58 protein-coding genes (1 of these 58 running past the window's edge) are annotated in these 57,671 nt (G+C 38.0%); 15 read left to right on the forward strand and 43 right to left on the reverse strand.

Annotation, left to right across the window (positions count from 1 at the left end; translation table 11 throughout):
- Window positions 1-877 precede the first annotated feature (877 nt).
- From V7121_RS01240 to pdxS, 3 genes are all read right to left on the reverse strand, one after another.
- Window positions 878-1,051 (reverse strand): hypothetical protein, encoded by a 174-nt coding sequence (locus tag V7121_RS01240; protein WP_335503270.1) that lies wholly within the window; start codon window positions 1,049-1,051, stop codon window positions 878-880.
- A 394-nt stretch (window positions 1,052-1,445) separates the two neighbouring features.
- Window positions 1,446-2,036 (reverse strand): pyridoxal 5'-phosphate synthase glutaminase subunit PdxT, encoded by a 591-nt coding sequence (gene pdxT / locus V7121_RS01245; RefSeq protein WP_335503674.1) that lies wholly within the window; start codon window positions 2,034-2,036, stop codon window positions 1,446-1,448.
- Window position 2,037: 1 nt separating this feature from the next.
- Window positions 2,038-2,922, reverse strand: coding sequence for a pyridoxal 5'-phosphate synthase lyase subunit PdxS (gene pdxS, locus V7121_RS01250; protein ID WP_335503677.1), 885 nt, complete (start codon window positions 2,920-2,922; stop codon window positions 2,038-2,040).
- Between the two features lie 103 nt (window positions 2,923-3,025).
- Here pdxS and V7121_RS01255 point away from each other — a divergent pair, with 103 nt between their 5' ends.
- Window positions 3,026-4,417, forward strand: a complete 1,392-nt coding sequence (locus V7121_RS01255) for a PLP-dependent aminotransferase family protein (protein WP_335503680.1) — start codon at window positions 3,026-3,028, stop codon at window positions 4,415-4,417.
- A 57-nt stretch (window positions 4,418-4,474) separates the two neighbouring features.
- Here the strand turns inward: V7121_RS01255 and V7121_RS01260 are convergent, their stop codons facing one another.
- From V7121_RS01260 to V7121_RS01275, 4 genes are all read right to left on the reverse strand, one after another.
- Window positions 4,475-5,047 carry a sugar O-acetyltransferase gene (locus V7121_RS01260; protein WP_335545509.1) on the reverse strand — a complete coding sequence of 191 codons (573 nt, stop codon included), beginning with the start codon at window positions 5,045-5,047 and terminating at the stop codon, window positions 4,475-4,477.
- A 188-nt stretch (window positions 5,048-5,235) separates the two neighbouring features.
- The gene (locus V7121_RS01265) at window positions 5,236-5,997 is read right to left on the reverse strand and encodes an SDR family oxidoreductase (protein ID WP_335501325.1); all 762 of its coding nucleotides are present in this window, start codon (window positions 5,995-5,997) and stop codon (window positions 5,236-5,238) included.
- A 252-nt stretch (window positions 5,998-6,249) separates the two neighbouring features.
- Entirely contained in the window at window positions 6,250-6,660 is a 411-nt protein-coding gene (locus V7121_RS01270) for a cupin domain-containing protein (protein ID WP_335545460.1), read from the reverse strand.
- A gap of 343 nt (window positions 6,661-7,003) precedes the next feature.
- Window positions 7,004-7,759 (reverse strand): carboxymuconolactone decarboxylase family protein, encoded by a 756-nt coding sequence (locus tag V7121_RS01275; RefSeq protein ID WP_335501258.1) that lies wholly within the window; start codon window positions 7,757-7,759, stop codon window positions 7,004-7,006.
- 215 nt (window positions 7,760-7,974) lie between these two features.
- On the opposite strand from V7121_RS01275, the gene V7121_RS01280 reads away from it, so the two are divergent.
- From V7121_RS01280 to V7121_RS01300, 5 genes are all read left to right on the forward strand, one after another.
- Window positions 7,975-8,523, forward strand: coding sequence for a TetR/AcrR family transcriptional regulator (locus tag V7121_RS01280; protein WP_335501260.1), 549 nt, complete (start codon window positions 7,975-7,977; stop codon window positions 8,521-8,523).
- Between the two features lie 141 nt (window positions 8,524-8,664).
- Entirely contained in the window at window positions 8,665-9,426 is a 762-nt protein-coding gene (locus V7121_RS01285) for a SagB/ThcOx family dehydrogenase (RefSeq protein WP_335501263.1), read from the forward strand.
- Between the two features lie 118 nt (window positions 9,427-9,544).
- Complete coding sequence (locus V7121_RS01290; protein ID WP_335501265.1) at window positions 9,545-9,781, forward strand: hypothetical protein; 237 nt, start codon at window positions 9,545-9,547, stop codon at window positions 9,779-9,781.
- A gap of 256 nt (window positions 9,782-10,037) precedes the next feature.
- The gene (locus tag V7121_RS01295; RefSeq protein WP_335501268.1) at window positions 10,038-10,409 is read left to right on the forward strand and encodes a rhodanese-like domain-containing protein; all 372 of its coding nucleotides are present in this window, start codon (window positions 10,038-10,040) and stop codon (window positions 10,407-10,409) included.
- A gap of 237 nt (window positions 10,410-10,646) precedes the next feature.
- Complete coding sequence (locus V7121_RS01300; protein WP_335501270.1) at window positions 10,647-12,089, forward strand: L,D-transpeptidase family protein; 1,443 nt, start codon at window positions 10,647-10,649, stop codon at window positions 12,087-12,089.
- A 241-nt stretch (window positions 12,090-12,330) separates the two neighbouring features.
- Here V7121_RS01300 and V7121_RS01310 read toward each other — a convergent pair whose 3' ends face one another.
- From V7121_RS01310 to V7121_RS01350, 9 genes are all read right to left on the reverse strand, one after another.
- Entirely contained in the window at window positions 12,331-12,810 is a 480-nt protein-coding gene (locus V7121_RS01310) for a DsrE/DsrF/DrsH-like family protein (protein ID WP_335501271.1), read from the reverse strand.
- A 55-nt stretch (window positions 12,811-12,865) separates the two neighbouring features.
- Window positions 12,866-13,093 carry a sulfurtransferase TusA family protein gene (locus tag V7121_RS01315; protein WP_335501273.1) on the reverse strand — a complete coding sequence of 76 codons (228 nt, stop codon included), beginning with the start codon at window positions 13,091-13,093 and terminating at the stop codon, window positions 12,866-12,868.
- An 82-nt stretch (window positions 13,094-13,175) separates the two neighbouring features.
- Window positions 13,176-13,439, reverse strand: a complete 264-nt coding sequence (locus V7121_RS01320) for a metal-sensitive transcriptional regulator (RefSeq protein WP_335501276.1) — start codon at window positions 13,437-13,439, stop codon at window positions 13,176-13,178.
- Window positions 13,440-13,786: 347 nt separating this feature from the next.
- The gene (locus V7121_RS01325; RefSeq protein WP_335501278.1) at window positions 13,787-15,730 is read right to left on the reverse strand and encodes an FAD-dependent oxidoreductase; all 1,944 of its coding nucleotides are present in this window, start codon (window positions 15,728-15,730) and stop codon (window positions 13,787-13,789) included.
- 338 nt (window positions 15,731-16,068) lie between these two features.
- Complete coding sequence (locus V7121_RS01330; protein WP_335501279.1) at window positions 16,069-16,578, reverse strand: DinB family protein; 510 nt, start codon at window positions 16,576-16,578, stop codon at window positions 16,069-16,071.
- A gap of 245 nt (window positions 16,579-16,823) precedes the next feature.
- A complete protein-coding gene (locus V7121_RS01335) occupies window positions 16,824-17,330 on the reverse strand; it encodes an aminodeoxychorismate lyase (protein WP_335501281.1) in 507 nt (168 codons plus the stop codon).
- Window positions 17,320-17,703: a hypothetical protein gene (locus tag V7121_RS01340; protein ID WP_335501283.1), complete on the reverse strand. Its 384-nt coding sequence runs from the start codon at window positions 17,701-17,703 to the stop codon at window positions 17,320-17,322. The genes V7121_RS01335 and V7121_RS01340 overlap by 11 nt, the downstream gene beginning before the upstream one ends.
- Before the next feature lie 244 nt (window positions 17,704-17,947).
- Complete coding sequence (locus V7121_RS01345; RefSeq protein WP_335501285.1) at window positions 17,948-18,793, reverse strand: YbhB/YbcL family Raf kinase inhibitor-like protein; 846 nt, start codon at window positions 18,791-18,793, stop codon at window positions 17,948-17,950.
- 67 nt (window positions 18,794-18,860) lie between these two features.
- Window positions 18,861-19,664, reverse strand: a complete 804-nt coding sequence (locus V7121_RS01350; protein ID WP_335501287.1) for an RDD family protein — start codon at window positions 19,662-19,664, stop codon at window positions 18,861-18,863.
- Window positions 19,665-19,777: 113 nt separating this feature from the next.
- Between V7121_RS01350 and V7121_RS01355 the strand changes: the two genes are divergently transcribed.
- Entirely contained in the window at window positions 19,778-20,728 is a 951-nt protein-coding gene (locus V7121_RS01355) for a stage II sporulation protein M (RefSeq protein WP_335501289.1), read from the forward strand.
- A 2-nt stretch (window positions 20,729-20,730) separates the two neighbouring features.
- On the opposite strand, the gene V7121_RS01360 is transcribed toward V7121_RS01355, so the two are convergent.
- From V7121_RS01360 to V7121_RS01380, 5 genes are read right to left on the reverse strand one after another with little or no spacing between them, the layout of a single operon-like run.
- On the reverse strand, window positions 20,731-22,089 hold the full coding sequence (locus V7121_RS01360; RefSeq protein WP_335501290.1) for a DUF58 domain-containing protein: 1,359 nt from the start codon (window positions 22,087-22,089) through the stop codon (window positions 20,731-20,733).
- Complete coding sequence (locus tag V7121_RS01365) at window positions 22,040-22,969, reverse strand: AAA family ATPase (protein ID WP_335501292.1); 930 nt, start codon at window positions 22,967-22,969, stop codon at window positions 22,040-22,042. Before V7121_RS01365 ends, V7121_RS01360 begins: the two co-directional genes overlap by 50 nt.
- The gene (locus V7121_RS01370; RefSeq protein WP_335501294.1) at window positions 22,966-24,084 is read right to left on the reverse strand and encodes a DUF4350 domain-containing protein; all 1,119 of its coding nucleotides are present in this window, start codon (window positions 24,082-24,084) and stop codon (window positions 22,966-22,968) included. The genes V7121_RS01365 and V7121_RS01370 overlap by 4 nt, the downstream gene beginning before the upstream one ends.
- The gene (locus V7121_RS01375) at window positions 24,081-24,719 is read right to left on the reverse strand and encodes a DUF4129 domain-containing protein (RefSeq protein ID WP_335501296.1); all 639 of its coding nucleotides are present in this window, start codon (window positions 24,717-24,719) and stop codon (window positions 24,081-24,083) included. The genes V7121_RS01370 and V7121_RS01375 overlap by 4 nt, the downstream gene beginning before the upstream one ends.
- A gap of 25 nt (window positions 24,720-24,744) precedes the next feature.
- The gene (locus V7121_RS01380; protein WP_335501298.1) at window positions 24,745-25,659 is read right to left on the reverse strand and encodes a hypothetical protein; all 915 of its coding nucleotides are present in this window, start codon (window positions 25,657-25,659) and stop codon (window positions 24,745-24,747) included.
- A gap of 205 nt (window positions 25,660-25,864) precedes the next feature.
- Between V7121_RS01380 and V7121_RS01385 the strand changes: the two genes are divergently transcribed.
- Window positions 25,865-27,397, forward strand: coding sequence for a glycosyltransferase family 2 protein (locus tag V7121_RS01385; protein ID WP_335545462.1), 1,533 nt, complete (start codon window positions 25,865-25,867; stop codon window positions 27,395-27,397).
- Window positions 27,398-27,433: 36 nt separating this feature from the next.
- On the opposite strand, the gene V7121_RS01390 is transcribed toward V7121_RS01385, so the two are convergent.
- The 3 genes from V7121_RS01390 to trhO all read right to left on the reverse strand — a co-directional run bounded on the left by V7121_RS01390 (window position 27,434) and on the right by trhO (window position 31,630).
- On the reverse strand, window positions 27,434-28,618 hold the full coding sequence (locus V7121_RS01390; protein ID WP_335545464.1) for a CapA family protein: 1,185 nt from the start codon (window positions 28,616-28,618) through the stop codon (window positions 27,434-27,436).
- Window positions 28,619-28,745: 127 nt separating this feature from the next.
- A complete protein-coding gene (gene pepF / locus V7121_RS01395) occupies window positions 28,746-30,533 on the reverse strand; it encodes an oligoendopeptidase F (protein ID WP_335545466.1) in 1,788 nt (595 codons plus the stop codon).
- A gap of 137 nt (window positions 30,534-30,670) precedes the next feature.
- Window positions 30,671-31,630 (reverse strand): oxygen-dependent tRNA uridine(34) hydroxylase TrhO, encoded by a 960-nt coding sequence (gene trhO, locus V7121_RS01400; RefSeq protein ID WP_335501307.1) that lies wholly within the window; start codon window positions 31,628-31,630, stop codon window positions 30,671-30,673.
- Window positions 31,631-31,826: 196 nt separating this feature from the next.
- On the opposite strand from trhO, the gene V7121_RS01405 reads away from it, so the two are divergent.
- The gene (locus V7121_RS01405; RefSeq protein WP_335545468.1) at window positions 31,827-32,996 is read left to right on the forward strand and encodes a glycoside hydrolase family 18 protein; all 1,170 of its coding nucleotides are present in this window, start codon (window positions 31,827-31,829) and stop codon (window positions 32,994-32,996) included.
- 229 nt (window positions 32,997-33,225) lie between these two features.
- Here V7121_RS01405 and V7121_RS01410 read toward each other — a convergent pair whose 3' ends face one another.
- Together V7121_RS01410 and V7121_RS01415 are read right to left on the reverse strand one after the other, a co-directional pair.
- Window positions 33,226-34,689, reverse strand: coding sequence for a zinc ribbon domain-containing protein (locus V7121_RS01410; protein WP_335545469.1), 1,464 nt, complete (start codon window positions 34,687-34,689; stop codon window positions 33,226-33,228).
- 71 nt (window positions 34,690-34,760) lie between these two features.
- Window positions 34,761-35,858 carry a metallophosphoesterase gene (locus V7121_RS01415; protein ID WP_335501314.1) on the reverse strand — a complete coding sequence of 366 codons (1,098 nt, stop codon included), beginning with the start codon at window positions 35,856-35,858 and terminating at the stop codon, window positions 34,761-34,763.
- 210 nt (window positions 35,859-36,068) lie between these two features.
- On the opposite strand from V7121_RS01415, the gene V7121_RS01420 reads away from it, so the two are divergent.
- Window positions 36,069-36,431, forward strand: coding sequence for a hypothetical protein (locus V7121_RS01420; RefSeq protein WP_335545471.1), 363 nt, complete (start codon window positions 36,069-36,071; stop codon window positions 36,429-36,431).
- A 53-nt stretch (window positions 36,432-36,484) separates the two neighbouring features.
- On the opposite strand, the gene V7121_RS01425 is transcribed toward V7121_RS01420, so the two are convergent.
- The 6 genes from V7121_RS01425 to V7121_RS01450 all read right to left on the reverse strand — a co-directional run bounded on the left by V7121_RS01425 (window position 36,485) and on the right by V7121_RS01450 (window position 40,141).
- Window positions 36,485-37,267, reverse strand: coding sequence for a dioxygenase family protein (locus V7121_RS01425; protein ID WP_335501318.1), 783 nt, complete (start codon window positions 37,265-37,267; stop codon window positions 36,485-36,487).
- 23 nt (window positions 37,268-37,290) lie between these two features.
- The gene (locus V7121_RS01430) at window positions 37,291-37,725 is read right to left on the reverse strand and encodes a DoxX family protein (RefSeq protein WP_335501321.1); all 435 of its coding nucleotides are present in this window, start codon (window positions 37,723-37,725) and stop codon (window positions 37,291-37,293) included.
- Between the two features lie 27 nt (window positions 37,726-37,752).
- Window positions 37,753-38,397: an alpha/beta hydrolase gene (locus tag V7121_RS01435; protein ID WP_335545472.1), complete on the reverse strand. Its 645-nt coding sequence runs from the start codon at window positions 38,395-38,397 to the stop codon at window positions 37,753-37,755.
- A 264-nt stretch (window positions 38,398-38,661) separates the two neighbouring features.
- Window positions 38,662-39,456 (reverse strand): alpha/beta fold hydrolase, encoded by a 795-nt coding sequence (locus V7121_RS01440; RefSeq protein WP_335500801.1) that lies wholly within the window; start codon window positions 39,454-39,456, stop codon window positions 38,662-38,664.
- Between the two features lie 24 nt (window positions 39,457-39,480).
- A complete protein-coding gene (locus V7121_RS01445) occupies window positions 39,481-39,729 on the reverse strand; it encodes a hypothetical protein (protein WP_335500799.1) in 249 nt (82 codons plus the stop codon).
- Between the two features lie 130 nt (window positions 39,730-39,859).
- Window positions 39,860-40,141, reverse strand: coding sequence for a DUF1292 domain-containing protein (locus V7121_RS01450; RefSeq protein ID WP_335500797.1), 282 nt, complete (start codon window positions 40,139-40,141; stop codon window positions 39,860-39,862).
- A 147-nt stretch (window positions 40,142-40,288) separates the two neighbouring features.
- Here V7121_RS01450 and V7121_RS01455 point away from each other — a divergent pair, with 147 nt between their 5' ends.
- Window positions 40,289-40,588, forward strand: coding sequence for a hypothetical protein (locus V7121_RS01455; protein WP_335500796.1), 300 nt, complete (start codon window positions 40,289-40,291; stop codon window positions 40,586-40,588).
- A gap of 163 nt (window positions 40,589-40,751) precedes the next feature.
- Here the strand turns inward: V7121_RS01455 and V7121_RS01460 are convergent, their stop codons facing one another.
- On the reverse strand, window positions 40,752-41,663 hold the full coding sequence (locus V7121_RS01460) for an LCP family protein (protein WP_335545474.1): 912 nt from the start codon (window positions 41,661-41,663) through the stop codon (window positions 40,752-40,754).
- Between the two features lie 207 nt (window positions 41,664-41,870).
- On the opposite strand from V7121_RS01460, the gene V7121_RS01465 reads away from it, so the two are divergent.
- From V7121_RS01465 to V7121_RS01475, 3 genes are read left to right on the forward strand one after another with little or no spacing between them, the layout of a single operon-like run.
- Window positions 41,871-43,367 carry a spore germination protein gene (locus V7121_RS01465; protein ID WP_335545476.1) on the forward strand — a complete coding sequence of 499 codons (1,497 nt, stop codon included), beginning with the start codon at window positions 41,871-41,873 and terminating at the stop codon, window positions 43,365-43,367.
- A 29-nt stretch (window positions 43,368-43,396) separates the two neighbouring features.
- On the forward strand, window positions 43,397-44,476 hold the full coding sequence (locus tag V7121_RS01470; protein WP_335500812.1) for a GerAB/ArcD/ProY family transporter: 1,080 nt from the start codon (window positions 43,397-43,399) through the stop codon (window positions 44,474-44,476).
- Complete coding sequence (locus V7121_RS01475; protein ID WP_335500790.1) at window positions 44,469-45,551, forward strand: Ger(x)C family spore germination protein; 1,083 nt, start codon at window positions 44,469-44,471, stop codon at window positions 45,549-45,551. Before V7121_RS01470 ends, V7121_RS01475 begins: the two co-directional genes overlap by 8 nt.
- A 206-nt stretch (window positions 45,552-45,757) precedes the next feature.
- On the opposite strand, the gene V7121_RS01480 is transcribed toward V7121_RS01475, so the two are convergent.
- From V7121_RS01480 to V7121_RS01490, 3 genes are read right to left on the reverse strand one after another with little or no spacing between them, the layout of a single operon-like run.
- Window positions 45,758-47,131 carry a nucleoside recognition domain-containing protein gene (locus V7121_RS01480; RefSeq protein ID WP_335500788.1) on the reverse strand — a complete coding sequence of 458 codons (1,374 nt, stop codon included), beginning with the start codon at window positions 47,129-47,131 and terminating at the stop codon, window positions 45,758-45,760.
- A 4-nt stretch (window positions 47,132-47,135) separates the two neighbouring features.
- Window positions 47,136-47,825, reverse strand: coding sequence for a FeoB small GTPase domain-containing protein (locus tag V7121_RS01485; protein ID WP_335500786.1), 690 nt, complete (start codon window positions 47,823-47,825; stop codon window positions 47,136-47,138).
- Window positions 47,815-48,069 carry a FeoA family protein gene (locus tag V7121_RS01490; RefSeq protein ID WP_335500784.1) on the reverse strand — a complete coding sequence of 85 codons (255 nt, stop codon included), beginning with the start codon at window positions 48,067-48,069 and terminating at the stop codon, window positions 47,815-47,817. The genes V7121_RS01485 and V7121_RS01490 overlap by 11 nt, the downstream gene beginning before the upstream one ends.
- A gap of 303 nt (window positions 48,070-48,372) precedes the next feature.
- On the opposite strand from V7121_RS01490, the gene V7121_RS01495 reads away from it, so the two are divergent.
- A complete protein-coding gene (locus tag V7121_RS01495; protein WP_335500781.1) occupies window positions 48,373-48,663 on the forward strand; it encodes a hypothetical protein in 291 nt (96 codons plus the stop codon).
- A 60-nt stretch (window positions 48,664-48,723) separates the two neighbouring features.
- Here the strand turns inward: V7121_RS01495 and V7121_RS01500 are convergent, their stop codons facing one another.
- From V7121_RS01500 to V7121_RS01530, 7 genes are all read right to left on the reverse strand, one after another.
- Entirely contained in the window at window positions 48,724-51,000 is a 2,277-nt protein-coding gene (locus tag V7121_RS01500; RefSeq protein WP_335545478.1) for an ATP-dependent DNA helicase, read from the reverse strand.
- Between the two features lie 117 nt (window positions 51,001-51,117).
- Window positions 51,118-52,359: a glutamate-5-semialdehyde dehydrogenase gene (locus V7121_RS01505; RefSeq protein ID WP_335545479.1), complete on the reverse strand. Its 1,242-nt coding sequence runs from the start codon at window positions 52,357-52,359 to the stop codon at window positions 51,118-51,120.
- A 6-nt stretch (window positions 52,360-52,365) separates the two neighbouring features.
- Window positions 52,366-53,478, reverse strand: coding sequence for a glutamate 5-kinase (gene proB, locus V7121_RS01510; protein ID WP_335545481.1), 1,113 nt, complete (start codon window positions 53,476-53,478; stop codon window positions 52,366-52,368).
- 365 nt (window positions 53,479-53,843) lie between these two features.
- The gene (locus V7121_RS01515; protein ID WP_335500775.1) at window positions 53,844-54,449 is read right to left on the reverse strand and encodes an alpha/beta hydrolase; all 606 of its coding nucleotides are present in this window, start codon (window positions 54,447-54,449) and stop codon (window positions 53,844-53,846) included.
- 198 nt (window positions 54,450-54,647) lie between these two features.
- Window positions 54,648-55,496 carry a DUF3307 domain-containing protein gene (locus V7121_RS01520; RefSeq protein WP_335500773.1) on the reverse strand — a complete coding sequence of 283 codons (849 nt, stop codon included), beginning with the start codon at window positions 55,494-55,496 and terminating at the stop codon, window positions 54,648-54,650.
- A gap of 28 nt (window positions 55,497-55,524) precedes the next feature.
- A complete protein-coding gene (locus V7121_RS01525; RefSeq protein ID WP_335500771.1) occupies window positions 55,525-56,322 on the reverse strand; it encodes a hypothetical protein in 798 nt (265 codons plus the stop codon).
- Between the two features lie 124 nt (window positions 56,323-56,446).
- Window positions 56,447-57,671 carry the 3' portion of an AAA domain-containing protein gene (locus tag V7121_RS01530; RefSeq protein WP_335500770.1) on the reverse strand. Its footprint extends 1,025 nt past the window's final position, so the window shows 1,225 of its 2,250 coding nt (coding positions 1,026-2,250); its start codon lies beyond the right edge, outside the window; it ends in the stop codon at window positions 56,447-56,449.

Raw genomic sequence — 57,671 nt, forward strand, 5'->3', positions numbered from 1 at the left:
CATGAATAAAAATACTATTTTTAACGCAAAAGTCCTTAATATTGATCGTAAATGTTATAATTTAGGCGTTTTCATATTAAGTACTTTTGTATCACACGTCATTCTTCTTGTTCTACGATATTAATGTCAGATATTAACGATTAGGTGTTTTCTACGGTACACGCTTAATACCAACCCAATTTAGACACCTATTATGGACTCCCCTATAATGCTGTTATGAGATATTTCTGTATTTGAGAGATATGTCTAAATTATTGAAGAAAAGTCGATGTTCCTAATCGGAATATCGACTTTTTTCAGCTCTTTAGCACTTCAATAATATGAAATTTTTTTGTAACTCCTTTTCATTAAGTGAAATCCTGACTGCTAAATCTTGCGTTCGTAAAACAAAATCTTTTACTCCGATAAATTCAGATTCAGCAATTAAGTAGAATTGTGTTCCCTTTTTAAACTGTTTAAAATTATTTTTTAGCTCATATATCTTCATTTTATTACCTGATTACTCCCATAATCTTTAATAATTAGTTTCAATTATAACTGAAAATAATAATCTTTGTTAAATATTCTAAATTAATCTACGCTTTGTGACAGGCGGGCTCGACTCACCCTTTCCATCTTTTTAAAGAATCTTTTTTTTGATAAACAGAAAATTATATATTTAAAAAGACCATCGTTAATGATGATCTTTTTACGCTCTTCCCGAAGCAACCTCCGCTGCAGGATATAAAGATGCGAATCTGCCTTGGTTCGAATACCTTGAAAGTCACTATTTATTCTTTTCAACGATGTTAAAAAGTAAGGGAGCTGCTTCATTTCGTAGTCAGTTGCATGAGTTTCTTATCGGTAACCGATTTGTTCAGTAATTTACAAATTGTGTTCATTTAACAATTGGAAGCTGACTGTTTTTGGCTATAGAAAAATCATTAAAGTAAATAACTTCCGTCAGGAATTTACTCCCTTGTATTCTCTCATAAGATGCTTTTGCTTCTTCTTGAGTGTTAAACTCAAACATTTTAACATCGTCCATAGAATGGACAGTAATGATCCACATGAATAAATCCCCCAATTAAATAGATAGTTTTTTAATGTCTTGAGAATTTAGATGGAAAAATCAAATATATAAAAGCCAACAAATTGTTCATGCTTTTATGAATTCGGCATTGGTATTTCCTCCAATTCTTTTTTATCTTTTATAATGCAAATTTTGTGCCAAATCCTACTTTCCAATGTAAATATGCATTTTATAGAGTTTAAATAATAAATAGGCAAAATATTTTTGCTTATTTGAAAATTTATCCGCAAAAATATTTTGCCTTATTAATCTAAAAAGTTTATTTTACTGAAAAATTGTTTTTCTTTTATTTTAAAAGTAGTGATTGCTGAATAAGTTTACCCATAAAAATACGCCGACTGGTCTTTATCACCAATCGGCGTCACTAAGGCATCTAATGAGCTATAACATTTGTATTCTCTCGCACCATTTCAATAAAATACTTCATAATTCTTAGATCCTCTGTTAATTCTGGATGAAAGGAACATCCTAAAAATTGACCATCGCGTGCTAAAACAATGCGCTCTTCATGTTTTGCCAGAATTTCAACATCTTCACCAGCAGCCACGATATGCGGTGCCCGGATGAAAACAGCGGGAACATCCTCTCCTACCCCTCTGATGGACATCTCGACTTCAAAACTATCCACTTGGCGGCCAAATGAATTCCGTTCGACAACGATGTCCATTACCCCCAGGTGTGGAGTATCATAGCCAACGATTTCTTTTGCCAGTAAAATCAGGCCTGCACATGTTCCAAACATCGGAACTCCACCGGCGGCTAAAACACGAATGGGTTCAAGCAACTCGTATCGGTCCAGCAGTTTCCGCATTGTTGTACTTTCTCCGCCAGGCAGCACAAGACCATTCAATTCTTTTAGATCTTCAGCCGATTTAACTGAAATGGCCTTACAGCCTAGTTCTTCAATTTGTCTTATATGCTCTCTGATTGCACCTTGTAATGCAAGTACCCCAATTTTCAGCATTTTACCAACCACGTTCCTGCATACGGTCTTTTGCTTCTAGCGTGGAAATTTCAATCCCTTTCATCGGTGTCCCGAGCTCTTTTGAAATTTCGGCAATCAATTTATAATCTCGGTAGTTTGTTGTAGCTTCTACAATGGCCCGTGCGAATTTTTCTGGATTATCGGATTTGAAGATACCTGATCCAACAAATACACCATCAGCTCCAAGTTCCATCATTAAAGCGGCATCTGCAGGTGTCGCCACCCCGCCGGCAGCAAAATTAACAACAGGCAGTCTCCCCAATTTTTTAATTTCTAGCAATAATTCAAATGGTGCTCCTAAATTTTTTGCTTCCGTCATTAGTTCATCCGTATTCATACCGACCACGCGTCTTACTTGGGCATTCACTTTGCGAATATGACGAACCGCCTCAACAATATTTCCGGTACCCGGTTCCCCTTTTGTCCGTAACATGGAAGCTCCTTCGCCAATGCGACGTGCGGCTTCCCCTAAATCGCGGCACCCGCAAACAAAAGGTACAGTATAGTCGCTTTTTAATAAATGAAATTCTTCATCTGCAGGTGTTAATACTTCGCTTTCATCTATGTAATCGACGCCCATTGCTTCCAATACCCGCGCTTCAACAATGTGGCCTATCCGTGCCTTTGCCATGACAGGAATAGTAACAGCGTTCAACACTTCCTCTACAATACGTGGATCTGCCATTCGGGCTACCCCACCAGCTGCACGGATATCGGATGGTACCCGCTCCAATGCCATAACTGCAACTGCACCAGCAGCCTCAGCAATTCTTGCCTGTTCGGCATTAATGACATCCATAATAACGCCGCCTTTTTGCATTTCAGCCATTCCGCGTTTTACTTTGTCGGTTCCTACTAGTTTCATAAAATAACCTCCATTCATTTATAATTCCTAGTATAATTGAAATTGACTACATGAAAAGGTTCAGTTTCAAGAAAAACAATGTGGTCAGTGGAGGGAATTGTGAATGGATATGCTCATGTTTAAGTTGGATAATGATACCGAAAAACCATTGTATGAACAGCTCTATACTGGGATCAAAGATGCGATTATCCAAAAACAAATTGAAGTGGGAACCAAATTGCCATCGAAGAAAAAATTAGCAGAATTTTTAAATATCAGCCAAACCACCATTGAAATTGCCTATGCCCAGCTCATGGCAGAAGGCTATGTGGTATCCAAACCGCGGATCGGTTTTTTCGTGGAAGAGATCGACGAATTACCCTATATTGAAAAAGAACTCCTAAATATACCTGTAGGAAAGGTTGAGAAAAAAATCGTTCAATTTGACTTCCATCCCGGGAAAATTGATGCCGACTCCTTTCCTTTTTCACTTTGGCGGAAATATGCAAAAAATCTATATGACAGCCATTCAAAAGAGTTATTGGAAATTGGAGACCCGCAAGGAGAGTTCGCACTAAGAGTGGAAATTGCCAAATATCTTTATCAATCGAGAGGGATTGTCTGCATCCCCGAACAGATTGTCATTGGTTCGGGAACGGAACAGCTGCTTCCGATGATTTTAAGGTTACTTGGAAATGATTTGAAATTCGCCCTTGAAAATCCTGGCTATTCGGCTATACCTAAAATACAAATGCAAAATAGAGCCATCTCTATTCCGGTCGATGAAAATGGTTTAGTCGTGGATGAACTGGAAAAAACAATGGCCAATATTGTTTACATAACCCCTTCCCATCAGTTCCCTACGGGTGCCGTCCTATCCGCAACAAGAAGAACCCAGCTATTAAACTGGGCCGCAAAGGATAAAAGCCGCTACATCATTGAAGACGATTATGATAGCGAGTTTCGTTATATCGGAAAACCTATTCCCGCTTTACAAGGGTTAGACCAAAACGGAAAAGTTATTTATTTGGGCACGTTTACCAAATCATTAATGCCTTCCTTACGTGTGGCTTATTTTGTTTTACCATCAACCTTACTGCAAAAATATAAGGAGACATTCAGTTTTTACTCCTCAACCGTACCGAGATTCGATCAGCATATTTTAGCTGACTTTATGAGAGAAGGTAATTTTTCCAAGCACTTAAACAGGATGAGGAAAATTTATCGCAAAAAACATGAGAAATTAACTGAGATATTAAAAACGTATTATCCGGATGTCATGATCACAGGCGACCTGGCAGGCATGCACATTTTAATTTCCGTCCCCCTGTCAAAAGGCGAAGATGAGCTAAAAGAAATAGCGGCAAAGGACCACATTGCCATCTATCCGGTAAGTGATTATCAATTAAGTCCCATTGACTATCCATATCCAACTTTTTTATTAGGATTCGGCGGAATTCCATTTGACCAGATTGAGAAAGGCATCCACCAATTAATGAGATGTTGGAACTACTAGTGAAATTAAATAACCTAAGTCTCTATCTCTACAGGACTTAGGTTATTTTTATATTAATTAAAATCCTTCAATGCTTTTGATCTTTTTAGCAGGCACACCGCCAACAATGATATTTTCAGGTACATCCTTGGTTACAACTGCACCAGCTGCGATGATGGCTCCATCACCAATGGTCACACCAGGAAGCACAGTGGCATTTGCTCCAATCCAGACATTGTTACCAATTATAATTGGTGCAGGATGCAATGTGCTGCGCTTTTGTGGATCCATGTCGTGATTGAGAGTTGCTAACACGACATTATGCCCAATGAGAACTCCATCACCAATTGTAATGCCGCCCTGATCCTGTAATTTGCAACCCGAGTTCATAAAGACATTTTTGCCGATAGTAATATTCTTCCCGCAGTCTGTATAAAAAGGAGGAAACATGGCAAATGTTTGATCCACTTGTTTACCTGTCAACTGAGAAAATAGTTCCCGGATTTCTTCAGGAGTATGATAGTGTCCATTTAACTCAGCGGTTAACTTCAATGCTTCTTGCGAAAGATAGTGCATCATCTGGAACATTTCCGAACCACTCTCGACTGTCTTACCTTGGTTCAAGTGTGCTAAGAAATCATTAATATTCATTTGTTCACTCCTATAACTCATCTTGCGACTGCCACTCTATTTATATTACTGTTACCTTCCAGCCCCAAAGCCTTGAGACATCTAATCCCATGTTACCAAATTTAGGTAAAATTATGTGCATATCCTCACCATCTAGTAGTGGTTCGTTATTCACCAATTAGGATCTACACTGGTAGCACCTTTAATCATTAGAGAATTGTATTTTTTAAGTTGGCGTACATGGCCTTTACAGTCTCATCAATTTCATCTCGGGACATCCTCATCGCTTTTTCAGCACGCGCATAACCAATTTCTGTTTTTCCAGCTTCTAAACCTTTAAATATTCCATCTGCGAATTCATCTACTGGGGTGCCAAAGGTATGCAGGCCAGTACCGCCTAAATCAGTATTAACTGCCGGTGGCGCAATTTCGATTACCTCAATGGCCGTCTCTTCAAGCTGGTGCCGTAAGCTCATCGTAAATGAATGCACCGCTGCTTTTGTTGCTGAATATATTGGTGCAATCGCCATCGGGGTAAACGCTAAACCGGATGATACATTAAGGATAGCCCCATATTCTTTATTAGCAAAGTACGGTGCAAATAGCATACACAAATGAAAGGGTGCCTCGATGTTAGACGCTATTTCTTGACTGTAATAGCTCCAATCTTCCTCCGTGTTCGTTTTAAGTACATGATAGCGCTGCTGTATGCCTGCGTTGTTTACAAGCACATTCACATCGGGGTGCTCGCCCTTAACCCAGTCGAACAAGGCAATTCGATCAGATTCTTTTGTGACATCACAAACACGGGTAATCAGTTCAGGATATTTCCCCTTTGCTTCCTGAAGTTTTCCTTCACGCCTGCCACAGACAATGACTTTATTGCCTGATTTTATGAATCTTTCGGCAAACGCAAACCCGATTCCTGCTGCCCCACCTGTAATAAGTATTGTATTCCCTGATAGTTTCATCATATCCCTCTTTCGATTAACGTTACTCATTACTTATAACATATTAATTATTCTCCCTTTTCACTAATTATAAATTCTGCCTGTTGAATACATTTCTCATAAGTTCTATAAAGGATGCCGGCATCCTTTTATTGAAAAAGAACAAGTTTTGTTCTTGGTGTCCTTACAGGGTTTGCGAGGAAGATAGGAAGAGATTTAAAATGGAAGAGCTTAAGAGCCCTGTATAACACAGGGCTCCTTTGCTTCATCTATTTATTTTACTTTGTTATATTCCTCATCTGATACTGGTTCCAACCATTCAGGCGTGCCTGCAGTTATTGCAATGTGTTCAAACCAACTGTTATTTGTAGCGCCATGCCAATGTTTTACACCATCGTGAGTAACAATAACATCACCAGCTTTTAAGAATTGAGCAGGCTTTCCTTCTTCTTGGTACCAACCCTCGCCGCCAGTTACTAATAAAATTTGGAACCCATCATGATGGATATGCCAGTTATTTCTGCATCCTGGTTCAAAGGTCACATTCCCTACACCAACATTCACTTTAGGATCTGCAACTAATCCTTTAAGATAACTTTGTCCCACAAAAAATTGTGCATATGCTTCATTTTTCTCTCCTACTGGAAAAATAACTCCATATTTTACTTCTTCATGTTTTGCCATTTTTATTTCCTCCAATAAATAAATTTTGATTGTTAATCATAGGTTTACTTTTTATTTTAATTTCCCGCTAAATACCGGGAAGAAGCTTTGCTCCCCATAATTCTGGATGTGCTCTTCATTCTTCAAAGTTTCCATATCTTTATTACTGATAGTAAAGTCAAGCTCTGCATTATTTCTCATATGATTTGGATTGCAGTAGCCAAATACCAAGACCTAATTTGGGGATTTCTACAGCGTTTGATATTTTGAAAGTTTCGTTAAACATACTTTTATCTCCCTCACATATTTTTAATAGTATCTTTTCTTGTATAATTTGGTTTCCCATCTCCCATTTTGGTATTTACTAAATATCAGATAAAACCTCATTTATACAACCTAACGCGTTCAGTGTTCTTGGAAAGCCCATATATGGGAGGCAGTGAGTGATGGCAGTAATTAATTTTTCCTTGTCATTGCCTACATTTTTGTTACCCTGCACATGTGCCTTTACTTGACCTTCGGCACCGCCTAAACTACTTACGATGCAGAGGGTCAACAACTCCCTTGTTTTCAAATCAAGTCCTTCACGAGTGTAGAAATCTCCGAAGCAAAAAGCGGATAGGTATTCCTGGATATGCTTTTGATTTGATGGGGCACTCTCTTGCATTTTTGTAATGACCTCTCCAAAAATCTCTACCTGTACTGAAAGTCCCTTGTCAAAGCGATTTTCTTCATCAACCTGTTTTTGGCTTTCAATTGGTAATATAATATTTTGTGATTTGAAAACCTCATTGACTTCATTGATGGCATTTAATGTTTTGGGAAACCCAATGTATGGAGCACACTGGTAAACAGCCTCTTTAATTTCCACAGGTGTCAGACCAACGTTCAATGCCGCAGCTACATTTGCCTTAAGCTGAGGCAACGTCTGGTTCGTTGTAAGTACTACTAAAGTGATTAACTCACGTTGCTTGTCATCCAGAAACCCTTGATAGAAAACTTCCCCAAAAATGAAGTGGCTAAGGATGTCCTGGAAATCAGGGTCAGTAGCGTATGCAGCTGGTATTTCATTTCCAAATAACTGTATATATTTTTCCTTGCTCTTTTGAACACGGTCCATAAATAACCCTCCTGTTTTAAGTTCATATTCTTTTTATATTCCAAAGGTTAAGCTAAACTTGATGCTTTAAAAATCAATATTGATTGATTAATCAACATCTGTTTATAATTATAAAAAAGCCCTGCATACTTTCAATGGTTAAATTAACGCAATTCGTTGACTACTCAACAAATCAAGTAAAAGTGTTGAGTATTTAGAAAGATTGGTGAATTAAAATGTCTAAAGTTGATAGAAGAATAGCCAAAAGCCAAGTAGCGATAAAAAATGCTGTTATTGAACTAATGTCTGAAAAAAGTTTTGATAACATAACCATTCAGGATATTGCTGACAGAGCAGATGTTAATCGAGGCACCATTTATCTTCATTACACGGATAAATACGATCTATTGGATAAGATGATTGAAGAACATATGGACAATCTCCGGGAACTCTGCAAATCGGCATCTGAGATGAATTTTCAAGAAGGAAATTATGTCTGGTACGAGTACTTTGAGCGTCATTATTTATTTTTTTCAACCATGTTAGCGAGTAAAGGTGCCCCTTATTTTAGGAGCCGGTTTCTTGATTTAGTTATCGAAGAGTTTAAAGCGGAAGTAGATACAACCGAAGGAAAAAATCAGCTGTTAAGTGATGAGGTTATTCTTCAATTTTTTGGTTCAGCGGTCGTAGGAGCAGTGGAATGGTGGTTCAAGAATGGAATGCCTTTGTCAGCTCGTGTGATGGCAGAACAAACGGGGGCATTGTTAGATAGGAACTTAGATTAATAAAACAACGATTCTAATAGTATCCCTATTATCATTTCTTTGGTAAAAGTGAACAAATTGTAAACTATGATGTAGGTCACGGAAATAAATACCGAAACGGGTATAATTTTATAAAGTATAGACATCATAGGAGGCTTTAACATGGGACGATATGAACAACAAAGGAGTTTCTTAAAATCTAACTTTCTTGAATTTACACACATTAAAACAGATAAAATAAAGGGTCTACCAAAACCGCCGACCTCAAAGCCTTATTCCCCTTCTTCCATCGTTGTTGATTTGCCAGAAATTAATGAAGACGTTATAACAAGGCAAAATGTTTACGAATGCATAAAGGATAGAAGAAGTACAAGATTCTATTCTGAAGATAATTTAAGTCTTGATGAGTTATCCTATCTTTTATGGGCTACCCAAGGGATAACTGCAACCAATAAGGCCGGATTTACACTACGAACTGTACCATGTAGCGGTGCAACACATACTTTTGAAACCTATCTTTTCATTATGAGAGTAGAAGGAATCCAACAAGGAATCTATAGATATCTTCCGGTAGAACACAAACTCATATTTATGTATGAATTAGATGAATTAGATAACAAAATTGATGCCATTACTCTAGATCAACCATTTGTACCTAATTTCGCAAAAAAGGCTGCTGTGGTGTTTGCATGGAGTACAATTCCATATCGCTCTGAATGGAAGTATGATATTTCAGCACATAAAAAAATCCTGATTGATATTGGTCATGTTTCTCAAAACCTTTATTTAGCAAGTGAATCTATCGATGCAGGAGCTTGTGCTATTGGTATCTATGATCAAAAGCTGATCGATGAGGTATTAGGTTTAGACGGCGATGAAGAATTTGTTCTTTTCCTTGGTGCGGTTGGAAAAAAAAGAAAATGATGTGTTACTTAATTCAAGATTAAAAGTTTTTTAACTTGTAACAATTACCCCGTGGAGTATATAAAAACTATTGTAAAATTAGATAGTAGTAAAAATTTTTACATCCGGAGGGACCTTAATGAAGAAAAAATTAGTTACAAGTGCTTTTACCCTAGTCTTATTACTTGGATTGGGAACTGGAGTTATGGCAGCAACTAATAAAATTGATTGCAAAGTGGGAGATTTTAAAGAAATGCTCGCTATGATGCAAGACAAGTATCCTGATTTAAGTGATAAACAATTAAAAGAAGTGCACAAAGATTGTATAGCTAAAATGAAAAAAGAAACAAGTAAAGATTGTATGATTAATAATTAAGTTTAAAAAAATTCTAAGTGCCTTTAAGGTGCTTAGAATTTTTATTTTAGGCTGATTCTTTTCAATTCAGTTTAGATGAGTGACGCCATTTTCAACTCATATTCAAACATGTTCATACTTCCCCCCAGAAATTAATAATTTATTCATATTTACTTCCTATCCACCTTTACCCTATAGGGTATAATAAAGAGGAACTTTAGTTTGTGCTTAAGAAATAGCTTACTTTAAAAAAATTTTGACTCAGGGTGGTTAGTTGATGATGAAAAAAAGTATTGTCTTTTTAGTATTACTTTTAGTCCTTGGCCTATCTGCATGCAGTATGGAGGGATACAGGAATGTAACAGCAGATGAAGCCAAAGAATTAATCGACAAAAAGTCAGTAGTGGTATTAGATGTCCGTACCGTAGAAGAATACCAGGAAGGGCATATCCCTAATGCAACCCTAGTGCCACTTCAAGAATTAGAAAATAGTTTGAAAGAATTAGACCCTTCTGCAACTTATTTAGTAGTCTGCCGTAGTGGAAATCGTTCTGCCCAAGCAAGTGAAATTCTTACAGCAAATAGTTTTAAATCTATTTACAATATGACTGGTGGAATGAATACTTGGGGATATGAAATAGAACAGTAAGATAGTTAGAAAGACAAAACCCATCACATACCCGGTGATGGGTTTTGTGCTGAATAAAAGTTGAGTCATAAAAAATTTAGGTATACACAAATACCGACAATGTTCGACGATGATATTTAGTAGAATAGTTGTATAAATTACAATTTTGCAAAACAACTGTAATTTATGACATAAAAACGTAATTTAGGAAAATATGATTTTAATCGTCTGAATATCATCAGGTGTAGGAGGAAACTTATGGAAAGCCCAGCAGTAATTAAAGAAATGGACAATAAACACGAGAATTCAGTAAAGTGGTACTCTAATTGGAGGTTAATTACTGGAAGTCTCCTCTTCTTTATCATCCTCTTGATTACAGCATTCTGGTACTATCAAGCAAATCATTTTAATTCACATATCCAGATTAATGGGATAAAAGTCGGTGGAATGACTGCTGAACAAGCACTAAAAAAATTAAAAACAACTACATTAAAAAATACCATCTATGTCGGAAATCAACAAGTTTTCGATGGAAAAGATACCATGATGGGATTTATGGAAAAAGACCTGCCCCAATTCAAAAAAATATTAAAGGGCCAGTATACGTTTATTCCTTCTTCAAAAGCTAATAATTTTTCCATAATGCCTAGTAAACAGGACCATTTTCGAAACCAGACGTTGAAAAAGCAGGTGGAAGAAAAGCTGTTTGCCATGAATAAAAGTTTAAAAGTGCCAAAAGATGCGGTGGTACGTTTGGAACAAGGCAAAATTGTAGTTACTAACCATGTAAGCGGAGAACAATATGATGTCGCCAGTCTTATGATGGACTACGACAAACACGAATATATTAGTGAAATCCATCTCAATCCAGCATACATACAACCCATTAAAGAAGACAGCGAGTTTGTAAAAAATCAACAAAAAAGGCTGGAAGAATTTCTCGTACAGACGGTTAATTATAAGGTACAGGATAAGATTTTTACGTTTAAAGCGGGCGAATTAATCAAAAATGCATCTATTTCAAAAGATTTGCAGATTAAGATTAAGGATAAGGGTAATATTAAGAAAAAAATTGCTGAAATTAACCAATCCCAATCCACATTAAACAAGGATATCTCATTCAAGACCCATTCAGGATCGGTGATCTCGGTTAAAGCTAAAGGCTATGGCTGGGCTATAAATGTTGATAAAGAAATCCCACGTATTATTAAAGCTTTTGAGAGTGGAAAAAAGTCGGTTTCCGCCTCAAATATATACGGAAATGGCTGGAATGGTGAGGGTTATGGATATGACGCTGTCAAGAACAATGGGATTGGTGATACGTATGCAGAAGTCTCCATTGCAAGGCAGCGAATTTGGATTTACAAAAATGGGAAATTAGTGGTCACCACGAGTGTGGTTACTGGCAATAGTAGTACTCACCATGATACATCACCAGGAGTGTGGTATATCCTTTATAAGCAATCCCCTGCCGTCCTAACGGGAAGAGAAAACGGAAAAATTACCTATCAGGTACCCGTTCAATACTGGGTCCCTTTTACGAATGGCGGACAGGGATTCCACGATGCTAACTGGAGATCCAATTGGGGTGGTAATATCTATCGAAGCAATGGATCGCATGGCTGTGTCAACACCCCGCCAAGCGTTATGAAATCGGTGTATGACAATCTCAGCAGCTACGACCCAGTTATCGTTTATTGATACATGGGTAGACTGTCAGAACAGCATCAGTACATGTATTTCAATAAATAAAAGAAGGAGATGCACCATCGTGTATCTCCTTCTTCTTTTGTATAATTATAAAACTTCCAACCATGATTTGACTGCTGTAGCAAATATTAAAATCCCCATAATGATTTGCAATACACTGGGATTCACTTTTTCCCCTAAATTAGCGCCTAACGGCGAAGCAATTAAACTAGCCAAATTGGTCAAATCTGACTTAAATAAACAGATTGACATTACCTTCCTGTGCATCTGCTAAATAAGCTGCAACTCCTGCATATTCAATTGATTCTAATAACTCTTCCTCTTTAAGCCCTAACAAATCCATTGTCATGGTACATGCTACTAGTTTTACATCCTGTTCTTGCGCCATTTCGATTAATTGCGGCAGCGGTAGCGTGTTATGTTTTTTCATAATATCCTTAATCATTTTAGGACCAAATCCAGCAAAGTTCATTTTAGACAGCCCCATTTTATCCGCGCCTCTTGGCATCATTTTTCCAAATATTTTTTCCATGAATCCTTTTTTCACAGGAGCACTTTCATTTTTCCGAAGGGCATTTAATCCCCAAAACGTATGAAAAATGGTTACTTCATGGTCATAAGCAGCAGCACCATTGGCAATTATATAGGCTGCCATTGCCTTATCGTAATCTCCACTAAATAAAACGATTGTTGTTCTCTTCTTTTCTTTCATAAACTTACCTCCTGATAACTTATACCTAATAGGGTATTATTTTAATCAAAAAAATTCATCCTTTTTTAATCCAAAACTTTAAAATTCCATTTTCTTCTTCGAAGTTTAATAAATCATGTCCTCCTGATTTTGTCCAAGCAGTCAGATCATTTATGGCTCCTTTATCTGTTGTATGAATCTCTAAAACTTCACCAGATTCAATTTCATTTATCGCCTTTTTGGTTTTTACAATTGGCATTGGACATGCTAAACCCTTTGCATCTAATACCTTCACAATATTCATTGTTCGTTCCTCCTTGTTGTTTATTGTTATTACCCCTATGGGTATCATAGGAGTAAAAATAAAAGAGGGTGTCAACCCTTTTTTATCGGCTTTTTACAAGGAGATTCACAGCTTCTTTTACCATTTCTTCCATGCTTTTCTCTCCTTGTTCATTTGCTTTTTGAACACACTCCACTAAATTGGAACTTACAATAACCCCAATGGTACGGTCGATGGCACTTCTAGTTGCAGATAATTGGGTGATCACTTCTTTACAGTCCTTGTTTTCTTCCATCATTTTTAAGATTCCGCGTAACTGTCCTTCAATACGTTTTACTCTATTTTTCATTTGATCATTGTATTCCATTGTTTTAGCCTCCTTTACAATTAGTTTTTATTTTTCCTTCAAAGTGATACGATGAACACCGATAACCGAGAAATATCTTTATATTAGATAAGGTTAAATTGAAACCTGTAAAAATAATAATATCATATAAATCTCCTTCAATGAACAATGTCATTGACAAGTTCTATATTATACCCCAATAGGTATAACATCAACTGATTTATTTAAAAAATTCACTTAGAAGAAAAAAGACCGCAATTACACGGCGGTCAAAGAAGGATATATCAAAACTACAAGGTAACTTAAATGATCAGGACTGGAAGAGATAGCAATTTATGCATGAATATTAAAGGATTTGAACTTGGTGTTTAATTCTTCGCAATCCAAAATTTAATGATATTTTCATACTGTTCTGTTTTTAAAAGGGTGTGACCAGCATTTTTTGACCAAGCAGGAAGGTCATTTAGGGCACCTCTGTCCGTTACATGAAGCTCTATAACTTGTCCACTATCCAATGAATCCATCCCTTTTTTAAGGTTAATAATTGGCATCGGACAAGTTAATCCAGTAAGGTCAACTACTGTATCAACCTTAATTTCTTTTGTATTTTCTACAATTGTGCCGCCAAGGTCGTTGGATCCTGTCTCAACATTTTTGTTGATATTGGTTCCAAATACAGAGGAATATGTTTTCCAGCCGCCATCGACATTTTTAACTTGATATCCATTATTTTTTAGAATCCGGCTTGCAAGATACCCTCTTAATCCAACTTGACAGCTGACATAAATCGTCTGTTCCTTTGGAAGTTCTGCTAATCGATTCCTTAGGTCATTTAAAGGGATATTAAATGAACCCTTGATATATCCAAATTCCCGTTCCATTGGTTCACGAACATCGATTAATACTCCGCCACCTGCAACCATCTCATCTACTTCATGCCACTGAATCATTTCTAATTTGCCTTCCATGATATTGGAAGCCACATATCCGGCTATATTTACAGGATCTTTTGCGGAAGAATACGGTGGAGCATATGACAATTCGAGATTCGTTAAATCTTCAACTGTTAATCCACCTTTAATAGCAGTAGCAATAACGTCCATTCGCTTGTCAACCCCATCTGCTCCAACAGCTTGTGCGCCAAAGATTTTGCCTGTTTCCTTATCAAAAATTATTTTTAAGGCTATTGGTGCAGCACCAGGATAGTAGCCTGCATGAGAGCTTGGGTGAATATGAACAACTTCATATGACAGGCTTAAGCGCTTTAGTGTTTTTTCATTATTACCAGTTGCTGCGACAGTTAGGTCAAACACTTTTGCGATGGAAGTACCTAAAGTCCCTTGGTACTTTTCTCTATTCCCCATCATGTTATTGGCAGCCATTCTTCCTTGTCGGTTAGCAGGTCCCGCTAATGGAATCATGGTCTTTGTACCGCTAATATAATCGACAACCTCTACTGCATCCCCAACAGCATATATATCCTCATTAGATGTTTGAAGCCAATCATTAACTACAATTCCTCCACGTACACCTAATTCCAATCCAGCGGTCTTGGCTAATTCATTTTCAGGTGTGACACCAATCGAGAGGATCGTCATATCTGTTTCGATTTCTGTGCCATCAGCAAGGATCACCTTTTTTCCTTGGTCAGCAAATGATTGGACACCATTTTCTAAAATTAACTTCACACCTTTTTCTAGTAAATGAGTGTGTAAGATACTTGCCATCTCAATATCCAAGGGAGCCATAATTTGATTACCCATTTCAATAATGGTTACGTCTATTCCTCTATCAACCAAATTCTCAGCCATTTCAATTCCAATAAATCCTCCGCCAATGACAACTGCTTTTTTGGGATTTTGAGAGTCAACAAAGTTTTTGATTTTATCTGTGTCAGGAATATTCCTTAAAGTAAATAAAGTGTGATTACCATTTAATCCTTGTATAGGTGGAACGATAGGTCTTGCTCCAGGTGATAATAATAATTTGTCATACGATTCTTCATATACTTCATCGGTTTGCAAATTTTTAATGGTAAGTTTTTTATTTAAAGGATCAATACTTAGGACTTCACTTAAATTACGAATATCAATGTTAAAACGATCGGACATCCCTTTAACGGTTTGCACTAGTAATTTGCTTCTTTCTTTAATTGTTTCACCAATATAGTAAGGAAGGCCACAATTGGCAAATGATATATGTTCTCCACGTTCTACCAGAACGACTTCTACTTCTTCACTAATTCTTCTTAGTCTTGCAGCTGCAGTTGCTCCCCCGGCTACTCCACCCACGATAATGACTTTTTGTGTCATGTTTTTCCCTCCAAATTTCTAAATGTTAATGTCATTCCTTTTTAATGGTATTTCAATTTAGATATACCCTAATGGGTAATATACCTATATGGGTATTATATAACTCAAAAAATATATGTAAAAGTATATTTCCAAGAGTTTCACATAATCTTCACAATTTACAATATAAAAGCAGTGGATTTCCGAACTTACATCAATGTCTGTATCTTCAAACTGATACCTTTCTGCTTCATTTATTTGTCCCCTTACACATGTAAAAAATTAATTTAAATAAAAAAATCCAAACGAACATTGTCGATTGGATTTCTAATACTATATTCTTATTTAAGCGGCCATTCTTAATTCCCATTTATAAGTATTTTTATTTCTTTTATTTGTTCTATGTGTCTCTGTTCATGCAAATATAATAATTCAATCCATTGATTTAAAGGTAATTCACCGTAGCGAGGATGTTTCGCTGATTTTTCTGTCAATATTTCCGTATCTTCTACCGTACTTAGAACGGCCATCAACTTAACTCTAGAATAATTTAACAAATCAATTATCTGTTGCACTTCGAATGGCACTACATCTGGATAAACTATTTCTGGTGCCTCCAACTTTTTCGTCCTATCCAAGACAAATTGTAGTTCTTTACGCTCTTTCTTATTACCGTTAATTCTGTTTAGTCCAAAAGCAATAGCATGTGCAGACGCTTTTTCAACTAAAACTAAATGATGACATACTTGGGCTATACTCCACGTATTTATATCATTCCTATAGTTAAATTTATCATAACTTAAAAATGTAATTTCATTTACTAGTCTTTTTCTCGTTTCATTGAGATTGTCATTTTCTATTTTACTCATGATATTTCTCCCTTCGCTCGGAAATAACTACTTAGATTCCTCTTCTGTTTATATTCCCAGTGTTGAAAAATTATTCAATGAGTTGTTTTATAATTTCATTTTTAATATAAAATCAAAAATGAATCGTTATTAACTATTTTCCTTATAAACAATAGACAACTTCTCTAAAATCATCTGTAGACACTCATAAAAAAATAACGAACGGACAGTATAAAACATACTGTCCGTTCATTATTTCAGATATGTTACTTTTTGAAAATAGTCGCAATGACTTGATCATAGGTCATTTCCGTATCGACTGTGAAAGTACCCGGGCGTAAATTTTTCTCGACACCTTTTTTCTCAACATCTTGAGAGAATTTAAAAGCATTATTAATGATTTTTGATTTTACAAGCATTTTACCAACATCGATACTCGTCATTCCTTGTGTCACAGAAATAACGGCGCGATAGGCAATCTTTTTGGCATTATTATTAGCCGCTGTAGTATTTACAGCTGTTGCAGCTGCTTTTTTTGCTGCTTCTAGAGTCTTATCATATTCAGCCTTTGGTTGAACAACATAACCGGCAGCTAAGAGCATATCTTTCATCTCTGCCTCTGTTGGCTGAATTACCGTAGTTTTCTGCTCGGATTTGGTTGGTTTGGATGCCGCTTTTGTGACCACAGGATCTTCCGTAAAGTAAACAGCGCCACAAATGGACGAAGCTAGGAGAATACCGGCCGCAAAACTGCTCACTAGATTAAATTTCATGGGCTATTTTGCTCCTTTCATCCTTTGCTGCGAGATAAGGAGAAAGAAATTGGTGAATTTCATTTTCTGAAACCTGTGTCTTCTGTGCAATGGTTTCAATCGAATATTTGCGTTTATATAAATCTAGTACTTCACGCTTAAACACCATTTCTTCAGGTGTCATTTGAACGCCTGCTTCCTTCGTGATTACTTCGATATCCAGTTCCAAATTTCGAATTTGCTCATTTACGCTATTGATATCTTTCATAACAGCCACATGAACCAGATCAATTTCCTTATGTTTTTGTTTTTCTGCATTTCGATTCGATATTATAGAAACGATTAGCAGCACAGCTGATATCGCAATCAACAGAATTAATGTCCACTCCATCATTTTTGTTTCCTCCTTCATTTACATAGCAATCCACATTTACCTATTATACAACGTAAACATAAATTTTTCGACGAATTCTATGTAAATAAGACACAAGTCGGATGGATTTGACAAAACCAACCTGTAATTCTATATAATTACTTCACTAAGTTTTCACAAATAAATAGACTAGACTATTACAGAAATGAAAAAAAGCAATGCTGCTACGATTGCATTACTTTCTTCCCTTCTTGTTTCCCACTATTTAACTCTGAAAAAAACCAACCAACGTACCGCTCGCAATCGAATGTGCCTCAAGAATCGGACTAATGTCTTCCAAAAAAACGATTTGGTTAGGGACATCTAGGTTTTCTATATCTAAGGCATAAACAGCAATTTGGTAGGCATGATCGCCGGTTCCTCCAGCTGGCTGCATCCCATAATAAGGTTTTATCTGCTGACTTTCTGATAAACTTGCCGCCGCATTTTCTGCTATTTCTGATGTGGTGTCGTCCACATTAATCACGGCCCAATGTACCCAGTAGTCCGACAGAACATGGGCATCATAAATGACAACAGCAAACGATTTCGCATGAGCTGGTGCTCCTATCCATTGGATGGGCATGCTAATATTTTCTCCTCCCACGCTATGCTGCACAAATTTGTGAGGAATATTCCCCCATGCTTCAAACGCTGGTGATGCTACGGTTAGCCCATTTTCAGGCAAAGTTTCAATAGTTACTACCCCAGCATCCTTCTCTCTGCCCAACTTAGCCTTTAATGCAGTTAATGCCAACCGGACACTAACAAAAATCTCATCATCTTCAAAAACAACCTCATGATCTAAAGTAAATGTAGCTTGGTTGTTGATGGTCACTTGTGTGTCACCAACTGCCAGTTCGAATGAAAAATCCGGAGAACTAACTGTTGCCGCTTCATTCATTTCGTTTATTTTTACAATCGCCCCGCAGCTTTCTAACATTTCCTTTAAGGGGACCAATAATTTTGTATTTACATTGATTGCTTTCCTAGTAAGGGAGTTACCATTTACTTTTAATGAAACTAAGGTGCCCCTCGTGAAGTCATTATTATCAATTATGTCTTTAGTCATAAACTACACCTCTATCAAATTCGTTCCATTCTATTATCATTCCAACACCTGCAAACTATTCATTTCTTTACAGCTCAAATTCCCATTCCTCGTGTAGTAGTAAATATAGGGCTAAGAGAATGTTTTCTAATTCAGCAGAAGTTTTTCCTTCTGGATTCTGGTCGATTTTCGGGAATAACAGCTCGGCAATTTGTTCGGTTAGCTGATTCCTTTCCGTTATAGGGATTTGTAGAAAACGGCTTGCATAGGTACTGACGAGCTTCCACTCTTTCATCCCTAGGGATTTCAATGTCCATTCATCTATTGAAAGATCCTCTTTTGAAAGGCCTCTACGGTCTATTTCTGATTCTAACGGAGATTGTTTCTTTTTTCGTTTAGCTTTCCGCTCATGGACGACAATCGTACCCGCAACAAGATCACCTAGACGTTTATGTTTCGAATGGAAAAAGATCATGATAATACCGAGAAAGTAAGCCGCCGGCAAAGAATCAATGATTCGCATTAAATTCCGAATAAAGCTGGCAAGCAATGTGATGCTATGGCCATTTTCCTGAATGACACGGATTCCCATTAACTTCTTCCCAGGTGTTCTACCGCCTGAAAAAAATTCAAACGCAAAAAAGTAGCCCCCATTAATTATAAACAGCCCAATCATGGTAATCGCAATCGGCAGGGAATTCCCGACGAAAATAAATTCCATTTTATCCATTCCGTCTAAGACGAAAAAAAGGATAATTAAAGACAAAATGTTAAAAGCCATTAATATCAGCTGATCAATCATAAAGGCGGCTGACCTGCTCCCTAAACCCGCCATTTGAAACTGAATTGAAACGAATTCAGGTGTTTTTATATCTAAATGTTCTTCATTCATACGTTTCCCTCGTCTCACATAGTTGATTATTTTTATTTCTATTTTTCTACAATATTACTATAATAAGGAGAATAAAGACTAATAATCCATTGTCCCTTAAAGTAGGTGTCTAAATGAATGTAAAACAATTTGTTAAAATGCATCGCGATGAATGGAAACAGCTGGAACAATTAATTACAACTTTAAGTACACGCAGAAATGCCATTACAGGAGAGAGAATCTCTCAATACCATCGCCTTTATCAAAAAGCAGCCCAGAATCTTTCCTACAGTCAAACTTATTTTCCACAAGATGAAGTCACTCACTATTTAAACGGACTTGTCGCGAAGTCACATAATCTTCTGTATAAAGACCAAGTTTCAAGCTTCAAACAAATCCGTCATTTTTTTAGTCAGAAATTTATTGGGCTGTTATTAGAGCAATGGAAGTTTGTCATCGTGGCGATGATTTTATTTCTAATTGGCGCGTTAGGGAGCTTTCTCTCAGTTATCAATGATCCACTGCACATCTATTCCATTCTGCCAGCGGAAATTGCTAAGGGTGTAGACCCCGATCAACTGGGAAAGGGTCATGAAGCGGTGGACTCCTCCCTCATGTCGGCTAGTATTATGACCAATAATATCAAAGTGGCCATCTTTGCGTTTGCGGGAGGAATCACCTTTGGGCTCATTACCGTCTATTTAATGGTCTACAATGGAATCATCATTGGTGCGCTCGCCGCCCTGTTTTGGCATCACGGAAAATCGTATGATTTTTGGGCGTATATTGTTCCTCATGGGATGATTGAGTTGACAGCAATTTTTATCGCTGGTGGTGCCGGCCTTTTAATGGGCTATAAGCTATTTGTCCCCGGCCAATATTCACGTGGTTACCAAGTAAAGCAGCAAGCGATGCGATCCGTTCAGCTTCTGCTCGGTACGATTCCGTTGTTTGTCATCGCTGGAATCATTGAAGGCTTCATCACTCCAGCGGCGATATCCTTAGAAGCAAAGTATATCGTTGCTTTCTTAACCGTAGTCGGGCTCATTCTTTATGTAGTGATTGGTAAACTAAAACTCAGGTAAAGCTATAACAAACTCTGATTCATAATGTCAATATAATGGGAAACGGCGGTAACTGCCAATTTTTCCTCGCAGGCCTCGATCATCACGAGGCCTTGTTTTTCCCATTTATTCTTTTCTCTTTTCTTAAAAAGAAATTGTTGCTGGGCAATACTTTTCCGCATTGCTGCTTGAATCGTATTTGGTTCCTCGTTTACTCTTTTCAAAAGTGTCTGATCTTCAATTCCAATCATTAAAAATAAATGTCGCTGTCTTAGTCGTTTTAAGAGAATCAATGCACTTTCCTCATGAAGAAAGGTGCACACATCGCTAAATAATAACAGTAGACTACGTTTCTTTTGGACCATTTCAAGGTATTGCAGCACAGCCGCGTAATTAGACTCAGCTGCATCCACCTTTAATGAATAAATCGCTTGGAGAATCGTCTGCAGGTGCGCCATTCCTTTGGCTGGCGGCACAAAGACTTTTATATCCTTTGAAAAAGCGAGGACAGACACATAATCTCCCTTTTGTAGGGCCGCGGCAGTCACCGTCAAGGAGGCTTCTAACGCTTTTTCTAAGCGATTTCCTTTTGCCAATTCCGCCCCCATCATTCTGCCACAGTCAATTAAGATGGTAATATACTTTCCGTGCTCCGGTTCATATTCATTGGTCATTACTTCCCGAAGCTTGGCTGTTTGCCGCCAGTTTATTTTTCGAGGATCATCACCAACGACATAATTCCTTATCTTCGAATAGTCACCCACACCACTGCGCTGCCTACGTATCTTTAACCCTTCATATACTAAATATTTCTGGGCATTTTCTAAATACTGTTTGGTTTCGGTTAAATCCGGAATGACTTTTAATACATCTCTTAAATCGACGGTTACTTGCTTTTCCCATAAACCCAGCAAACTAGCATACCGAAAATAAAGCTTGTTCATCTCGTATTTTCCTCGCACCATTGCAGTGGTCTTATACACAATTTCCATGGTAACTTCTTTTGGGATCGACCCGATAAGTGGAAACAGCCTTTCGAATGATTGTGGCAAGTCGTCAACCATTCGGTATGTAATAGGATGGGAAGATGTATTCTGAACCTTTATCGATACCGGATACGCCATTCCTCTTTCAAACTCCCCTGAAATGGTGCGTTGAAAGGTTAGCTGTTTTTTTGATGGAGAAAAAAGTAAGTCTAACCAACTTGCTATAAATATGAGGAGATTGACAAAAAGTACTGACCCCCATGATATTCCCCAAACGGTACTAATTCCTAAAACGATCGTTAGAAGGACGAATACCAACATTAATCGTTTGGTTGGTAAAATTCCTCTATCTTGGAACAGGAACCGAGCCCACAAGCTCTTCAATAATTTGGTCAACGGTTGCTCCCTCCAATTCTACATGCGGCGAGATTTGAATGCGATGGCGTAATGCAGGTTTGGTGACCATTTTAATATCGTCCGGTGTGACGTAATCCCTCCCTGATAAGTAAGCCCAAGCCTGCGCTGCCTTGCCAATTGAAATTCCTGCTCTCGTACTGGCCCCAAATCGGATTGCTTCAGTCTCACGTGTCTTCCTGACAATCTTCATCATATAATCTATTACATTTTCGCTTACTGTAACTTTTTCTATGGCACGTCTAACACTTAAAAACTCGTTCATATCTAAGACAGCGGAAACAAGCTTTTGGTCAAAGCTGTTTTCAATGACTTGTTTTAAGACATTTTTTTCTTCCTCAAAGCTTGGAAATTCAATTCTCAGCTTAAAGAGGAAACGGTCCTGCTGTGCTTCTGGCAGCGGATAAGTCCCTTCAAATTCAATTGGATTTTGAGTGGCCACTACGAAAAACACCTCAGGCAATGGATACGTTTCACCTTGGATCGTCACCTGTTTTTCTTCCATTGCTTCTAACAAGGCAGCCTGTGTCTTTGCTGGTGTCCGGTTAATTTCATCCGCTAAGAGAATATTTGTAAAAATCGGTCCTTTTAATGTCTGAAAGTTGCTCTCCTTCATATTGTATATCGTGCTTCCCGTGATATCACTCGGCAATAGGTCCGGTGTAAACTGGATCCGGTTAAAAGTCCCACCTAATAAATTGGCAAGGGTACGGACCATTTGGGTTTTTCCAGTGCCAGGTACCCCCTCTAAAAGGACGTGGCCTCCAGCTAAAACAGCGGATAATAATAGTTTAAGATTTAGGCTTTGTCCTAAAATCCGTTCTTCATATTTGTCCAAAAAGGATGTTAATTCTGTATTCATTCTATCTCTCTCCTTAAGTGCTCGAGCTTTTTCGACCATATCAAATATTCTTGTTGTGTAATTTTCTCTTTTTCAAGAATGTTTACCAATCCTGACAAAAAAGAATTGATTTCATTAGCTGGCAATCCCGTCCACTTTTTCTCTAGATAGCTCGACAGATCCTGCCATTCTCTGTGATAGGGAACCTGCCACCTTTCTTGGAGAAGCATTTTCACATAGTCTGCTTGGATGATAATGGAATCATGATACCGCTTGCCACGGAGATACCACGCTGCGAGTGCCTGCACTCCCTCATCACTGAAACGAACAAACTCTTCCCTTGGGACGAAAATGGGGCCAAATCGCTTCCCCTTCATCCAAAGCCAAAGGATCATCAATAGGGTGGCCTGGATCACAAGAAGTAAAAACCACATCGGGTACACCTGCCAAACCGATGATCCATTTTCTCTATCATGAATGTATTCATCAAACAGGATGGAGCCAGCTTTTTCTTGGTTTACTAGATACAGAAGAAGCGGTAAATGATCTTTCTTTAGTAGGCTGTCATTCGTGATCCATTCCGGGGCAACCCCAATAATTAATTGTCCTTTTCCATACAATTGTTTAACCGCAATCGGACCCGCTTGGTCAGAAAGTAATATTTCATCTCCCTTTCTAGACTGCAAACGGACGGTTGATTTAATTTGAGCTCGGTAAGTATTTCCGGTTTGCGAACGTACCTTCGATGACTCTGTGGTATCCGTTCCTCGTGTTTTGATATCAAACATCCCTTGTGGATTTTTTTGCAACAACAGAATCGTATGGCCTGCCTTCATATATTTGATATAGGCCTTCATCTCTTGCTTTTCGAGGGTAAAAGATGGTTCGACCATAATAAGTAATTGGTGTTCTGTTGTGGCAGAAAGTAAATCTGGTGAATGTCTCCAAAGCTTGCCATTCTTTTCCTCGTTAACATATGTATAAAATGCTTTCACACCACTAGGAGCTGGTGACTCGGTAACATAATTTGGGTAGAATTGCGGCTTTGGTGAGGTGCTGAAATAACTGAAGATTAAAAATAAACCAAGCAGGATGACCAGCCCAATCCATGTCCGCAAGTTAGAAAGAGGTTTCATGCTTGATTTTCCTCCTTCATAGAGCCAAGTACCGTTCCTGCCTCATGATGAAACTGCAAATACTCTTCTTTTTGAACAGTGCGTTCCCCATAGGTCACCTCTTCAAAAAATAGAGCAAACTGATAAAACTGGTCAGCAATGGACTGATCTACTTTCCTAAGTTCCTCAAAATAGTCCCAATTTGTTTTCCAAATTCTTGCCTCTAGTAGCCCTTTTTCATGAAATGAAAGGAGCAAGGCTAAAAACAAATGGCGAGTGGATAGGCTATATTCTCCAATAATCTCTTGTTTTTTAGCCTCCTCCAGATGTCTTTGAGACGTCCAATTCATTTCTTTCCTCGATTGAAGTGGTTTTTGTTTGCGAAGAGATCGATTGCGTTGCATATTTCGTAACAGTAAAAAGGCCGAAAGTGCTAAAAGGATAATGACAATAACAATGACGGCAATAAGAATCGGTCCTGACGCCCTGCTCGTTGAATCGACAGCAGGTAACAATTTTTCGAGTTGCTTGGCAATCCATTCTTTCGCTTGCTCCCACCAGGTTGCAAATATTCCCTTTGAATCATAGTAAACTGTATATTCTTTAGTTTTTAAAATTTCTTCAAGGTCGTCTCGAGCCTTGTCGGTATCATTCATAATCATCACCTAACATCATAGGTTGTTAAACCGTCTTAAATTCTTCAATCATTTCTTTTAAATCATCCGCATCATGTCTGGTTTTGGCATCCAGATACATGACCGCATAGCCTACCGAGAAAATCATCGTCGTTACTAAGCTGACGAGGTTTGAAATTAGTGTTAGCAGCACACTATTACCTAAAACCAATCCAAACGTCATTTGAACACCAAAGCTAATACAGGAAATTATAAAATAAAAGACCAAATAAAGCCCTAATAATACCCATGTGCGCTTTCTGGATAGTCGCCAGCTTCTTCCTAATCCTGGGGAGACCTTATCAAGGACTACTGAACCAAAATATAAGCTCCAGCGGGTTAATAGTAGAGCTACCACAACGGCAAATCCGAGAAACAGGACAACACCTAATAGAATCCCCACAACTGTATTGACCGACGTCGCAACGAAAGCACCTGTAAATGCGACAATTGCGATTGGTAAAATGATAATCCCCAAGCTAATCAGACCAAATAAAATACTGCTTCCCATGATTGGCCAGAATCGTTTAAAGGCTTGTTTTATAACTGAACTGACAGTGTAGTCTTCATTTTGACGAACATGATTGATAGTAAACAGAACGGCTGCCTCTGCAACAGGTGCCAAAATCGCACTCACTATCCCCATGATGATAATGCCAATATCAGCTCCTAGGCTGCTAGTATTGAAGGTTCCGGTCTCTTCAAAACTGGTAATAATTTGTTCAAACCACGCACCACCGCTGCCAACCTCTCTAAAAAAGCTTGTTCCAGAACTGAGTTGCAGGATCGCTTGAATCAAGTATATAGGTCCCATGAAAATCAGCATAATCATGAATAAGTCCTTAAAGCGATTTTTCGTTAATTGAAAGGTGTGGTCGAGTATTTCTCCAAATCTTTTTGGGGTAGAAAACTTATTATCCAAAGTTGAGGTCCTCCTAGAAAAAAATGAATATGACCTATTTTATCATTATTCGGATTTATTTAGTGTAAAAAGTTGTAAATGTAGTAAAATCTGGACAGGTTTACCTGATATACAGTCTTTTACGCATAAACATCAATAATTTGTCCAATTATAGGTAATGGTGTGGTGTATTTTGTAAATGAAGTAAAGGTTGAGGTGAACTTACTTGGTTTGGACTTGGAATAAGAAGCAGCAAAGTAGCTTTAAGGAAGATTATATTATTAATCAAAAAATTACTACTGAGAGAAATCCCACTTTAGTTTCAGTGATAACCCCGGTCTATAATGCTGAAAGGTACTTAAAAAAAACAATTGATTCTGTTGTAAATCAATCACTGGGTATGGACCAAATTAAATACATATTAATCGATGATTGTTCGACAGACTCCTCTAAAGAAATTCTATTAGAATACTCTGCAAACTTCGCTAATATTATTGTTGTATTTCTTAAAAGAAACACAGGTTCACCTGCTCGACCTCGTAATATCGGTATTGAATTAGCTCAATCTAAATATATCACTTTTTTAGATGCAGATGATTGGCTTGAACCCAATGGTTTAGAAGGATTAGCAGCCATTTTGGAGGAAACAAGTGATGAATATGCGGTGGGTAAAACCGTTCAAGTTACATCCAAAGGTATATCGATTGTCGGTGAACATGAGTCGTGCATGGAAAGAAGAAGTGTATCACCCTTTTCCATTCCTCATATTTTCCATCATTTAGGACCAAGAGCACGCATGATAAAAACGAGCATCATAAAGGAAAATAAAATTCATTTTCCTGAAATGAAATTTGCGGAAGACAAGCAATTTTTCATTGATGTACTGACCCATTGTAGAAGAATCTCCACAACAGAACAACCTATATATTTCTTGAATCGGATAGATAACCAAAATACGCGTTTATCCAATCAAACCAATATCATCCAAAAAACCAATTGTAATCTCAAAGTGATTAACCATATCATCAAGAAAAATCTAGATATTGAAAAACAAAAGTTGGCATTAAATAGACTTTATGAATTTGATTCAATTACACGATTCTTTCATACACCACATTTTCAAAAAACAAAGCTGAAACGGATCTATTATTATAAATTTAATCAAGTGCTAAAGACAACGAAAACATTAAATTATGAGTTTTCCGAGGAATTCTTTCATCCGATGAACAAACTGGTTTACAACTTGTACAAAGATAGAAAATATAAGCAACTTGAGAACTTACTTGCGTGGGAGAAGCAGGAAAAAGTAAAGGATATTATTATAAAAGATCAACTGCCTTATGTAGTGGTTCCGTTCTTAGAGGAAAAATATAAATTTATTAGGATTCCCATGTACTCTATCTATGAAGAAGATTATGTTAGTGATCATACCTATTATCTTAGATTTAAAGTATTCGGCGATCATCTTTTGGCACTTTCACACTTGCTGATCCGGGATTCAAAAAATTCCTTAAATCAAGTCTCTCTGCCCATACACATAGATAATAATGGGCATGGAATACTAGAAATCGACTTAGAGGTATTAAACAAACTGCCGCCAGCGAATTACTCTATCTTTTTACGCTTTAAAGAATATTTGAAAATTAACATTCGAAAACCTACTAAGAGCAAGAACAAATATCAATATAATAATCGCGAGTTTACTTTTTACGATACCATCTATTCAAATATTGGCTTAAGTATCTCATCTATAAAATAAAGGGACAGTGTCGACTGTCCCTTTATTTTACTCTATTCAATTTTCCTTTTTCACTACTTGATCGTTATTTTCATAAACAAGCCAATCCGAACCTTTGATTTGGTTGGAGCCATCAATGATTTTCTGCTTGACTCGTTTCTTTTCTGAGCCGGTTAATAAGGTCGGCTGATAATCATTTCTTGAGGAAACCGAAGATATTGAAAATGGAACAACATTGATTTCCTTCGCATCTGAAAGAACGCCATTTTTCAAATGGAAGGTCTGTTGAAAAACAAAGGTATCCTTGTCACTTGGGTTTTTATTCCCGCCAAACATAAAGTTCCCGAGACTATAGACAATAAATTTCCCTTTATATTCTTCAATCCCTTGGACCACATGCGGATGGTGACCGAGAATCAGGTCAGCACCACTATCAATCGTATAGCGGGCCAACGACTGCTGGGAGCTGTCAGGGGCATAATGACGTTCACTACCCCAATGGTAATGAACGAGAATGATTTGGGCACCCTGGGCTCTCAGCTCTTTAATATCCTTGGAAACTTGACTGCGAATTTCTGCTGTATCTGACCAACCCTCATACCCTAGAGCACCGATTTTCGTATCTTTTACAGTGGTAATATATTTATGGTCATAACCAAAGTAACCGATGTTCTGTTTTTCCAAAGATGCCATTGTGTCCTGATACCCTTTATCGAGGTAATCATGGATATGATTGTTGGCTAAATTGACTGCTTCAATTCCGCCCAGTTCAAGAATTTTTGCATAGGAAGGGTCGCCTTTAAAACGAAATGTTTTTACAGCCTTTTTTGTCGCATTTGTGAGAGTTGTTTCTAAATTGACCGTTGTGAAATCATCATTTAAGAATATATCATCCAAACCCTTCACAAAATACGGCAATCCATGATCGGCCGCTGCTTTATTGAAGGATGAACTATAATTAAACGATTCATCAGACCCCAGTGTAAAATCTCCAGCTGCACTAATCTTAATTATCGTTTCCTTGACTGGTTCTGGTTTAATCTCTTGTTTTACTTCAAGCTTTCGTTCCTCAGTTTTTTCATTTTTAGCCGTTTTTTCTTTAGTGATTTTTGAATCAGCATTCTCTTCCTTGATACTGCTATTCCAATAATATCCCCCAGCAATCAGCAACAGGAAAACCAGGATGAGGAAAGGGAGAATTGATTTCTTCTGTCCTCGATTTTTGTCTCTTCTACTATTCATAATCCAAATGACCCCTTTTATTTACTTAACTTTCCTTATTCTACAATAAGTTCATTTAACAAACTATAAAAAAATAAACCCATGCCGCCTCCAATAGGAAGAAAGTCATGGGTTTCAGAGTTGGTTTTTATAGGCGGGAGAATTCCTCTACCAATTCATTAAACCGTTTCAGTGAGTTTTCAATCGGTGCTGGTGTGGTCAAATCAACACCAGTCTTCTTCAACAATTCAAGCGGATAATCCGAACTGCCGCTCTTTAAGAATTCTAAATAGGAAGTGAGCGTTTCTTGATCACCTTCAAGAATTTTTGTCGCTAAGTGGATAGCAGATGCAAATCCTGTTGCATACTTGTAAACATAGAAAGGGCGGTAAAAATGAGGGATCCTCGACCAGCCATATTTCACTTCTTCATCGAAGACAACCTCATCGCCATTGTATTCTCGGAATAATTGCTCATAGGTTTGGTTAAATACCTCCACATTGAGAGGCAGTCCTTTTTCTACCATTTCATGGGTTTTCATTTCAAACTCCGCAAACATGACTTGAGTAAAAAATGTCCCCTTAAATTGATCAATGAAATGATTGACTAAATGTTTACGGACCTCAGGGTCTTTCTCATTGTTCAATAAGTAATTAATTAACAAAACTTCATTAACAGTTGATGCCACTTCGGCCACAAAAATGCTATATCCGGCCGTGATTTGCGGTTGATACTGCGAGCTTAGCCGGCTGTGGACCCCATGCCCGCATTCATGGACCAACGTGAATAAACTGTCCAAGTCATCCTGATGATTTAACAGGATAAAAGGATGGACCCCGTAGACACCAAGATTGTAGGCACCTGAACGCTTTCCAGGAGTTTCTCTGACATCCAGATAACGTGCCTCCTTAAACTCTTTCAGGATCTTGACATAGTCATCCCCAAGCGGAGCTAACGCTTTGCACATAGTTTCATAGGCTTCCTCAAAGGATATGACTTGCTTAGCGCCACTGACAAGCGGGACACTCATATCATATTGACGAAGCTCATCTAAATCCAATTTTTCTTTACGAATCCGTGAATACTGATGGAGTGGACCAATATTTTCTTTAGTTGTTTTAATTAGATTCTCATAAACCTCTCTCGGGACTTTATCTCCAAACAGAGCTTTTTCCAACACCGATGGATATTGACGAATCTTAGCCGTTGTTACATTATTTTTAATCGCTGCTGACAGCGTAGCAGCAATTGAATTTTTTAATTGCAGATAAGGCTGATAATAGGACTTATACGCCTCTCTCCGTTTTTTACGATCCGGATCTTCGATTAACTTTGAGTACATTCCCCTGGTGAGTTCAACACGGTCACCATTTTCTGAGGTCACTTCTCCAAATTTAATATCTGCATTATTGATCATGCCAAAAATATTGCCAGGTGCCGAGAGAGCTTCCCCTAATTGAGAAAGGACCGCTTCCTGTTCCTTTGATAAGACATGCTGTTTGTAACGGAACGACTCCCATAAATCCTCGGCAAAGTAATCCAGCTTCTTTTCCGCTTTTATATATCCAGCTAAGGTATCTTCACTCAGACTTAATAAATAAGGCATAAAGAAGGAGGTAGAAGCACTAACCTTTACACTCAATTGTTTCGCTCGGTCCAGATGGGACTGTGACTGGGTATCCCGTGTATTCTCATCCACACGCAGCATCGCATAGGCATAAACTTTGTTGAATACAAAAGACAACTCTTCACGCTTATGAAGATATTGATATAAGGAGTGTCCATCCTGTATCGTTCCATCATATTGCTTTAGGGTTGCTGCCATTTCTTCGATCTTCAAATAATCCTCTTCCCATTTATTGATATTTGGATAGATATCCTCTAAGTTCCACTTTTCATGGACGGGTACTTCATTTCGATTGGTATAGGTCACCATTCAATATACAACTCCCTTTTATGTAAAAAATCCATTTCTATTTGCTATCATAATCAATATATTCGTGAAAACCTCTCGGTAATCCTACCTTTCCATGCAAAAAAGCAGATCACCGTGATGACCTGCTTCCTAAAAAATTATCGCGTTAATTCTTTCTCAATCACTGTCAATCTTTCCTGTACCTCTTTTTCACTTAAACCGTGCTGTGCCACATAACGGTTGCGAGGATGGACACGGCACTCGTGCGAACAGCTGCGTAAGTGCTTATGTTCGTTCTCCTCAGAGCAAAGGATTTTTCGGTTACATTCTGGATTGGCACAATTCACGTAGCGTTCACATGGCTCACCCGTGTAAAAATCCTTCCCGACCACGACATGCTCTTTTCGGTTAACAGGTACGCTTATGCGCTCATCAAACACATAAAGCTGACCATCCCATAAATCCCCCTGTACCTCAGGGTCTTTACCATAGGTGACAATCCCGCCTTCAAGCTGTGAAACATCTTCAAAACCTTCTTGCAGGAGCCAGCCGGAAAATTTTTCACAACGAATCCCGCCAGTACAATAGGTAAGAATCTTTTTACCTTCAAATTCTTGCTTATTTTCACGAATCCATTCGGGAAGATCACGGAAGTTAAGGATATCCGGTCTTACCGCCCCTCTAAAATGACCTAAATCATACTCATAATCATTTCGGGCATCGATCACAACCGTATCCTCTTTTTGCATTTGTTCAAAGAAATCCTTTGGTTTCAAATGCTTACCCGTTTGAACATTAGGGTCAACATCATCTTCCAAACGCAAAGTCACTAGCTCCGGTCTGAACTTAACCTTCATTTTTTTGAAGGCATGCTCGGACGCTTCATCTATCTTAAAAATTGTCCCAGCAAACAGTGGATGTTCATTCATAAATTTCATATAGGCATCCGTCTGTTCAATGGTCCCTGACACCGTCCCATTTATTCCTTCCGCTGCAATAATAATTCGGCCTTTGAGACCAAGCTCTTGACAGAAATGAAGATGCTCCTGGGTTACTTCTTCAGGGTTCTCTATCGTTACATATTTATAATACAATAACACTCTATACTCTTGATTCATGGTTACCACCTTACATTTTATATATATAAAAAAACACTAGGTTTTTAACATTAACCTTATGATTATAGCAAAAATAAACATCATTATTCAAATTTTTCATTTCATCATGTTCGGGAGGAGGATATTACCAACCTTATTCCCTCCATTTTTCTGTTACACTTTTTACATGTGAGAAATAATAAGGAGGACCAATAATATGAAGAAATCTCCTCTCCTCCTGGGCCTGGTAATTGCGGTTACCTTCATTGGAGGAATATTAACTGGGGTCATTCTTACCAAAAATAATGAAAAACAAGAGCGTCCTAGAACACTAATTATAGAAAATGCACCTAAATCGGCTATTAAGCCGAATGCAAAAGAGCTGCCAAAACTTAAAAAAGCACCATCAAAGGTACTCATCGGTTACGTACAGGATTATCGCGACCCAAATATGGTTGATTATTCTAAATTAACCCATGTCATATTCTCATTTGTCCATCCAACCAAGGATGGCGCTGTCCTGTTTAATGGCGACCAACCCTTAAAAAATCTTAGAACCGTAGTTGCAAAAGCCGAAAAGCATGACACGAAAGTCATTCTTGCGATTGGCGGTTGGTACCACATCAAGGGCGGTGAATCTTATAATTATTTTAAGCCCGCGATCTCTAATCCTAAATCTAGAGCGAAACTAGTTAAAGAGTTAACTAATATCGCAGTCCGTGAAAAACTAGATGGAATTGATATCGATTTCGAGCACCCGCGTTCGACAGCTGATGCAGAGAATCTGGCGGCTTTCGCGAAAGAGTTAAGTGCCCAGCTTCATCCGAAAAAGAAAGAACTGTCCATTGCTGTTTATTCAAAAATACATGCGGTGACGTTAACGGAAGTTGGCTTTGTTCAGTATGAGCCAGCTATGTTCCAGTATGTCGACCATGTTAATATCATGGCCTATGATGGCCAATGGGACGACGGGTACAATGCTGCTAATTTATCGCCTTATCCGTTTACTGAGAAAATTGTAAACTATTGGTCTAATCTATTTGATACTCTTAAACTTTCAAAAGAAAAATTAGTATTAGGCGTTCCGTCTTATGCCCAACCAGAAGATCCTAAAATCAAACAAGTCTCATTTGCTGCGATTGTTGATAACAATCCTGCCAGTGCCAGCAAGGACACCGTGAAAATGAATGGGACAACCTACCATTATAATGGCAGTCAAACAATGAGAAAGAAAACCCGCCTGGCGCTTAATTTTGGCTTTGGCGGGATGATGATGTGGGAATTGGGCCAAGATGCCCAAGGCTCTCATAGTTTAACAGGAAGCATTTATTCTGAACTGAAAGCTTCACGTAAAGAACCCGTTAAATATTATGCTGTTAAAGAGTAGTAAAAATTAGAGGCTGTACCCAATGGGGACAGCCTCTAATTTTATAACTGGGCTTCCTGAATCCCGATTGGCTACCGTCCCTTCCCTTTTTAAATGGCTTCAGTCGTCAATAGCCCCGATTGGCTACCGGCTCTTCTCTTTTTTTGCAGCTTCGGTCGTCAATAGCCTCGATTGGCTACCACCCACTCCATTTTTCATCACAGGTAGGGCAACCATTTGGTACTTTTATTTAATCCATTGAACTAAGAATTTGATTCACCCAGTAGTTTTCCCAGTCCTTGTATGCTTGGTTGACTTTGCTGGTATTAATATTAATTGTTCTTTTGTTTGAATCAATCCAGCGAATCATTTGGTTATTTTTAAAGTAGTAACGGTTTTCTAGTGGTCTGCCGGTGGTCGTAAAAATAAAAAACAGTGACCCATCGTCCCAGAAATAATATTCAGTCGTTAACCCATTATCTTTTTTTACGATTTTCTTGATAATCCCATAATCGTTAATGTACTCAAAATAATTATCACCATATTTATTTAGATTATAATTCTTTTGCATCTTATTTATTTTGTTGTATTCACCCCTAATTTCCTTCACCTCGGCTTCAACATTAAGGGATGAAAGATCTTCTTTATCAGGGGAAACATCGCTTGCTGGAGAATCTTCTGAGCGAATGACAACCACATCTTTTTTATCATCCTGATAATTAAATATTAATCCAACATCCCTGAAGTCCTCGTCAACCAGTGTAGTCTCGTTACTTTTTATCACATTTCCGTTTATTTTAGTTTCCGCGTGGATGGTAATGGATCCATCAAATACTACTGGCCCAAACCTATCGATCTCGCTAATCCGTTGATTCGTATTCTTCCCATTTACATAAAGATAAGCATCATCTTGATCTGAATAAATAGATAAATAATTTTCAGGAAGGGTGAAATTAACCTCTATTTTATTACTAGTATTACTCTGTGGTTCAATTACTTCTTCCTTATTGAGAGTTGCATACTTCCCCTTATAGACAGCCTTAAGTTGGTATTCCCCGACCAGATAAGGCCCGAACATTTTCCCCTCATTATGATTAACTCTACCACCCATTTTCTTATTAACATAAATTTCCGTTCCGTCAAAATTGGTTGAAATAACCGGATAAAACGACTTAAGATAAACTTTATAATTATCGAAAAAGAACCACTTTTTACCTGATGGAAGGATGTTGGCAAATCCTGCTTTTTCCAGAGTTGAAAAAGAAGCGTTTTCCGGATGGTCTTCTATGTATGACAGGAAAGGATATAAATTTTTCTCAGTAATGGTCAAATTAGGATCCGTGGAATCTACTATTCCTGCTAGGGCTGTGGCATCTCGTTCCTTTAATGCCTCTTCAAACTTTTGAATCACTTTTTCCTTACTCGTTAGCGTGGATCCGAGAAAATATCCACCTAGTAAAAGTACTACAAGAATTCCCCCAATAATTAGAGAGGCTTTCTTGGTTTGCGAAGTTTGTTTGGTTGACCTCGTATCTATTACTGGTCTTTTTTTTAATTCTTGAAAACTTGAAGAAGAGATTCCTCCCATCGCCATGCCTTCCTGCCTTTGATCATAGGCATCTTGAACATTAGCAAATTGCTTTCCACAAGTTGTACAGACAAAAGAGTTCTTTTCAACCTTCGTTCCACATTCCGTACAGAACTTATAATCCATTTCCCTCTTTCCTCCCTAAAAAAAATGATTTAGTTACATAATTTTATCTCTCGAGATAGTGTCAAATGACACTATGGATTAAAAGTTACCTTTAATTGAACGATTTCAGAGCGTGTACCGATGCGGATAGGCGTCCCCCAAAAGCCATACCCAGAAGAGACAATTGATTGCAGCGTTCCTTTCTTTAAATAGCCCCAATCATTTTCATAAATCATATTTGTAATCAAATTCATCGGAGCGATTTGGCCGCGATGCGTATGCCCGGATAAAATTAAGTCCACACCGTTCTTCTCTGCAATGTCAAGATCATAGGGCTGGTGTTCAAGGAGAATGACTGGTTTTGACAAATCCACCCCATCCATTAATTCGGAAAGCTTGGCACGAGTAACATCTTGGTAACCACGGTCTTTCCGGCCAATCAGCGTAATCCCATTGTCCAATATAATCGTTTCATCTGCTAAAAGCTTCATCCCACTGCTATTAAATACTTGGATTAAGTCAACATCTTCGTCGCGATCATGATTTCCTAATGAACCAAATACAGGTGCCTTAATCTTTCTCAGAATGTCCGGAATTCCTCCCTCAAGATAAGGCTTTACGTCATCATCTATAATATCGCCTGGAAATAAAACGAGATCAGGCTCCATCGAATCGATGTGTTTGACAAGCTTCCTAGCTTGGTTCGCACCAGACAGCACCCCAAAGTGCATATCGGAAGCCATCACTATAGTAAGACTTTGTTTTCCTTCAACGTGCTTATCAATATGTAGTTGATAACTTTTAATAACCGGACTATAGGCGTTATAAATTCCAAAACCAAAGAAAGCTATAATACCAACAATTACCGCATTTCCCGTCCACTTAATCGCCGCATTTTTACGAATACGGGTAAACCTAGTCAAATAAACAAACAAATTAATAAATGGAAGAATGAGGAGCAAAAAATAAAAAAGCCCCAGCCAGATAGCACCTACCCACGTAAGGACGATACTATCTTCAACAAGACGCCCAAAAACAAACGAATACGCAAACAGAGTAAGAACCACCCAAAAGACATACTTTACTCGTTTCTTTTTTCCTCCAAAGATTTGTAACCATTTCCAACCATTCCATCCGATATATACCAGAAACAAATTGTAGATCAAGATAACCCCTAGTATAAACAACATAGGAAAATCCCCTCTTATCAACCAATTGAAGTCATACTTCCATTAGAACCCATTTATGGAAAAATGACAACAAGAAGGTAACTGACACCCCTTTTGACACGAATTTGTAATAAAATTTGTCATTTCTTGAATATTTTTTCAAACTTTTTGAAGGAGATTGTCGAAAAAAAGAGAATCAAGTTAAGGAGGTTAAATAAAGGAGGAGAATAGATGAAGAAATTATTAACTGTATTAGCAGGAGTGGTTATTGCCTTATCCTTGTTTGTCACTACTGGGAATACTGTGAAAGCTGCCGAGCCAGATGGGGATTGCATCTGCCACGACCTTCTACCAATCCAAGGTCCAGAAAGAAATAAAATTGTCGCAGATTTTTTAAGTAGTAAGGAATTTCAAGCGAAAAAATTAGAACTTATTAAATCTGGTTCTACATGGAACGGGGCACATACAATTGAAGTAGTCTTACCTGCTGAGGGTGTCACGATGGTTGGTGTTCCTTTTATCAGTGCTACTGGAATTCCAGAAGTTTATGTCTTTATCAATGGAACTTTTGTCGGTTCTGCACCAGCAGAATGAATAAAAATTCCCAACCATGAATCGGTTGGGAATTTTATTTCATTTCTAATAATCTATTTATCACCAAACTGCCAAACACTATGACTCAAATTCCCATAGCGATAACTCCGGTGCAGCAATGTCGCGTTTGGGCTGTCGTCTGCTGCTCCCATCGCATAGAAAATTGGGATGAAATGTTCATTTCCATAGCGTGGAACAGCATATTCAGCATTTGGAGAAAGTGTATCATACTTAAATAGGGAATCTACATCCCATTTGGTTAAGTGGTCTGCTAGCCAATTGTCAAAGTCAACTGCCCATTGATCAATCTCATTATCTGCCCATTTCACTGCTCTCAGATTATGCACGGTTCCTCCGCTGGCAATAATTAAAACATCGTCGGCTCTTAATGCAGCTAAGCTTTTCCCAATCTTATATTGTTCTTCTGGTTTAAGATTCGAATTAATTGACATTGAAATCACGGGGACATCTGCATTCGGATACAGCAAACGAAGAACGACCCATGCCCCATGATCAAGGCCGCGCTTGGTTTCAACTTCGAACGGTACGCCGTTTTTCGTGAACAAATTCTTAATTTCTTGAGAAATCTGCTGGTTCCCCTGGGCTGGATATTTAATCCTGTACAATTCTGGGTCAAATCCACCGAAATCATAAATTGTGTCATAGGTATCAACTTCGCTTACTCTTTGCATGGATGATTCCCAATGGGCAGAAAACAAAATGATGGCCTTTGGCCTCGGCAAAGTTTTCCCAAGCTGAGTCAGAAACTGAGTATATTCATTGGTTTCAACCGCTAATAACGGCGCTCCATGAGCAATAAATAATGATGGCAACATATAACTTCCCCCTATTTAGTTAGTTAGGCTGCTTTCGAAAAAGATGTAGTCCCGTCGTTTTTACCTTTGAAAATGAGTTGATCCAATGCGAACAGTTTGCTTCCATTGATTGTAAGAACTACAGCCATTGCGAGTAAGGCCAAATCTAATTCATAACCAGCCATTTGTCCATTACCTAAAAACCCTACTGCTAATTTCACTTTTACGGTTGCACCAATCATTAACAATGCCAACAATGCTGATACGATTCTGGTGCCAAAACCTAGAACTAATGCAGCACCGCCGATCAATTCAATAGATGCCACTCCATATGCTAAGAATCCTGGTAATCCAATACTGTCAAACCAGCCAACAATATTTACAATTCCGCCTTGAAATTTTACTAACCCATGAACAAAGAATGTAATTCCTAACATGACTCTTATAATTAACGTACTAACTTCGAATTTTTTTAACATGATTAATTTCCCCTTTTTACCATTATTTTATTTTTTTACTCTTTCCATTAACCAATTCATGAAATCTTTATGGTTTTCCATCGAAACAGTGTGTCCTTCTTGATAGGTTTTAAAAGTGACATCTGCTCCCAATGAACGAAAATACTTATTATTCTCCAAACCCCAATCAAATGGAAGAACATGATCCATCTCACCATGGGAAATAAACAAAGATAGCTTATCAACTGGCTGAACATCGTATTTTTCTTTTACAAATGCAGGAATATATCCGCTAAGGGCAATAATCCCTTTGATACGGCTTCCTAATGTTAATCCAAGTGTCATCGACAAAATTGCCCCTTGACTAAAGCCCAGTAAGAATAATTGACTCTGGTCGACAGGATATTCAGCACATGCATAGTCAATAAAACTTTTCAGTTTATTAATTCCCTCATCAAACACTTCCCGATGCGGTTTTCCATATCCTTGAATAGTAAAAAACGCATAGCCTGGTGGTTGTGGAAGATGGCCGCGGATGCTAAAAATGTAAAAACGTTCTTCTAACCCACTTACAAGTGACAGCATATTCTGTTCATTACTGCCAATTCCATGCATTAAAAACAATGCAGGATAGGTTTTACCAGGTTCTGTCTGTGCTGGTCGATGTAGCTCATAAACCATCGGTGCATTCATTTTCATCATCCCTTCTTGTTAATTAGAGTGCCATATCTATTAATACTTAACCTCTAAATAAGGTTGATATATTCCCTAATAAATAATAAAGTTTCATATTTAAAAACTAAGAAACAAAAAATATATGTTTTTTAATATGAACCTTTGTTGTTTATATGATAACAAGAGGTTAGATAATTTGTCAACGAATATTTTCTAATACACATATTTGTTTTATATTAGGAAACTACCATATAAAAAAATAGGAACCTTTTCTGGTTCCTATCACGCACCATTTATCGATACTAAATATCCATTTATCTCTGAAATTAACTCCATTGGATTTTCAAACATACTCATATGGCCCGAATCTTTAATGAGTGACTGCTTAATATTGGGCTTGCTGACCGAAAATGTCTTATCAGCAGGGATAATTTGGTCCTGTTCCCCAGCAATTAATAAAACGGGTACAGTTGAGGATTCCAAGACTTGGTTGCGATCTGGCCGGTCCTTCATCGCCTTTAGTGCATCGATTGCACCCTCAGCAGAAGTAGAATAGCCTATTTCCATTGCATTTCCTACATAATTCTCATCTTGGTTATCAGGTGAGAAAAGTTTCGGTACCAAACCGTCAATTAGCGAATAAATACCAGACTTATTTACTTTTTCAATATTTGCAATTCTGCCCTTTTTCGCCTCCTCCGAATCCGGAAAGGCAGTTGAATGAATCAATGAGTAACCATTTAATTGGCTGCTGTAATTCTCAGCAAACGCAAGTGTGATGTAGCCTCCTAAGGAATGACCAAACATGGTTACTTCCGATAAATTTAATTCATCCAAAAGTTTTTTCACATGTTCCGCTAGATCCTCAATCGAGCTATTCCCTTTTAAAGGATCAGACTGTCCGTGGCCCGGAAGATCAGGGGCAATTACTCGAAAATCGGCTGATAATGTTGGGATCACATACTCCCAATAACTTGAACTCCCACAAAAACCATGAAGAAGAACGATTGCCTTCCCTTCACCACTATCTATGTATGCTACCGTTGAGTCATTTACATTACGTTTGTTCATTTCCATACAGGTTTCCACCCCTGAGTTTGTTTAACTTATTTGCTCTTCATTATTATCATTACTGAGTAATATTCGTTTAGAAGGAATTACGGTTAGGTTTGATTTTTTCAATAAATAATTTAAATGTTCAATCGGCATCGAACCATGTCCTTTACTATCTGCAAGCGTAAATTGAACCGTGACCCCATTATAACTTTTGACAGTCAATGATTCAGCAGAATTGAAAAAACCTTTAATTCCTTGAGAAATTTGATACTTTGTACCTTCTTCGATTAACATTAGATTGCTCCTTTATTGATATTATTAATAAGTAGTATGCCTAGAATGGTTTTATACATACTTAATTTTCCCAATTGAAATAAAGTGTAACAAAAAGAGAGAGATAGAGTTATCCCTCTCTTACCGTCTTTTATTCTTCCGCTCCCTCTTCTTCATCCATCATAGCGTCAAATGCTTCTGAAACTTTATCAAATTCTTCATCACTTTCGATTGCGGCCAAATCACCTTCTTCATCAACCTTCATAAAAAAGATATCAATATCTTCATCTGATTCTTGCCTTATTTCGTCCGCAAATCCGACAGCAACATAATCTGTTCCTTCAATCGTCATAACACCTAATACCTCAACTTCTTGTTCTTCACCATTTTCATCAGTTATCGTAAAAATTTCTTGAACTTCGACTTTACTCATTCTAAGTTCCCCTTTTTTAAAAGTATTTTTCTTATCACAGTATCCCTAAATTTAAGGGATTTCATACGAAAACATCTATTTCCACTATATATATACCACAAAAATCTTATATAATTAGGAGATAATGACTTGCTAAGGAGAATTCCAATGAATCAAAAAGAGCTAGAAGAAAAAATAATCGAAAACTATCGTGGCGAAGAAAAAATGATGATCCTTGTATTCGCTCAATGGTGTGTAAATCATGACCTCAATCCAGAAGAATTATATTTGCGTGCTTATCCAAATCAGGCAGCGAATCCTGCCTTAAGAGAGGCGATTGAGTTAACCGTCCCGAAAGAAGAAGCAGGAGAAGTGGGCAACCAAACATTGCTTGGAGTCTTGTCATTATTTGGCAACGATGATCTTGCATTTGTTGTTACTGAAGAAATCAACAAACTGAAGAAATAAAGGTTTTGTGCAAATTTTAAGTAGCTTTGTACGGATTTCAAGTCGTTTTGTACGAATTTATGAAGTTAAGTACAAATGGTACTAGTTTTGTACAATTAGACATTTTCTTCCAATGATTTTCAAAAAAGGAGACATAGCCCACAAGCTATGTCTCCTTTTTTATTTAATAATGGTATTCCCTGTTCACCGGTGAAGGCTTCATTAAGAAATCCTTTAATGCCTCTCTATTTTCTTCTAGGTCAAGTTCTAGAACCGCACCAGCATGAGGATAAGTCTTATTAACAAAGCTATTATGAACGGGTATCCGTAAACTATCGATATTTTTGATTGGATAAAACACTAATTTCGATAATACGGATAAAATTTCCCCTTTGTCCATATCCGACTCGACATGATTCAAACTCTCCTCAACAAATTCAGGAAGTGCTGCTAATGACTCAATGTGACTAAATTTATTTTTTAACTGTTCCTTAACCTTGACGATGACTTCCTGTTGCCGTTTCACGCGGCCAAAATCACTTTCGTTATCATGTCTAAACCGGACATATTTTAATAATTCTCTTCCTTTCAGCGCATTTTTCCCGGGCTTCACATCCATATTGAAATCGTCAATCATCTTTTGACTTACATTGACTGTAATCCCTTCGGGTGCAATCAGGTCAATAAAGTTTGCAAATCCCTCAAAATCAATCGAAATAGAGTGGTCTACTTTAATTCCGAAATTTTGATCAATGGTCTTTTTCAATAATTCATTCCCACCAAGAAAATAGGCCTTGTTAAGCTTGTCGTAGCCTTTTTTATGCCCCGGAATTTTGACATAACTGTCTCTCATCAAACTAATTAACTTGATATTTCCTTCATTAGGAACATATTGAGCAATAATGATGGCATCCGAGAAAGATTGGGGTTCCCCTCTTGAATCACTCCCGATTAATAGAAAGTTCATGATTCCCTTTTTATCTTTTTGATCTGGACTATCTTCCATTTTCGATGGTGAAGAGGGTGGAACTTGATTTTGGTCACTTAAATTTCCAGTCGAACAACCTCCTAATATAATTGAAAATAGAATTATCATGAATGTCCTCAAGCTTTTCACCAACTTTCAATAATATCGGTTTAAATGATGATAAATGATACTGCCTATTTAATTTCTCAAGTTTTGTATTTGATTATTCTTCTTTACCGTTATCTTTCTTAAAATAAACCTTTTGATTGCAGGATAATTTGTATAAATATCCCTATTTTACACATAATGAGAAAAAATTATTGTTGAGGGATCTCATTGAAACTAAAAGCAAATCTTCCAGGCAAAGAAGCAAACTCAAACAACAATGACGAACAAAATTGGCTCCAACGTTTAGCGAAATCGAATGACTTCGTTCATGAGCAAACTTCCCTAAAAGAGGAAGACCCATATTGGCTTTCTTACTATCGGACTCTGATTTCATCTGATATCCTCCATCAGGATGTTTTGCCCTACATGCAGGAGCAGTTATCATTACAAGAATTAAAACGCAACATTCCTGTAGAAGTAATTATTTTTACGAAAGATCCTAAGGAAATCATTCAAAACCTCATGAGGGGATTCCTAGCTCTTCAAAAACATGAAGATGATGAAGAATGTTTATTAATTAATATTGCAAACAGTAAATTTCGGGATGTTAGCATTACAACATTGGAATCTTCCGCTCTTGGACCACAAGTGGGTTTTATTGAAGAATTAGACATCAATATTAACTTAATTCGAAAACGGTTACCTGTCCCTGAACTGCTTGTCATTGAAATGAAGGTCGGAGAACTTTCAAAAACGAATGTTGCGGTTCTCTATATGGATGGGATTGCTGATCCGGAAAATATAAACACGGTTGTCCAAAGAATTGGCGATGTTCAATATGATCATATCCAGGACAGCTCTTACCTGTCCTCAATGATTGAGGACAATTCGAATTCATTATTTCCTCAATCCATTTCAACTGAACGAGTAGATCGGGTTGCTGCTGGTTTAACAGAAGGAAAAATTATCATTGCCGTGGATGGTTCCCCAAATCTCGTTATTCTACCTGTTACCTTATTTGAGTCGTTTATTGCGATGGAAGATTATAGTTATTCCTGGATTATTGGTAATTTCTTCCGTGTTTTGCGTTTTTCGGCCTTATTCATTTCAACAATGCTTAGTCCTATGTATGTTGCAATTATGACCTATCATTATGAATTAATTCCTGCCCCATTACTAGAAACCTTAGTAGGGTCAAGGGCATCAGTTCCCTTTCCACCTTTTTTAGAAGCTTTATTCTTAGAAATCATGATTGAAATGGTAAAAGAGGCAGGCATTCGATTACCATTTAAAATCGGACAATCTCTTGGCGTTGTGGGTGGTATTGTCATCGGACAGGCAGTAGTGGAAGCGGGATTAACCAGTAATGTATTACTTATTCTAGTAGGACTTGGAACCTTGGCCTCCTATACGTCGCCGGTCTATAAATTTAGTAACACGGTTCGGTTTATTAAGTTTCCAGTGATTATTCTTTCCCAATGGTTTGGGCTGTTCGGTGTGTTTTGGGCGGTGCATTTTACAAGCATCCACCTATTACGTTTAACATCTCTCGGTCGTCCGTATTTAAGCATGTACCCAATCCGCACAACATCCTTTCAAGACCTTTGGTTTCGACTTCCTTTTTCCAAACAAAAAGACAATCCGTCTACACTAAGGCCTCAAAAGATAAGAAAAACTACTGGGAATCGCAAAAAACCAGAACCATTGAACGATTTTTATGAATAAATCAGTAAAGGAGGGAGATTCGATTGGAAGTGGATAAAAGACATCAAGTTTCTCCTTATTTTGCTTTCTTTATTATTTACAATTCGCAAGTGGGGGTCGGTATTTTAGGATTCCAAAGGACGATTGCCGCAAAAGCAGGATATGACGCTTGGTTGTGTGTCCTTGTAGCGGGTTGTATAGTTCAAGTGTTCATCTGGATGATGTATCAACTTCTCAGCAAGGCTGATGGAGATATTATTGATGTCCATTCACAAGTGTTTGGGAACTTTCTGGGCAATGTTATGAGCTTTACTATTATGATGTATTATTGGCTGGCAAGTGTCTCAGTGGTCCTTTCATTTATTGAGATTATCCAAGTTTGGATGTTCCCTACTTTACCTGCATGGATTCTATGTTTGATGATCTTTGGATTAGTCTATTATTGTGTATCTGGAGGATTTCGAGTTGTTGTCGGTGTTTCTTTTTTATCATTCCTAGTTCCACAACTCATGTTTATCGTTCTTTATCTATTTCCTTTACAAGCTGCTCACTTCTCCAATTTATTACCAATCATGAATCATTCCTTTAGAGAGCTATTGGATGGGATCAAGAGTTCAATGTATACTTTAGCAGGAACTGAAACGTTACTAATGTTCTACCCTTTTATTAGAGACGCTAAGTCTTCAAAAAAATTCGCTCATTTAGGAGTACTGTTTACTACCCTGCTATATACTCTGTCTTCGATTGTCTCATTTACGTTCTACAGCGAAAGTCAACTAAACCAAACAATTTGGCCTGAATTGTCTTTAACAAAGGTCATTCGGCTATCTTATTTAGAACGATTTGAATACATATTTATTTCGATGTATTTAATTATTGTTTCTTCTTTGCTTTCCCTTCTATTATGGAGTTCAACAAGAGGTCTAAAAAAGATTTTTAAAAAGAAGCAAAAGTACTTCTTAATCGTTTTAATCCTACTTAGTGTGGTCACCTCTCAAATAATAAACGAAGAAATAAAAGGAGTTCTTGATAAAATAGTTACCCAAATGAACTTATGGATCTTTTATGGTTATATCCCCGTCCTCCTGATCATTTTTACATTAATAAAGAGAGGTAAACAAAATGGGTAAGCGAATCTTATTAGGATTATTGGTTACTATTTTCTTATCCGGTTGTACCATGATACCAACTAATATCGTAAATCAAATTAATATGATCCAAGGTGTAGGATATGATTGGGCGGGAAAAAACACGATAAAAGGTACTCTTGCCTATCCTATTTATAAGAAGAATCAGCCTTCTACCACAGAAGTCAAAACAACATTAGGTGAAACAAGTAAAGAAATTCGTGTCAACATAAATAATGAATCACGGTATCCAATCCAAAGCGGACAGCTCCGGGTTGCCCTTTATGGAAAATCACTCGCTAAAAAGGGAATTAATGATATTGTCGATACCCTAAACCGAGATCCTTCTATAGGCAGTACTGTACACATGGCAATTGTCGATGGGGATGCCAGTGAGTTACTCAAAATGAAGAAGTTCAAAACGGAAAATGTTTCGTTGTACGTCCAAGAAATGCTCGATCAATACATGGAATCAGCTAGACTGCCTGAATTAAATTTACATACATTCTTATTTCAATATAGCCAAAAAGGACAGGATCCCTACTTGCCATTAATCAAACAGGTAGAAGATAATATTAAAATCATTGGCATCGCTATATTAAAAGATGATCGATATGTCTTTCCTCTTTTGATGGACGATTTATTCATTTTTAAAGGCTTAGTTGATAAATATAAGCATGGATTGCACCAATTCAAATTAAAAAATGGAGAGATGGTTGTCCTAGATATTCTTCATTCGAAAGCAAAATATCAAGTTAAAATTATAAACGGCCGACCGGAATTTACGATAAATCTTAAGATGAAAACAAGACTGCAGGAATTTAGATCTCCTAAGAAACAACGGGTAGCCATTAATAAAAAAAAGATCCAACAAGAAATTGACAAACAATTAGAAGGAAATGCCCTAAAAATCATCGGAAAGTTTAAAAAGCATGGTGTGGACCCGTTAGGCCTTGGTGCAAAATATAAAGAGCACTACCGCGGATTTAATGACAAACAATGGAAAAGATTCTATCCAACAGCAAAGGTTCATGTCAATGTAAAGGTCGATATCAAACAAACTGGGACTGTAGATTAATTCTTAATAATGAAGCGGATATTTTTAAGGTAAATGGTCAAAATAAAATCAGGGCTTGTAGCTCAAGGTGTAGAGCAACCTGTAGTCCATCCTGATGACTGCAGTGTGTCTTGTGGGTTCAAATCCCACCTGGCCCTTTCCAAATAACCAATAAAAAAGGTAAGCCAGTTTTTTAAATAACACTGACTTACCTTTTTGCATTTTTATTATAGTAAACCAAAATATTGTACCGTTTGAGTAATAATGAGTGGAACAAGAATGGCGATAACGGTCGGGATTAGGAAAGCAAGAAAGGTCCATTTCTTACTCTTTGTTTCTTTATAAATATTAAGCAATGTCGTCCCACATGGATAATGCAGCAGTGAAAATAACATCATATTCAATGCTGTCAACCACGTCCAGCCGTGTTCTAAAAAGATTTTTTTTAAGTCCACGAGGTTATCGACTTCTGTCAGTGACCCCGTTGATAAATAACCCATCAACAGGATGGGAAGAACAATTTCGTTAGCCGGCAAGCCGAGGATAAACGCCATCATGATATACCCATCAAGTCCTAGCATTTTTCCAAATGGATCTAAAAATTCAACAGCATACATAAGAATACTTGTATCACCAATGTAAATATTTGCGAACACCCATGTTAATATCGCTGCCGGTGCGGCCACTTTAACAGCTCGAACCAGTACAGACCAAGATTTTGTTAAAGAAGAGCGAATCACTGTATCAAAAATTTTCGGTTTTCGGTACGGTGGAAGCTCTAGCGTATAGTGGGTCGGGATCCCTTTTAGAGCTGTTTTCGAAAGCACCCATGAGACAAAAAAGGTGACGATGATTCCAAACAGAACAATTCCAACAATTACTCCTGTCGTAACAAGTGATTTCAGTCCTCCGGTAAAATTGGCAGCCATGAATAGCGACGCTAATACAATTAATGTTCCCCATCTTCCATTACATGGAACAAAGTTATTGGTCAAGATAGCAAGCATCCGCTCTCTTGGTGATTCAATAATCCGGGTTGAAATCACAGCAGCGGCATTACAGCCGAATCCCATTGCCATGGTTAGCGATTGCTTCCCATGAGCACCGACCCGCTTAAAGAGCCGATCCATGTTAAAAGCTACCCGCGGCAAATAACCATAATTCTCTAATAGTGCAAATGCCGGGAAAAAGATCGCCATCGGCGGCAGCATAACGCTAATGACCCAGGTTGTTCCCCGGTATAACCCGAGTACAAGAATTCCGTGCAGCCAATCGGGAGCATGCAGGAAAGTAAACAATGAAGTTAAGTAGCCCTCTACAAAACCAAAAAACTCAGCAATCATCGATGAAGGAATATTTGCCCCAGCGATGGTTAAATAAAACAAAACACCTAACATGGTTAACATGATCGGAAATCCAAATATAGGTGAAGTAAAGATCGCATCCAGCTTTTCTGTCCGGGTATCCCTTTTTGATTTCGTATAGGTAATTCCTTCTCCACATAATTTATGGCTGCGCTCATAGAGCTGTTGTACAATGTCATCTCTTAGCTTTGAGGTCGATAATTCCTGTGCCTCTGCATAAAGATCCTGAATTCGCATCGCGCTACACCTCCTCAGTCACCATTCGGTTACTTAATTCATTTAGTAAGGTTTCGTCTCCGTCTAGTAATCTCAAAGCAACCCAGCGAGACGATAGATGTTCCCCGACAATTTCACGAACTTTCGGTTCAATTTTCTTTATTTTCTCCTCGATTTCATCAGGATAGGTCACCGGAACAGGGTGGCATTCAATTGCTCCAGTCACAATGCGGTCAATCGTATCTAAAAGCATAGAAAACCCCTTTTTGTTTCGAGCAGATATTTTAATAATTGGAACCCCTAAGCGATTGGTTAACAGACGTTCATTAATCCGAATCCCTTGTTCCTCGGCGACATCAATTAAGTTAATGCAAATGATCACGTTTTTAGTCATCTCTAAAACCTGTAAGGCCAAATTTAGATTTCGCTCCAACGATGTTGCATCTACCACCACTAAGGTTACATCTGGTTTTTCAAAAACAATATAATTTCGAGCTACTTCTTCATCTTTTGAATTGGAAAAAAGCGAATAGGTACCAGGTAAGTCAATAAGTTGAAAGGTTTTATCTTTAAACTGAACACTCCCCTGTGCCATGGAGACGGTTTTACCTGCCCAATTCCCTGTATGCTGCCTGAGGCCGGTTAAGGCATTAAACAATGTGCTTTTCCCTGTATTCGGGTTTCCTGCTAAGGCAATTCTGTACTCATTCCTCATAGGACACCAGCTCCCCCTCTATTCTTGAGCTTTCCTCTCTTCGTAATGCAATCGTTGTTTGGCTGACCCGAAAAGCTATCGGATCTCCCAACGGACTTTTCCGAATCACCTCAACGAGTGCACCATTCACAAATCCTAAATCTAATAATCTTCTTCTCATAACACCATCTAAATTTAAATCGGTTATTTTTATTAAATTTCCTTTTTCTCCATTTACCAGTTTAATAATATTAGGTTTATCCATCTCTCTTTCCCCACCTTCAAAGTTTTTACCGTGTGCAACTTTTTATTAATTATATGTAATAATTCTAAAAATGTCTCCTTTTTTGCAAAAATAAATAATATTCTCAGGTTAGAAACTAGGCTTTTATATAAAACAATCATCTAGAGGAAAATAAATCCATTTTATTTTATAAATATAGAGTGTTTCTCTTGTATTTTTTTTATTTTATGGTAATCTAAAATTAATTTTTACAATATTCAGTAAAGTATAAAAATTGCGAATGGGGTGGGTAAAATGTTTGATTCTTCAGGGGGTTCTTACGAGATGGTCAACTCAAATATTTGTCAAAGTTGCGGGAGTGTAACCTTTCAGCATGAAGCATCTTCTTCAAGTAAAAGTAAAGGTATTACTTATGTGATTTTAGGCTGGTTATTCTTTGCCTTATCACTTGTCTTTCTACCGCTAGTGTTTGGAATCGGGGCAGTCTTCATGGGGGTTATGACTTTCTGTGAACGCAGTCAGGTCCACGGTGCGATTTTAACCTTTTTTGCAGCAACAGGTTTAATCCTTGGATCACTATTTAGCTTCATGGTATCAGGAACATTTTTCATCTAAACCACAAAACCCTTATGGAAAGAACCATAAGGGTTTTATAATTTTATGGTTATGTTGTGGTTAGCCAAGTGTAAATGGCTGCCATTCAAGCGGAAGCAGCTTTTGATACTGCCCTTGTAAAAAGCGATCATCAATTAATACGATGGTTCCTTGATCTTCTTCCGAGCGAATTAACCGCCCACCTGCTTGTAAAACCTTGTTCATGCCGGGATAGACATACGCGTAGTCATAACCATTTTTGTTTTTTTGATTAAAATGATCCTTTATGAGATTTCGTTCAAAACAAAGCTGCGGCAAGCCTACCCCAACAACCACAACTCCATTTAAACGGTCGCCAATTAAATCGACACCCTCCGAAAAGATACCGCCAAGGACCGCAAAACCCAGTAAGGTTTGGGTCTGATCAGGCTGAAACGCCTCCAAAAAAGCTTCTCTTTCTGATTCGGTCATTCTAACTGCTTGAACAATTGTATTCGTATCGTCATCAAGTTGCTTAAACTGCTCATATACAGCCAATAAATACTGATGAGAGGGAAAAAAAATAAAATAATTTCCGGGCCTTTCTTTAATCAAGGCTTGAATCACTTTTACAATAGATTGTTTCGTCCGGTCTCGATCCCGGTAACGCGTAGATAATGGGTGAATATAAACGTCGATCTGATCACGTGAAAATGGTGAAGGGATCGATACTGCATAATCATCCTCCCCCCCTCCAAGTATATCTTGATAATAAGTTAAGGGTGAAAGTGTGGCTGAAAAGAAGATTTTGGAGCGATATCCCTTTCCCATTTGTTGGAGAAGCTTGGATGGATTCATGCAAAAAAGTTTTACCAGTATATCGTTTTTCACTTTTTCCACATAAATGACATAGTGTTCATCAAGAAACTCCATTACTTTCAAAAAATGATTAACGAGAAAATAGGATTCTAAAAGAGTTTGGGACGTTTCTGTAGCTAGAAATTGTTCTGTGATTTCCACGAATTCAGAAAGTGAATCAACTAAATCAGTATCAATTCTAGAAAGTATGAACTCTTGTTGTTCAGGATGTTCTTTTTTAAGTAATAGAAACCAAGCATTTAATTTTTTTGCAGCATCAAATATCGCTTGATTAATACCTTTAAATTCCTTTTTCAATTCAAGAAAAGTATTTTTATTTATGGAGGATGAGAACATCTCTCGTCCCCGATCGACTAAATTGTGAGCTTCATCAACTAATAATGCGGTAGACTTCTTCTGATCTTCGAACAACCGTTTTAAGGAAACCCGCGGGTCAAAAACATAATTGTAGTCACAAATAACGCAATCGGCAGCATAGGCAAGGTCCAGAGAATATTCGAATGGGCAGACGGTATGTTTCTTGGCATAAATCTCAATTACGTCACGTGTAATCCCCGATTCATTCGTTAAAATATCAAGGATTGCGTCATTAATACGGTCATAATAGCCATTGGCAAATTCACAATATTCCATTTGACATGTTGTTTTTTCCTTAAAACAAACTTTGTCCTTAGCAGTGATAGTAACGCTGCTCATACAAAGACCACAGGCATGCATTTTCTTAAAGGCGTCTTCCACTGTTGTCCGGGTAATCGTTTTTGCAGTAAGGTAAAAAACTTTATCCAAATGCCCTTCTCCGATAGCTTTTACCGATGGAAAAAGTGTCGATATCGTTTTCCCTATTCCTGTTGGTGCTTTGACAAAGAGGTTCTTTTTATCGTAAATCGACTTATATACCGCCCCAGCTAATTTCCTTTGCCCCTCACGATAGGTTTCAAATGGGAAGGCAACCTCTTTACAGCTTTCATTTCGTTTTTTTCGAAGTTCATGGAGAAGATTTGCATAAGGGGAATAGTCCTTAATTACCTTTCCAAGAAAACTATCCAGTTCTGTAATTGAGTACCTTCTTCTGAAAAATGTCTTTTCAAGTGTTTCCACTTGGACATAAGTAAGCTGGACAGTGATTTTATGTAAGTTATTGTCCTTTGCATACATATAGGCATACAGATTTGCTTGTGCCCAGTGAACGGGATAGCCGCCTTGTTGGATGTGCTCGGAGGAACGTGAATATGATTTGATTTCGTCGATAACCACCTCATCCTCACGAAACAGCAATCCATCACACCTGCCGTCAATGATAAAGGAAAGGTCCTCTGCCTTGATCTCAGCACGGAGGTATACTTCTTTTCGGTCAGTTTCTTGATACGTTTTCTGGATCATTTGATGAATCCTTGTTCCATCATGCATCGTGGCTTGTGAACGGAAACGGGAGTCAATACTGCCACTCCGATAGACATGTTCGACGAGTGATCTTACTGATATATGAATAGTACCTGACACTAAATCACCAACTAACTTCAAATAAGAATATATGTTTGCTTATTTAAGTATATCACAAATAAAAAACAAGTGAGGCCAAACATTAATTGGGCCTCACTTGTTTATATCTCAAATATATTATGAGCGAATTTGACCTGTCCCACGGACGATAGCTTTAGTCGTTGTTAATGCGCGAAGTCCCATTGGCCCGCGGGCATGAAGCTTTTGCGTACTAATTCCGATTTCGGCCCCATAGCCAAACTGTTCGCCATCAGTAAATCGGGTCGAGGCATTATGATATAAAACGGCTGCATCGACTGCTTGGAAGAACAATCCGACGTTGCTATGATTTTCACTAATAATCGACTCGGAATGTTTTGTTCCATACTGATCGATATGATTAATTGCTTCCTTTACATCACTCACCAGTTTGACCGCCAAAATTGGAGCTAAAAATTCACTGGACCAATCTTCTTCCGTGGCTAGCTTTACAAACGGATAGGCAGATGTTAATTTTTCATCCCCTCGCAATTCGACACCCCGATCATGAAATGCATGTATTAGTTCATCTGTATATGGCCAGTGTTTCTGAATTAGCACGGTTTCAGCGGCATTACAAACGGATGGACGATGTAACTTTGCATTAATTGCAATATCGATGGCCATGGTTTCTTGGGCAGTTTCATCAATGAACACATGACAATTGCCTACGCCTGTCTCCAAAACAGGCACTGTCGCATTTTTGATGACCGACTGAATCAACCCTGCTCCGCCGCGCGGGATGAGAACATCGAGGTATTGATTTAATTTAAACATTTCGGATGCGGTTTCACGGCTCGTGTCCTCTAAGAGCTGAATGGCATCTGCAGGAATCGCCGTTCCCGCGAGCGCCCGCTGCATGACATGGACGAGTGCTTTATTGGAATGAATCGCTGTAGAACTTCCTCTTAAAAGAACCGCGTTACCAGCTTTTAAACAAAGGCTTCCTGCATCAACGGTCACATTGGGACGTGCTTCATATACCATTCCAATTACACCAAGCGGGACTCTGATCATTTCGATTTGTAAGCCATTCGGACGTTCCCATGCTTCGATGGTTTCGCCTATTGGATCCTGCAAATCAAATAACTGACGAACTCCATCGACAATCTGTTCAATTCTTTCTTCCGTTAAAAGCAGTCGATCCAGCAGCGACTCCGAAAGTCCATTTTCCTTTCCTACTTCAATATCCTTGGCGTTTTCAGCGATTAACCATTTTTTCTCTGACAATAGGTGGTTTGCCATCATTAACAAAGCTGTGTTTTTTTCCTTTGATGTCAGCATCCCCAATTGTTTGGCTGCCTTCTTTAATTTGATGGCTTTTTCTAATAACTCACTCATCCCTTATCACCCCTCCTGTATTGTCACCCAATTATCACGATGAATGACTTCAGCTTTTTTATTGATCGAATAATCTTTTGATTGTTCACTTGGCAAGCCTTTTACTTTTTCTAGATTCTTTGAAGAGTAAAAGCTTTGCCCTTTCCCAACGATTTTCCCTTTTTGATTTTGGACAACCACCACATCTAAGGCATTAAACTCACCGATCACATTGGTCACTCCAACAGGCAGCAGGCTTTTGCCCTGAAACACCACGGCTCTTTCCGCCCCGTCATCAATTTCAATCACACCACCGACCTGGGAATGATAAGCTATCCATTGCTTCCTCATTTGCATTTGCGTTTGGAAGGGTCCGCCGATGTATGTCCCGTCTCCTTTTCCTGCTAAAATATCAGCTAGTTTTTCCTTTCCCTTCCCTGTGCCGACAAAGACACTGACACCGAGGGAAAGTGCCTTTTTTGAAGCTAATAACTTCGATTTCATTCCGCCCGTTCCTACTGAAGAACCAGCTTCTCCTGCAACTCCTAGGAGGTTATCCGTTATTTCGGGAATGAAATGATATTTCTTGGCATCCTTAGATATTTTTGGATTGCCATCATATAAACCATTCACATCTGTTAAAATCATCAGCGCATTGGCATGTAAAAAGCCACTTACGAGTGCGGACAACATATCATTGTCACCGAAAGTCAATTCCTCGATTGCCACCGAATCATTTTCATTAATAATTGGCAATACCCCTTTTTGAAGTAACTCCTGAATGGTATTAAAGAGGTTATGAAAACGTATTTGGCTATAAAAGTCTTCTCGTGTTAAAAGAATCTGGGCTGGTACGATATTAAACTCGTTAAACAACTGAATATAATTTTGCATCAAGAGCCCTTGCCCAACAGCAGCAGCCGCTTGTTTCCCTGCTACAGTTTTTGGCCTAGTCGGATAACCAAGTGAACCAAACCCCGACGCAACAGCTCCAGATGAAATAAGAAGAACATCATGCCCCTGCTCCTTCAAAAATGAAAGCGCCTCGACATGGTCACGTATTTTCACTTCAGAAATTGTCCCTGAGGAATTGGTAAGCGAGCTGCTCCCAATCTTTACAACCACCAACTGTTTTTTCATTTTCCTCGAACCCTTCTTAAAAAAATAAAAAACGACTCTTCTGTCCTTAAAAAAGGACGGAAAGTCGTTTCCGCGGTACCACCTTTATTGATGCCATGCACCCACTTTGGACCCGTAACGAGGGTGACGGCTTATGTTTGCATAAGCAGTGTATTCGGGCAGGTTCAACCTTTTTTCCGTGAGAAACCTTACAGCCAAGCGGGTTTCACTCTCTTACACGTTCCGAAGATTTACTAATCCCTATCTGTTTTCGATTTATAATTTCTTTGATTATCCTTAGAAATCGATAAAAAGTCAATAGAATTGTTTAAATTTTTAAAATAAAAAAGCTAACCGAAATTGATTCGATTAGCAAAAGGATGATTTTATTTATTTTGTTTATACCATGCTGCTGCTGCTTCTACTTCATTAAAGGTTAATTGATGGCCATTATGCTCCCAGTGGAGATGGACTTTTGCATTCGCATTTTCAAGCATCTTTTCAAGGTCACCTGATTCCAATGGCGAACAAATCGGATCATTTGTGCCTGCGCCAATAAACACAGAGGTGCCTGATAAATCAGGTAATTCAATTGCTCGTAACGGAACCATTGGATGATGGAGGATTGCCCCTTTAAGAGCATCTGAGTAGTGGAACAACAAACTAGCCGCAATATTGGCGCCATTAGAATATCCAATTGCAATGACATTTTTTCGATCGAATTGATACTTTTGTGAGGCTTCATCTAGAAATTCATATAATTCTTTCGTGCGAAAAATAAGATCCTCTTCATCAAAAATACCTTCGGCCAATCTTCTGAAAAAGCGCGTCATTCCGTTTTCTAATACATTTCCACGTACACTTAAATAGGAAGCATCTTCATCAATTTTACCTGCAAGTGGGATTAGATCTAACTCCGTTCCTCCTGTCCCATGCAGTAATAGAAAAGTTGGCTTGGTTGCATCTTTCCCTTTTTGAAAAATATGTTTCATCAGATCCGTCCCCTTTCTATCTCAAAAACTCCATACAGTTATTGTTAGAAACTTGGTCATTTCCTACTCGTTCATAAAGTGAAATATCATAATTTCAGTTATCTTGAATATGAGATAATAGTAATACTAAACGATTTCCTCGTCAACCTTTTTGAATCTATACAAAAAGCATCCACAGGATGCTTTTTTTTATACCAACTATGTTAGGACTACTTTTAATACTATTCCGAGCGTGATTCCAAAAAACATCGAGGTAAGGGTTCCCAGCAAAAAATATTCTGCCCAGTCCCTGTCATCCATTTGTTTAAAGCGGGCAATGGATTTAGCAGCGACAATAAACCCAATTGCTGGATAGGCGCTATAAAATGTAAGCAATAAGACTAGTAATCTCTCAATATAGCCTATTAATTTTCCACGCGATAAATCATGCTTACTAAAAACAGTATAGTTATATTCCTCTGTTAATCCTTTTTTTCCACTATGTATAAACGCAGCTTCATTTCGTTCGTTTTTAAACGAATATTTTCCTTCAAAGGTTAAAAGCTGGCTAGGCAGGGTTCCTAATAATATCTTAATCATATGTCCGCTAACAGTCGTGGCTAAAATGACAATAATGGCTAGGAATAAAACAGAATCAATAAAGTTTAATCCTCCCGGCTGCTGAAAAAATCCCCTTATATTCATATGAAAACAAAATTTACACGTTAGAATAATCATTCCTAGATGCAGAAATTGATCCAACACAAAGAATCCTAACCGTTTCATATTTTCTTCGTTACCCATTCTCAATTGATTTAGCAGTTTTATCTTTATAGAATCTATCAAAAGATGTGATAACACAATCACTACCAGTGGAATCAATAGATATTTCTGGATATTTTCGAAATCGAATCCGAATACCCAAAAGCCGCTTAAAACAATTCCTGACATGAAAAAATGGTGGGCGATATGTTTGCTTAAGTTCTTCTGCTTTTCAATGACCATGTCATCTGTTTGTAAATAAAAATCTGCAAATAAGTGTGCCAGAACAAGACTGAATAATAACATGGTTTCCCCTCTCTCTGTCTGCTGGTATCTAGGAATCAAGGATGGTTTTTAATTTAGTCTTCATATGATCCCGGATGCTTTTTGTTAAGTTCGCATTGATATCCTGTGGAAGGAAGTCACTGTCAGGATAAGCTTTTTCTTGTAATGAATGCAATATACTAATAATTTTGGAATAAGTATCTAGGATTTCTTCACTATCTCCTTTTTTTAAATGGCTTGAAACTGTGGGAGCCGTCCGACCAAGCAGCTTTCCAACTGCCTTCTGTTGGTTTAATATCAGGTAGAGCGAACATACGAGCTCCTGGATATCGGTTTGATTTCTGATAAATTTAAGCTGCAAATTTAATAAAGCATTTATTAGTGTTTCGAATTCATTTCTAAACTGGTGATAGGGTAACCTATAATTCAAATCTTCTGGATAAAACTGGTCAAGCTCAAACTTAAATAGTAGTCTGTTTTTTTCTTGTTTGATTTGATCATTCGCATACCTAGCTTGTTTGACCAAGGGATGGATCCATTTTTCAAGATCCACTTTGCTTAATTCCTTGTCGATGTCACCAAAGGCCAAACCAAAATAAGGCATATGCCTTTTGTATTTCCACACTCTGCTAACAAAAAATGCAATGGTATAGGCTGTTGAATAACCAGGCGCCGCAAAAATAATTTCATCCCCAGCACGGTGTTTAATTTGGACCGATCCTATCATTTTCGTCCAGCTCGTAATCCAGTTGACTATCTCATCCAAATAACCAGACAATTCTTCACCCATTTGCTCCGATGAAGAATTGCTTACATCCAGAATAAAAATTGAAATAGGATAATTCATATTCATCGCCTCTGCTGTTATAAGTTAGATTATATAATCTAATTTTACTAAAGTTAGATTATATAATCAAACTTTAGTAAAATTAGTCTATTAAGTAAAACTAAATAAACATGAATCTCCCTCCCTAAAACGACTCCCGTGTCTGAAACTGTCCAATCATATACTGGCATACCCTCTCCGAATGAAGTCTGGCTGCAATGTATGGCGGGTGGACACCTTTTATCGCCTCAATTGGTAAACCCAGCCATAATAATCGCTCATCAATCATGATTAATGGGAACGATATACTTTCGTTTAGCACCTGATCTGGTTGCAGGTCAGCCCATGTGTCCTCTGAAAAAATAGATAATTTAACAGACTTGCTCCGATTTTGTAGGATTTCCTGCCAATGCTTGGGCAGGAATGATTCTTCCGGCAATGAAATTATAATTGACCTTTTAGCAGATTTAATATCCTGAAACACTTTTTCTAACTTAAGGGCATGCAGCCATTTTAGTCCCGGGTGCTGACCCTTTATCCATTTTCCAATGTCTGTAGTCCTGACAGTTTGCTGGTTTCGATCCTGGTGTTCCACAAGCTGACGAAGTGTTTTCCGATTATAGACATGTTTCCGGATAAAGGAAGTATTGCTGACATGAATAAACTTCCCTTTCGTTCTGGTAATCGCCACATTGATTAATCGCTCACTATCCTTGCCGGTAATTAGCATGCCCGCTCGAGTTTGCGGTTCACTGTCAACCGTATCAAACACCATCACATCACGCTCACTGCCTTGGAATTTGTGGACAGTCGCCGCGATAATATCTGCTGTTGAGCATTCTTTTTCATATAAATCCGCAAGTAACAGCTCCATTAGATTAGCTTGGGCACGGTATGGTGTGACATAACCAATCGATCGTGCACCCGCCAAGTATGATTCATGAATAAGTTGAAAGGACAATAACGCCTGCCAAATATTCATTCGCGAATTAGATGCCTTTTCTGTCATACAATGGGCCCCAAGATAACTTGTATCAAGAAGAACTGCAGCCATTCCTGGAAAGGGCGCAAGATCGGCAATCGTTTTTCTACTGTTAGAAACACTTTCATGGTCACCGACGAGCGATTGATAGATATATTGATTCGTGAATGCAGAAATATCCGGATGCATCCGCCGTTGTTCTCTTAGCAAAAAAAGATGCGGGTGCAGCATTCCGTCATTCACCCAATCAACTACCCCGGCACGATGAAAAATATCTTCCTTCAGCCACATGGAAACTAGAGGGTCTCGTGATGAGGCGATTGGCGGCAATTGTTTAAAATCCCCACATATGATGACACGTTTTCCAAGTGTCGCAGCAAAAGCTGCT

The organism is Neobacillus drentensis (assembly GCF_036962125.1).
Classification (GTDB): Bacteria; Bacillota; Bacilli; order Bacillales; family Cytobacillaceae; genus Neobacillus; species Neobacillus drentensis_B.

Excerpts from the sequence above, each read along its gene's own strand:
- V7121_RS01240 (WP_335503270.1), bottom strand. The coding sequence starts at position 1,051 with ATGTGGATCATTACTGTCCATTCTATGGACGATGTTAAAATGTTTGAG.
- pdxT (WP_335503674.1), bottom strand. The coding sequence starts at position 2,036 with ATGCTGAAAATTGGGGTACTTGCATTACAAGGTGCAATCAGAGAGCAT.
- pdxS (WP_335503677.1), bottom strand. The coding sequence starts at position 2,922 with ATGAAACTAGTAGGAACCGACAAAGTAAAACGCGGAATGGCTGAAATG.
- V7121_RS01255 (WP_335503680.1), top strand. The coding sequence starts at position 3,026 with ATGGATATGCTCATGTTTAAGTTGGATAATGATACCGAAAAACCATTG.
- V7121_RS01260 (WP_335545509.1), bottom strand. The coding sequence starts at position 5,047 with ATGAATATTAATGATTTCTTAGCACACTTGAACCAAGGTAAGACAGTC.
- V7121_RS01265 (WP_335501325.1), bottom strand. The coding sequence starts at position 5,997 with ATGAAACTATCAGGGAATACAATACTTATTACAGGTGGGGCAGCAGGA.
- V7121_RS01270 (WP_335545460.1), bottom strand. The coding sequence starts at position 6,660 with ATGGCAAAACATGAAGAAGTAAAATATGGAGTTATTTTTCCAGTAGGA.
- V7121_RS01275 (WP_335501258.1), bottom strand. The coding sequence starts at position 7,759 with ATGGACCGTGTTCAAAAGAGCAAGGAAAAATATATACAGTTATTTGGA.
- V7121_RS01280 (WP_335501260.1), top strand. The coding sequence starts at position 7,975 with ATGTCTAAAGTTGATAGAAGAATAGCCAAAAGCCAAGTAGCGATAAAA.
- V7121_RS01285 (WP_335501263.1), top strand. The coding sequence starts at position 8,665 with ATGGGACGATATGAACAACAAAGGAGTTTCTTAAAATCTAACTTTCTT.
- V7121_RS01290 (WP_335501265.1), top strand. The coding sequence starts at position 9,545 with ATGAAGAAAAAATTAGTTACAAGTGCTTTTACCCTAGTCTTATTACTT.
- V7121_RS01295 (WP_335501268.1), top strand. The coding sequence starts at position 10,038 with ATGATGAAAAAAAGTATTGTCTTTTTAGTATTACTTTTAGTCCTTGGC.
- V7121_RS01300 (WP_335501270.1), top strand. The coding sequence starts at position 10,647 with ATGGAAAGCCCAGCAGTAATTAAAGAAATGGACAATAAACACGAGAAT.
- V7121_RS01310 (WP_335501271.1), bottom strand. The coding sequence starts at position 12,810 with ATGAAAGAAAAGAAGAGAACAACAATCGTTTTATTTAGTGGAGATTAC.
- V7121_RS01315 (WP_335501273.1), bottom strand. The coding sequence starts at position 13,093 with ATGAATATTGTGAAGGTATTAGATGCAAAGGGTTTAGCATGTCCAATG.
- V7121_RS01320 (WP_335501276.1), bottom strand. The coding sequence starts at position 13,439 with ATGGAATACAATGATCAAATGAAAAATAGAGTAAAACGTATTGAAGGA.
- V7121_RS01325 (WP_335501278.1), bottom strand. The coding sequence starts at position 15,730 with ATGACACAAAAAGTCATTATCGTGGGTGGAGTAGCCGGGGGAGCAACT.
- V7121_RS01330 (WP_335501279.1), bottom strand. The coding sequence starts at position 16,578 with ATGAGTAAAATAGAAAATGACAATCTCAATGAAACGAGAAAAAGACTA.
- V7121_RS01335 (WP_335501281.1), bottom strand. The coding sequence starts at position 17,330 with ATGAAATTTAATCTAGTGAGCAGTTTTGCGGCCGGTATTCTCCTAGCT.
- V7121_RS01340 (WP_335501283.1), bottom strand. The coding sequence starts at position 17,703 with ATGATGGAGTGGACATTAATTCTGTTGATTGCGATATCAGCTGTGCTG.
- V7121_RS01345 (WP_335501285.1), bottom strand. The coding sequence starts at position 18,793 with ATGACTAAAGACATAATTGATAATAATGACTTCACGAGGGGCACCTTA.
- V7121_RS01350 (WP_335501287.1), bottom strand. The coding sequence starts at position 19,664 with ATGAATGAAGAACATTTAGATATAAAAACACCTGAATTCGTTTCAATT.
- V7121_RS01355 (WP_335501289.1), top strand. The coding sequence starts at position 19,778 with ATGAATGTAAAACAATTTGTTAAAATGCATCGCGATGAATGGAAACAG.
- V7121_RS01365 (WP_335501292.1), bottom strand. The coding sequence starts at position 22,969 with ATGAATACAGAATTAACATCCTTTTTGGACAAATATGAAGAACGGATT.
- V7121_RS01370 (WP_335501294.1), bottom strand. The coding sequence starts at position 24,084 with ATGAAACCTCTTTCTAACTTGCGGACATGGATTGGGCTGGTCATCCTG.
- V7121_RS01375 (WP_335501296.1), bottom strand. The coding sequence starts at position 24,719 with ATGAATGATACCGACAAGGCTCGAGACGACCTTGAAGAAATTTTAAAA.
- V7121_RS01390 (WP_335545464.1), bottom strand. The coding sequence starts at position 28,618 with ATGAATAGTAGAAGAGACAAAAATCGAGGACAGAAGAAATCAATTCTC.
- pepF (WP_335545466.1), bottom strand. The coding sequence starts at position 30,533 with ATGGTGACCTATACCAATCGAAATGAAGTACCCGTCCATGAAAAGTGG.
- trhO (WP_335501307.1), bottom strand. The coding sequence starts at position 31,630 with ATGAATCAAGAGTATAGAGTGTTATTGTATTATAAATATGTAACGATA.
- V7121_RS01405 (WP_335545468.1), top strand. The coding sequence starts at position 31,827 with ATGAAGAAATCTCCTCTCCTCCTGGGCCTGGTAATTGCGGTTACCTTC.
- V7121_RS01410 (WP_335545469.1), bottom strand. The coding sequence starts at position 34,689 with ATGGATTATAAGTTCTGTACGGAATGTGGAACGAAGGTTGAAAAGAAC.
- V7121_RS01415 (WP_335501314.1), bottom strand. The coding sequence starts at position 35,858 with ATGTTGTTTATACTAGGGGTTATCTTGATCTACAATTTGTTTCTGGTA.
- V7121_RS01420 (WP_335545471.1), top strand. The coding sequence starts at position 36,069 with ATGAAGAAATTATTAACTGTATTAGCAGGAGTGGTTATTGCCTTATCC.
- V7121_RS01425 (WP_335501318.1), bottom strand. The coding sequence starts at position 37,267 with ATGTTGCCATCATTATTTATTGCTCATGGAGCGCCGTTATTAGCGGTT.
- V7121_RS01430 (WP_335501321.1), bottom strand. The coding sequence starts at position 37,725 with ATGTTAAAAAAATTCGAAGTTAGTACGTTAATTATAAGAGTCATGTTA.
- V7121_RS01435 (WP_335545472.1), bottom strand. The coding sequence starts at position 38,397 with ATGAATGCACCGATGGTTTATGAGCTACATCGACCAGCACAGACAGAA.
- V7121_RS01440 (WP_335500801.1), bottom strand. The coding sequence starts at position 39,456 with ATGGAAATGAACAAACGTAATGTAAATGACTCAACGGTAGCATACATA.
- V7121_RS01445 (WP_335500799.1), bottom strand. The coding sequence starts at position 39,729 with ATGTTAATCGAAGAAGGTACAAAGTATCAAATTTCTCAAGGAATTAAA.
- V7121_RS01450 (WP_335500797.1), bottom strand. The coding sequence starts at position 40,141 with ATGAGTAAAGTCGAAGTTCAAGAAATTTTTACGATAACTGATGAAAAT.
- V7121_RS01455 (WP_335500796.1), top strand. The coding sequence starts at position 40,289 with ATGAATCAAAAAGAGCTAGAAGAAAAAATAATCGAAAACTATCGTGGC.
- V7121_RS01460 (WP_335545474.1), bottom strand. The coding sequence starts at position 41,663 with ATGATAATTCTATTTTCAATTATATTAGGAGGTTGTTCGACTGGAAAT.
- V7121_RS01475 (WP_335500790.1), top strand. The coding sequence starts at position 44,469 with ATGGGTAAGCGAATCTTATTAGGATTATTGGTTACTATTTTCTTATCC.
- V7121_RS01480 (WP_335500788.1), bottom strand. The coding sequence starts at position 47,131 with ATGCGAATTCAGGATCTTTATGCAGAGGCACAGGAATTATCGACCTCA.
- V7121_RS01485 (WP_335500786.1), bottom strand. The coding sequence starts at position 47,825 with ATGAGGAATGAGTACAGAATTGCCTTAGCAGGAAACCCGAATACAGGG.
- V7121_RS01490 (WP_335500784.1), bottom strand. The coding sequence starts at position 48,069 with ATGGATAAACCTAATATTATTAAACTGGTAAATGGAGAAAAAGGAAAT.
- V7121_RS01495 (WP_335500781.1), top strand. The coding sequence starts at position 48,373 with ATGGTCAACTCAAATATTTGTCAAAGTTGCGGGAGTGTAACCTTTCAG.
- V7121_RS01505 (WP_335545479.1), bottom strand. The coding sequence starts at position 52,359 with ATGAGTGAGTTATTAGAAAAAGCCATCAAATTAAAGAAGGCAGCCAAA.
- proB (WP_335545481.1), bottom strand. The coding sequence starts at position 53,478 with ATGAAAAAACAGTTGGTGGTTGTAAAGATTGGGAGCAGCTCGCTTACC.
- V7121_RS01515 (WP_335500775.1), bottom strand. The coding sequence starts at position 54,449 with ATGAAACATATTTTTCAAAAAGGGAAAGATGCAACCAAGCCAACTTTT.
- V7121_RS01520 (WP_335500773.1), bottom strand. The coding sequence starts at position 55,496 with ATGTTATTATTCAGTCTTGTTCTGGCACACTTATTTGCAGATTTTTAT.
- V7121_RS01525 (WP_335500771.1), bottom strand. The coding sequence starts at position 56,322 with ATGAATTATCCTATTTCAATTTTTATTCTGGATGTAAGCAATTCTTCA.